Raw genomic sequence first — 43,726 nt, forward strand, 5'->3', positions numbered from 1 at the left:
CAGATTCCCTACCGTTCCAATTAAAAACAGAATCGTTTTTCAGTGGACCCTAATTATATTATTAAAGTGCTTGGTGGTAACCCTGGGAATATGAAATTTGCTAATGTGCTTCCTAATGCCGTGATAAATAGAGAGTATGAAGCTTATCTGCAGCCATCTGGAGCAGGGAATTATAGATTCGAGATTACCTCTGGGCAGCTTCCCAAGGGATTATATATCCAACTTACCAAGGATGGAAGCCCACAATGGAAAATTATCGGTACACCAACAATGGACTCTGTGGGATTATATCCAGTGACATTACTATTGACTGGAACTTTGGGTGATTTTTCTTTCGCTCTTGAAAAAACGCTATATCTTGCTGTTATTAATGCTGATCACTATCTTAATGAACCCATATTGGCAGCAGATAAAATTGTCGGCAGTACTGTTGGTGACACAGAGATGATTCTTTATTATCCTGTCAACGAAAATATTCTAGAAGGTACTAGGGAATTTCGTTTTATTCCGATTATTGATGGAAATAGCTGTGACGACTATTCTGATTATATTTCACAAGATGTATTTCAAAAAACAAATATCGCTGATCCGAATGATCCATCAATAGATTATACTTGGGTCTTTTCCCTTGAAACACCACCATTGCCTGAAGGAGAATATTATATTAAATTTGCCCGAAAGGCTTCAGGTGTGGGAACTTGCGCAGACAACACCTTCTCAGCCCACGTCTATGCGTTCACCGCGAATCAAGGAACGCGTGACGTAAGCGTGATCGACACGACCGAAAACCAAATTGTCGATCTTGATGCATCATTGACGGGCAATCAGCGGATGAGCATGCCCGCTGGCACAATCCCGTGGGGGATGGCGTTGAGCAAGACGCCCAAGGACAGCATTGAGTTTTATGTCGTCGATTACGGTCTTGGGGATGTCCAGGTCTATGATGCCGTCAACTATGCCTACGAGACCACGATCCAGCTTCAGAATCGGGACGATTTCGCCTGGGCGGGTCTGGGGGCGGTCGATGTCGATGTGGATTCCCAGGGCTTCGCGTATGTCATTCACACGACCGGCGGGCTCCAGGATCAGCCAGGATTTCCCTATCCGATCTGGAACCCGATCTATGGCAGCATCTCAGTAATAGACACAGCGACAAAAACTCTTGTGGACGTGGATCCCGACGATCCAAAATATCAGATCGGCTGGATGCCTGGAATCCATAGAATCAGAACTTTCGAGCTTTACCCCTACTCCATCTCTATCTTGCGGAGAGATCCGGGAAACGTCATCTATGAAGCAGGAGATGGCTATCCCGGGGAGTACGCCTTTATCTCCGGAGTGGGCCCGCAGCCGCCGGATCCCATTGGCTGGCAGGCCGTGGGATGCACCGATGGACTCCAGGTCATCAATTGCCTGCCTTCGACACCGCCTTGTGCCTGCCCATACGGATGGTGGCACATTTGGGAACCGATGTATGACGTCAGACCCATCACCATTGGCATACTTGACCTTAATCCGCAAATTGTCGCAACAGTGGACAGCGACGGTCATCCTCTCACCTATGCTTCCAATGAGGTCAGCTACAGGAAATTCCTCGGTGTTCAAAACATAGGCGAGGATGGAAGACGGATGGGCCAGGCCAATCAGGGGCTGGACTTCGCCATCTACCCGGACGGTTCGAATGCCTGGGTTTTCGCGGTCAGTCCTACTGAAGACAAGGTCTACTATTTCAATTTCAAAGATGCGATTACTAATCCCACAACATTCAACTACACATCTCTGGATCTTGTTAGTGGAGACCATCCAAGCGATGTAGCCGTCGAGGAAATCAACGGCATTCCTTATGCGTTCACCAGCAACCGCCTATCCGATACGGTCAGCGTTATTCAGGCAACACAGGATCCGCTACCCTTCGTGGCTGGAACGATTGACATCTCCGAGGCAGCGTGTCCAATCTCGACGGACTTTTCCCCCTTTGGGCGCGACCCGATCGCGATTGATACCAGGAGCAAAGGCGACTATGGATATACCGTTAATACCAATTCTGGAACGGTCACAATAATCGATTTAGTAAATCTCTCCTGCCAGGGGGACATCGTACTCGATGAGACGGAATGGACGCGACCCTGGCGCATCGCGATCCAACCGGTCAACACGGTCACCGATTTCTATCAGAGCGTCAAGACAGAACTTGCTGTGGCACCGGATACCGCGTTTACCGAGGCTCCGAAAAAGGACAACCTCATCCGTGAATGGGAAGGCGTGAATGATTTACAGGAAACCAGCGCGGATTCGACAGCGGTTTTGGTTCACATTGACAACTTTCAGCGCAACGTCGGTAAATGGGTCACCGATGAAAACACGCTAGCAGCCGTCAATCAGTCCATTGACTTGTACCGGACGGCATACTTAATGAGTCTGCCCTAAGCTCCCTACGCGGAGGGAGAGCCATAGCCTTCTGGGGAGGGGGGAATCAACCCTACGTCGAGGATTTTTGAATGAGTTTGACGCAGCAGATGCAGGTATATTCGCGGCCGCAGCCGTAGTGAGTGTGAGATATTTGTGTTACTGCTCGGCATACCCCAATAACCCACCCCCAGGCGCGAAGACCCGCAAAAAGAAACCTCCCGACGTGGGGAGGAGGACAAGTCGTTCTGCAGACTCGGGTGCGGGAAACGGCGCATAGGGGATGAAACCCGAATTCTCATACTCGGTGCGCAGCGAGACAGTGAAGATATCTGGAGGTGCAAGGAAAACGATTGAAAAAACCGGAGACGTAGACGGAGCCTACGTTGAGGATTTTTGAATGAGTTTGACGCAGCAGATACGGGTATATTCGCGGCCGCAGCCGCAGTGAGTGTGAGAAGTTCGGGTTAGTACTCGGCATACCCTCGTAACCCACCCTCAGGTGCGAAGCCCCGCAATCAGACAACACCCAAATGTAGGGAGAGTGGGAATCCAAATTGCAATGAGGGAGTTCAGAACGGCGCATAGGGGATTCGACACTCGGCATACTCCAGCCATCCACCCACAGGCACGAATCCCCGCAAAAAGAAACCTCTCGATGTGGGGAGGAGGACAAATCATTCTAAAGCCTCGGGTGTGGGGAACGGCGCATAGGGGATTCGACGCTCGGCATACCCTCGCAACTTACCCTCAGGCGCGAATCCCCTCAATCATCTAGTTTTTAATCGTTTGGGAAGAGGAAATTAATATTATAAAGGGGAAGTACAATGCGGCGCATAGGGGATTCGACACTCGGCATACCCTCGTAACCCACCCTCAGGTGCGAAGCCCCGCAATCAGACAACACCCAAATGTAGGGAGAGTGGGAATCCAAATTGCAATGAGGGAGTTCAGAACGGCGCATAGGGGATTTGATGCTCGGCATACTCCAGCCATCCACCCACAGGCACGAATCCCCGCATAATAAAACCTCCCAACGCGGGGAAGAGGACAAGTCGTTCTGCAAACTCGGGTGCGGGGAGCGGCGCATAGGGGATTCGAACCCCTGTTACCGACGTGAGAGGCCAGCGTCCTGGTCCACTAGACGAATGCGCCAGATGGACAAGTATACACGATCCATTTTAGGTAGGCAACACCCAACGGGGGCTTTACAAAGACCGTAGATTGGGTTATGGTCAACGCCGTTGATTCACGTTAATTTTCTACCGTGACATTGTTTGAGGAGGTTTCGATGCGTCTGATTCAAGTTTTCGTTCTTCATCTCTTTGCCCTCTCAGTCTTTGCCGCTGCCGGGGACACCGTATTGATCCGGAACTTTGCCGAAAAATACCAGGCACCCTGTGACGGCGGGGCTATCGAAGTCAAGGTAAATACCGAAGATACCGATTTTACCTACTATTATGTCTCACGGGACTGCCCCCATGACAAGAAACACAACTTTGGCATGCCTGTTGTCTACCTTCCAGGAGAAAAGACTCTCTTTGTCGGAGAATATTTCAACCTGAAACGTCTCAAGGAAGAGGCCGATAACCCCAGGGCGGTGGAGGCATTTATCGGTGAATTCCTGGGTGGAAAGGCAACACTGACCTTCGTGAAAAATGGTAAAGGATACCGGGTTTACGATATGAAAGTCGAAACTGGATTCGGAGCGGTACACCATGAAATGTACCGTTTTAAAGACTTTCACGTCATTCTGGGCAAGGCCTATGGAGATACAGAAGACCCACGTGAGACCCGGGTTCGTGAATTTCCCTGGGGTACTCTTCCCTCAATTGGAGATCCGAGTGCGCCTCATAAGCTGGCCGTATTTCTTGATCTTGAGTGTCCAATGTGTGCACGGGTGGAGAAGGACCTTCTCGAAGCCCTGAAAACTCATCCGGAAATCACGGCATCCTTTGTCCAGTTTCCCCTGGTTTCCATCCACCCCTGGGCGTTTCGTGGAGCCTGCGGAGCCATGTGCTTTTTCTCTGCAGACCCATCCTTCTACTTTGATTTCTTGACAGACATGTATGCCCAGAGGGACACGCTAGATCTGGATACAATCGATTATGCCGTCTTCGGGTTCGCCGATCAGCGTGAGCTTCGACCCCATCTTCTGGACTGCTATCTTAAAACCGATAACATCCGTTCCGTCCTGAACCAGCTGCAGCTGGCCCTTACCCTCGGAGTTCGATTCACACCCGGGCTCTACCTGGATGGCACCCTCTATGTCCCGTCGGATTTGCTCGCCCTCCTAAAGGAAAGGAAATCCTTATCATCGGAGAAGTAGCATCATTCCAAGCACTGCTTAAAAAAAAGGGGCCCCATGTGGGGCCCCTGATTTGTTTCAGTAAATCAACTCAGAACATGAATTTGATGCCGACAACGCCACGATAGAAGGTGGCTTTGGTATCGATGGTGTAATCAAACCAGGAATCCCACATGGCAGCAGTATTGTAGTTGTCACACACGCCATCGCTGTCGCATCCAAGTTCAAGAACCTGTTCACCGGTCACGTCGGTATACCGTCCAGGCATGACGTGATAGATCACAGCTTCATTGTTCAGAGCGTAAAAATACCTCAGGTCAAAGGTAATGGCGAACTTGTCCGAAAGCTTGATATCACCGCCGGCACCCAGGTTAAAGGTGAAGGCATTGAAATCGTCTGCTTTCAAACGAACCGGGAAGAAGGTCTGGGTTCCAAAAACGACATCATTCTGGGGAATCCAGCCCGTGGCTTCTGCATCGAGATGAATGGAGTTCAATCCCACACCGGTGAGGGCATAGAAACGGAACTTTTTTTCCAGGTTTGTAAAATAGTACCGGGCATTCAACTCGGTTACGTAATTTCGGATTTCACCCTTATAAAGCGCACTGTCGGCAAAGGATCCCGATCCACCATCCGGAGTGGTGAAGGAGCCGGAAAAGGAGGAAAGAATGTCCAGATCGTTGGAAAAGGTTTCATAACCAATTTCAATACCGAGGCGCTCATCGAGCATACGGGTGTAAATCAGGCCATAGCCAGTTTTTGCATCCGTTTTGCTCTCAAGGTATCCCATGTCCTGCGCGGTCATGAATCCTTCATAATCGTACAGATGGGATGAGATACCGACTTCGTCATACCGACTCTGATCATACATGCCACCAAACACGAAGATGTCGTTGTTCTGCGCGTAAAGCGGTGTAATCAGAGCCAGTGCAAACAGTAGCAGGAAGAGTTTTTTCATCGATACCTCCTCAGAATTCAAGACGGAAGCCCACTTCATAGCTGCGGGGGTTATACCAGGAATCCGTGAATCCCCAGCTGGCTGGACGATCGAGAGTGCCCCAGTAACCGCAGGAACCCTCAGCCGCATCCGTCACTTCCTCGGGGGTAAATCCTTCACCGATGGCCACACCCTGGTAGGAATAACAACGGTCGGTGGGACCCTGGTTGTTGATCACATTGTTGACCGAAAGGATGACGCGAGCGTCAATCCGGTCACCGATCTTGAAATCTTTCCTTGCTTCAACATCGAGTGAGTAGAGGGATTGATTTCGGCGACTTCCTCTCGGCTCAATGAAGTACGAACCATAGTCAAGAACCGGATAGTAACGGTACGAAGAGGTAAAGTTCTGCGAGAGACCGGAACCCCAGAAGAAGTTGAATCCCAGAGAGGTCTCGAGGGGCAGGTAGAAGTATCCGTTGATTTTCACACGGTGACGACGGTCGTCGCTCATGTAGCCGTAAATATTCGTGTAGTGCAGCGGGATGTCGAGATCTGTACCGCCATACTGCGTGTACTCGATGGAACCTCTGGATTTGGAATAGGTGTAGTTGACAATGATGTGGAACCAGTCCTTGTAGCGGGATTCCAATTTCAGCAGGTAACCGTAGTAATAACGCTTGGCGGCCGCAGGGTTGCGGAGCATGTAGGATCCGCAGTACTCAAGACCCCAATAAGGATCGCCATTTTCATCGAGCGGCCAGGTGGAGGGATCACCGGGATCGATAAAGTTGCCGTTTTCATCATAACCGGCGCAGGTATCCTCGATGATGTCCTTGGTACGCTTGTTGACGTAGGTGACTTCGATTCCCGTACGGGGCATAATTTCTCTTTCAAAACCGATGGAGAATTCATCCGCGTAGGTGGGCTTAAGGTCTTTGAGAACCTGGTTGGGTTCACCACCGAAGAAATCCGTCACGAAGTAACCGTTTTCGTCACATTCGTAGCCAAAGATTTCACAGTAAGCCTGCCAGTCGCCCTGACCGTTCTCATCAAGCAGACCCGCCTGATATGCAGCCTGACCGGCGTAGGTTTCAGTCCCACTGACGGATACGTGCTGCTTGACAAAGTCGGGAAGCGTAAGCGCTCCGGGGTGCATGAAACGACCCCAGTAAGCCCGAAAGACGGTCTTTGAATCGTTGAAAATATCCCAGGCAAGGCCAAGTCGCGGCTGAACCATGTCAAACGTGATGACTTCATTGCCGAGGTCATCCCAGTAGGTCGCCTGATCAAAGCGGACGCCGGGTTTGAAGGTCAGGTTGGGACGGATACGCCATTCGTCCTGAAGGTATCCCGTCCAGAGTTCACCGTCGAAAACACCGAAGTCACCGCTCCAGAAGGCACGTTCCACCTCGTCGGGATCGGCATCGTGCCACTTGCCGTCGGGGCCGAGACCGGACTGCCAGTATTCGGCATATTCGTTGTCCGGGCAAACTTCTTCTTTCACACCATCACCATTCACGTCAGTACGGTAGCAATCGTCCCAGTGGTCGGTGTAATAAAGAGGATAGGCTGTGTATTGCTGACCCTCGTACGAAAAGGTATACGGAGCACCGTTGTACCGGTTGACGGAGTCAAACTTGAGATCGTGGTATTCCAGACCGGCCTTGAGAGTGTGATCGCCAAGGAAGTTGTCTTTGTAATACGTCAGAGAAGTCATTCCTTCCACACGATCTCGCTCGGAAAGCTGAACCAGATAACCACCGTTGTAAGCCAGTCCGGTGAGAAGGTCGATATACTGCGGACTGTCGTAGTCTTCATTTGTCGGGTACACATCCAGGTCCTGATAGGCCGATCCGAGCTTCAGGCTGAAGAGTGTGTTCTCCGAGAGAATGGAGGAGTAATCGATCTGGGCGACACGGGTCATCTGGTCCTGTCTCATACCCGCTTCGGGGGCCGTATAGGGGCCGGCATCCCAGTTAGAAATATAGGCCCAGTCAAAGGAATACTTTCCGATTATCGTATTGTTGGGGTTAACCTGCCAGGTGATTTTGCCAAGGTTGGACCACGCATCCCATTCATAATCGGAGTAGGCCTGCCACGGAGTCTGCTTGACCATTTCATGACCCACGGCCACGAAGAACCACACGCGGTCGCGCAGCAGCGGCCCTCCGATTGTGGCGTTGGGGTTGTAAAACTTGTAGGTGTCCTGACTGGGATCGTAGGGATCCCAGACGGGGTTTTCGCCGTCTTCGGTAAAGGATTCATCCTGATAACGGATATCAAACGTACCGGAGAAGGTGTTTCCACCTGACTTGGTCACGACGTTCACGACACCGCCAAGGGCTCTTCCATATTCGGCCTCGAAACCGCCGGTCTGGAAAGAGATTTCCTGAATGGCATCAAAGTTGAAATTCGTGCCGAAGGTGGATGTTACGGGATCTGTAGAATCCATTCCGTCGATCAGGTAGGAGTTTTCACCTTCCGTGGATCCCAGTACCGAAGGATTCCCACCTCCCTGAACGCCGGCGGACATGCCCATGACGTTCTGGAAGGATCGGCCACCCGAACCGATAGTCGCTTCCTGGAGAAAGTCCTGAGTGTAAACATCACCCGTGTTGGTCTGGGTGGAGTCTACAACCGGAGCCTGTCCGGAAACAACGATCTCGGTTTCAAACTCGGACGCCAGCTGCATCGTAACGCTGAGTTTGGTATTCCGATCGAGATTAACGGGGACCTGTTCGTTGGTCAGGAGCTGAAATCCTTCAAGATTGAAGGAAACAGAGTAGGTTCCCACCATGAGTTTCGGGAAACGGAATTCCCCGTTCTCATCGGTGACAGCGACTTTTGCGCCTCCAATTTGATTGGGTGAATCGGCGGTTACGGTCACGCCGGGAAGAGGATTACCGTCGGAATCCATAACCGTGCCCGACAGAGATCCGTGCTCCACGACGGCCCAGGCGAGTCCTGCCGTCAGAAGCAGAATCAAGCCAACTATGAACCACGTTCGCATACGACCCTCCTTGTGATTTTGTTCACACCTTTCGGGAAAGGTGAACCTCACCCGAATAAGATGCAAGAATTATACCACAACATCAAAATATGAAAACACAGCAGAGAAACCCTGATAAATCAGGACTTTTATCTCCAATTTACAAAGCCGAGTCTTTTTTCTGGTTGAATATTTTGAAACTTAGTTCAACACATTGAACGACCATAAGGTGTCAGAGTGTGAAGGGAATCGTTACCACCGTCCACGTTTTTACCGGGATTCCCTCCTTCAACGCGGGCGAAAAGGTCCATTGCTTCACTGCCTCGATGGCTGCCTTATCCAGCCCAAGCTTTCCGCCCGGATAACGAATCGCGTTGAAATCGACAGCTTGTCCTTCCTCGTTCACCAGGACTTTGAGGATTACGTTTCCCTGAACCCGCCTCTTGACTGCAAGGGGCGGATATTCCGCTCGCACGGTTGTGAGAGGAATGGGAGCCTGGTCCACGTCTTTGATATCGACCAGCTGACCTTTGGTCACGGAAGGAACTGCAGGTTCAGGCTCTTTTACCGGTGCCGGATTTTCTTCCACCGCAGGTGTGGTTTCTTCCTGCGGACTCTCCGTTCCCGGCTGTCCCTTCAGAGTGGTGACGGACGGCTCCTGAGGTGGTGGCGAGGAGGGGCGTGAGGATGCAGAATCCTGGGATGCAGGTTTAGGTTCCGCCTTTGCCTTTACAGGTTCCTGGGAAGATGGAGGGGCCTCCCCCGTTACGGTCTCTTTCATTTTGTTGAGAGCTTCGCGGGTTTTTTGAGTTTCGGCTTCCTTTTCTTTCAGCTTCTTCTCAATTTCCGGATTTTTTTCGGCCTGCTGTGTCTGTCTCAGCTTATCCAGCTCCTCTTCCTGCTGGGCGATCTGCCGTTCGGCTTCATCCAGCTTTGCCTGCAGCTCTGGAGACGGTTCGGCAGGGGCGGTCGCCGCGGCGGGTTCCGGTTCGGGTTCCGATTTAGAGGCCCAGGGTTTAAAAACAATGCCCACAGTTATCAAAATCACGGCCAGTACGGCAACCAGGACAAAAGGTAATGGAGAACGTTTGGCGGGAACTTCAACAAATTCCACTTTCGGAGGTGCCGGGGCTTCCCGGGGCTCCGGCTCCACCGGTTTTGGCGGGGCAAAAAGAGCCTTGATATCAGCCTTATCTTCTTCCCGGCAGATTTTCTCCTCATTATTAATATCTTCGCGGAAGAGGGTGTGCATAAAGTAGGCAACGTTAAAGGTTGTGGGTGCATAGGTGCCGTCGTAAATGAGTTTCCCTAACTCTTCCCGCATATCCCGTAAATTTGGGTATCGCTCACCCGGGTTATGGGCAAGAGCTTTCAGTAAAATCATCTGCAGATCTCTGGGAATTGGCTGTCCATCCATACCCTGAATGGTTGTGATTGCCCGAATCCGGTCTTCCTCCACGGAGGACGAAGGAAGGGATTTCCCCGTCAACATTTCAAAGAAAAAAGCACCTGAAGCATAGACCTGATCAGTAGGATTCCAGTCTTTGGACTCCAGCAACTGGGGGGAGAGGTATGGATAAAGAGATTCCGGCTGAACCTGCGTAAGGATTTTACCCATGGGAACGGCCGCTCCCTTGATCTCCCCTTCATAACTCAGGTAGGCCAGATGCGGGTGTGGAAGAGCGTATTTATGTTCCTCGAACCCGGCCATTACACGCTCAAGGATATGAAGGGAGTGTTCCTGAGGTAAAGGAAACATTTCCGCAACACAGCGCTTGATGATGACCTGGATGGTGGCGGCGGACATGTATTCTTCGACATAGACGTTCTTGCCATCCACCTTTTCGATCAAAAGGAGATCGTTCACGGCGAGGTGCCGGGTAAACTTTAATCCCTCCGGTAAGGCAAAGGGGAAAAGTCGGAGAAAGACACGTGTCTTTTGATCACCCTCAACCCGAAATGCCCGGAATAACTTTCCCCAGGGCGAAGCGTCTGCTTCCCTGAAAACCACATAGTTCCCTAATTTTTCCACGGGCATATTCTAACCTCTCCTTGCACCTATTGCAATGGTGTCTCTATCGCACCTGATCCTGAGCGAACGGGAATTGACATTCCCCTTTCACTTGACGTACACTCATGACCCGCGGCGGTGTAGCTCAAGTGGTTAGAGCATGCGGCTCATATCCGCAGTGTTAGGGGTTCAAGTCCCTTCACCGCCACTTTTCAACTTGATCAGCACGGTACGAACATTCATCCAGCAGCATCGACTGATTCCCCCACACTGCAAAGTTATTGCCGCGGTCTCAGGAGGGCCTGATTCCATCGCCCTACTCTTTCTTCTACAGTCGCTGCAGCAGGAGCTCTCTTTCGATCTGACCGCAGTTTCCATTGACCACGGCCATCGGCCTCGAACCCGGGAGGAAGCCCTCTTTGTCCAAAACCTTGCGGGTCAAATCTGCATACCTCACCATACTCTCGTGTTGACCGAGACATGCCCGCCGGGTCACTCCTGGGAAGCGTGGGCCAGAGATCAGCGGATCTCCCTTCTCCTTGCCTATCGGGATAGAGTACAGGCGGATTTTATCGCCCTGGGACACCACGCTGATGATCAGGTAGAAACATTTTTTCTTCGTCTCTTCCGGGGTACCTCCCTTCGCGGTCTATGCGGCATGCAGGCTAAAAACTCTCAGGGGTTTATTCGCCCTCTGCTCCATTGCCGCCGTTCTCAGATTCTGGATTATCTCTCTGAAAAGAAAATTCCCTTCATGGAGGATCCGACCAACCAGGACCGAAGATATTACAGAAATCGGATCCGGCACGATCTGATTCCGTCTCTTGCAAAAGAATACAGCCCTCCCATTTCACAGAAAATAATTGATTTGCAGAATCTCCTCTCAAGGGATGAAGAGTTTCTTACTAGATCCGCACGCAACTGGCTGGATAACCATCTTTCGAGGGAAGGGCAGTCGTTTTCCATTCCCCGCGCAGCCTGGAAAGAGCTTCCCGGGGCTATGAGGCTTCGCGTGCTGCTGGGACTCATATCCGAAGCAGCCATCCAGCCTTCCTTCCTATCTCTTCAACGATTGCTTCATCTGGAAACCCAATTTCTGGGAGATGGCCGACTGTTCAGGCGGCTTGAGCCGGAAGCCTGCATCCTTGAAGGGGAATATGCTACCATTAGGTTGACTGTCCAGCGGCCCTGTCTCGAGGACCCTGTCACGATAAAGGTCCAAGGGGAGACGGCTGTTCCAGCTTTGAGAGTTTCTGTAATTTCGGAGCCGGACAGGCGCCTTGATTCAGAACCCTGGACAATCAACCTGCCGGCGGACTCGGGGCCCCTGACACTGGTCACCCGGCGGGGAGGAGAACTTGCAAAGACTGACAGAGGGAGTAAACCTCTTAAATCCCTCCTGTCTGAATTGAAGATTTCCCGCGCCCGGCGAGAAAATCTTCCTCTCCTCCTTGCAGGAGGTCTTGTGGTCTGGATCCCCGGGATCTGGTGCAGCAGAACCGATCGGCAGGACACAATCTTAGGACTGAGGTGGAACCCATGGTAACAATCACCAAGCGGTTTTCTGAAGATGAAATTCGAGACAGGATTGAAGACCTTGCTCAGCACATCCGGTCCGACCACCCTGAAGAAGAAATCCTATTTATCGGAATCCTGAAAGGAGCATTTGTCTTTCAGGCTGACCTCATGCGGAATCTCAACCAGCCCTGTCGTTTCGATTTCCTTCGAGAGAAAATGGAACAGGATATCGTCTTCTTCTCGGGCGAGCTGGATGTTTGCGGAAAGAGCGTCATTCTTTTGAAAGATGTCGTGACCACCGGGGTTGTGGAAAATTACTTAATAAATCAATTGCGTACCATGGGTCCGAAATCAATCAAGCTCGCATGCCTCATCGACAAGCCGACAGATCGCAAGGCAGACATTTCTGTTGATTACGCACTGTTTCGTGCGGATGAAAACATCTTCGTCGGGTATGGAATGGAATATAAGGGCCAATATGGCAACCTTCCCTACATCGGAATGGTGGAATTTTAGATCGTGAGAGGAAACCTTCGCAGTCTTATCGTCTGGATCCTTGTCGCCATCGTCGCGATTTTGATCTTCCGGGTGTTTGAGCAGGCAGGAAGCCGCCCGGAAGAAATTCACTTTTCCGCCTTCATGAATGAAGTGGATGCGGGGAAGATCAAAAGCGTACAAATCAAGGAGCAGGAAATCACAGGCAGGTACCTGTCCAGTACGCGTCCCAAGGATGCACCCGACTTCATTACCTATGTCCCGCCCGTGTATGACGATCTGGTTGCAGCCCTTCGGAAAAATCATGTAGAAATCGAGATCATTCAGGCCAAGGAATCTACATGGCTCACCTTCCTTTTTTCCTGGGGTCCCATTCTTTTCCTGGTAGCGCTATGGGTTGTTTTTATGCGTCAGATGCAATCCGGAGGCAACAAGGCTCTTTCATTTGGAAAGAGTCGGGCCCGGGTTTTGACTCCAAATCAGCTGAAAGTTACCTTTGCCGATGTAGCGGGAGTGGAAGAGGCCAAGGAAGAACTGCAGGAAATCATCGAATTCCTTAAAGATCCCAAGAAGTTCCAACGGCTGGGAGGAAAGATTCCCAAAGGCGTAATTCTGATGGGACCTCCCGGAACGGGGAAGACACTTCTGGGAAAAGCTATTGCCGGGGAGGCAGGCGTTCCCTTTATCTCATTCAGCGGCAGTGAATTTGTTGAAATGTTCGTGGGTGTCGGTGCTTCCCGGGTTAGAGACCTCTTCGAACTTGGAAAACGAAACGCACCCTCCATCATCTTCGTCGACGAAATCGATGCCGTGGGACGACATCGGGGAGCGGGACTGGGGGGGGGACATGACGAACGGGAGCAGACGCTGAACCAGCTCCTGGTTGAAATGGACGGCTTTGAGACCAATGAAGGCGTGATCATCATGGCGGCCACAAACCGTCCCGATGTTCTTGACCCGGCTCTCCTTCGACCGGGACGGTTTGACCGTAGAATCGTTGTCGACCGGCCCGATCTGAAGGGAAGGCATGGAATCCTGAAGGTCCATGTCCGCAAGGTACCGCTTTGTGAAAATGTCGACCTTGAAGTTGTCGCGCGGACCACACCGGGTTTCAGTGGCGCCGATCTGGCCAACCTCGTAAATGAAGCTGCCCTGATTGCGGCCCGAAATAATAAATCCTGCGTAGCAATGGAAGATTTTGAATACGCAAAAGATAAGGTCCTCATGGGAGCGGAACGGAAAAGCCTGATCATTTCAGACAAGGAAAAGAAGTCGACCGCCGTCCACGAAGCCGGGCACGCGCTGGTGGCCGCAATGCTCTCCGAGACCGATCCTCTCCACAAGGTGACGATTATTCCCCGGGGAAGGGCCCTGGGTGTAACGATGCAGCTCCCCATGGATGATCGCTACAATTACACAAAATCCTACCTCCAAGATCAGATCACCATGATGCTCGGAGGGAGAATCGCAGAAGAGGAAATGCTCGAGCAGCTATCCACGGGGGCCGGGAACGATCTGGAACGGGCCACGGAGCTGGCTCGGAAAATGGTATGCGCGTGGGGGATGAGTGATCTTGGTCCGATCACCTTCGGACAGGGGGATGAAAATATTTTCCTCGGGAAAGAACTGATCCGGCACCAGAATTATTCGGAAGACACCGCAAAAAAAATCGATGAGGAAGTTTACAAAATCATCCACAACGCCTACCAGATAGCTACGGATCTAATTCGTACCCATCGCCAGGTCCTCGAAGCCATTTCAACAACCCTCCTCGAAAAAGAAGTGCTCGAGGGAGAACATGTCTATGCGATTATTCACGAAATCACGGGACTCGATCTCAGACGCTCCCCTGCTGATCCATTGAATTAATGGCTCAATCTTACATACTCCGGAACCAGGACGATTACCTCTTTTTTCTCGGGTCGAAACGTCCCGGCCCGACCTGGAATCAGTCATGCAGAATTACTTCTGATTTTAGGGGCTTTTTTGCTCATGGGAGCCTCCAGGCTTTTGCTGATGCTCTCCAATGCGAGGAAAACGGTCCGGAATCCTTAAAGGAGATCGTAGAGAACTATTCCCGACGCCCCAGATCCCCCCATGCCCGGATCATGGGCATTCTGAATGTGACACCTGATTCATTTTCCGATGGCGGTCGCTTTCTGTCTCCTGACCTGGCAATCGAGCATGGGAAACGTCTAATCGACGAAGGGGCGGATATCATCGACATCGGAGGAGAGAGCTCAAGACCGGGAGCGGATCCCGTCGACGAAGAAGAAGAACTCCGGCGGACACAGCCCGTAATCGAAGCCCTGGTGGGTCTCGGCAATATCGAGATCTCCATTGACACAACCAAGCCGGGGGTAGCGCGTCGATCCGTTGAAGCAGGAGCGCGGTGGATCAACGATATTTCCGGATTCGTAAAGGACGAAATGATTGAGGTGGCCGCCAGGGGTTCGACAGGCGTCGTCATCATGCATCGGCAGGGTTCTTCGAAAACCATGCAGATGGCACCCTATTATGATCACCTCTTCTCAGACGTGGCTGAGTTTCTCAGCGCAGGAGCGACCCGTGTCCTGCATGCCGGCATTCCCGCAGACCGAATCTATATCGACCCGGGGATCGGGTTCGGCAAAACCGTTGAACACAATACGCTTCTCATCAGCCACATTGATTTTTTACTGGGACTCGGCTTCCCGATCTGTATCGGAGCGTCCAGGAAATCCTTTTTGAAAGCCGTCGTTCCAGGAGAACCTCAGGAACGGCTCTTTCCCTCGGTGACCGCCCACACCTGTGCAATTCTGGGAGGAGCCAGTCTGATCCGGGTTCACGATGTGAGGCCCCACAGGGAGATGGTACGCACGCTGGAGCTACTGAACCATGCATGAGTTCCTGATCATCGTCCAGCGTCTCTCCGTTATGGATGTCCTGGACATTCTGATCCTTGCCGTACTCGTATATAATCTGTTTCTCTTAATCAAAGGAACCCGGGCCATGCAGATGGTAACGGGCATTCTGGTCCTCCTGGCAGCCTACTACCTTGCCAACCTTCTGGGACTTCGAGCTTTCCGCACATTTCTGGAAGGTGTTCTCTTTTACTTTCCCTTTGCGGTCATTGTTCTCTTTCAAAGCGAACTTCGAAAGGCACTGGCTTCGTTTGCACGAAACCCCTTTTCAGCAAGACGGGGGGCCCGCCAGGAGCTTGCTCAGACCATTACGTCCATTGTAAAAGCGAGCCTTACCCTTGCATCCAAATCGATTGGAGCACTGATCGTCATCGAATGTCGCCATTCCCTGAAGCAATACACTGAAACGGGCGTTCTTCTGCACGCCCATGTCAGTTATGATCTTCTGGTCAACATCTTTACCCCTAACACCCCTCTCCACGACGGAGCCCTGATCATTCGAGACCATACCGCCATTGCGGCTTCCTGCTTTCTTCCACTTACACAGAATCCTTCCCTGACCCAGGAATTCGGATCGCGCCATCGAGCCGCTATCGGAATCACGGAGGAGACCGATGCTCTTGCGATCGTGGTATCAGAAGAGACCGGAGCCATCAGTTTTGCAGTAAATGGTCACCTTCAGAGGCACCTGGATGGCCGAAGCCTTCGAGATCTGGTCACCCGCTACCTGAACGGATCTTCCCCGTCATGAGAATTCTGAAGAACATCTGGCTGAAACTCTTTGCTCTGGTGATCGCATTCTCCCTCTGGTATGTCACGGTACCCCATGAAGCCAGGGACATTGGTGAAGAAAATTTCATTATTCCGATTCGGATCATCAATGTGCCTTCTTCTCTCGTCATCATGGGGGACCTTCCTGACACGATACAGGTCCGGGTGCGTGGAGTTAAGAACTCCATGGACACATTCACCAAGGCGTCAAAAAGCTTCACGATCGATTTAAAGAATGAGAGACCGGGCACACAAACGATCCCCGTGCTCCAGTCCAGACTGGGAATACCTGACGATCTGGAAATTATTTCCATCCAGCCTGTGAATGTTGTGGTCCATCTGGAAAGTCGGCTTCAGAAGCTGATTCCGATCACGGCTCAAATATCCGTGGCTCCCCCGAAAAACACACGCTGGGACGTATCGGTGATTCCAGAAAACGCCCTGGTGGTCGGACCGGAGAGTATCGTCAACTCCCTGAACTCGGTAGCCACGATGGCCATTGAACCTTCGACGGCAGAGGAGACCTATCGAACCGACGTATTGCTGACACCACCCCACTCTCTGGTTCGTATCATTCAGCCTCTCCAGGTGTCTGTCATTATCCGAACGGTTGAAATTCCCTCAAGAAAGAAGAGAAGATAGGACACATGGAACGCCTTTTTGGTACCGATGGTATTCGCGCTCGAGCGGGACTTTATCCTCTCGATCCACGCACGGTATTTGTCCTGGGCCGAAGTATTGGCAGATTTTTTGGACAGGGATCCAATATTTTGATTGGTATGGATACAAGGGAAAGCGGGCCGGATATCGCGGCACAGCTGGCTCTGGGCCTTGATGAAACCGGCTGTGTGGTTCACTTTGGCGGCGTCCTGCCCACTCCCGCCGTCGCCGCTCTGACCGCATCCCACCCCGAGTTGAACGGGGGTGTCGTAATTTCAGCATCCCATAATCCCTATATGGATAATGGCATCAAAGTCTTTCGTGACGATGGAACGAAACTCACCGATGACGAAGAAGATGTGATTGAAGATTTTATCCGTGTTGACACCTCATCGGGTTCCACCCGAACAGTGGATCTGGACCCGGAAGAGAAATTCCAGAAACATTACATCGAACGCCTGCTCCAATCCGTCACACCCTTCCCCGCCACTCGTCCCTTAACGATCGTCGTTGACAGTGCCCACGGGGCTGCAACCCGCGCCGTGAAGGAAGTTTTTTCCCACCTTCCCCTTGACTTAATCCATATCGGCCATACTCCTAACGGGACCAACATTAATCATGGTGTGGGAAGTCAACACCCGGAGCTTTGCCGGAAAATGGTCCTGGAAACCGGCGCGGCCGCAGGGATCTGCCTGGACGGGGATGGGGACCGTCTGATTCTGATCGATGAAATGGGAAACATTTTGACCGGGGACCATCTTCTCTATGCCATCGCCCTCGATCTTTACCGATCCGGACAACTGCCCGGAAACCGTATCGTGGCGACAGTCATGAGCAATGGTGGTCTGATCCGCGCCCTCGACGACCATGGAATCTCTGTAGCCTCCTGCCCCGTCGGAGACCGCTATGTATGGAAGGCCATGATGGAAGAAAACATTTACCTGGGAGGCGAACAATCGGGGCATATCATTAACCGGCACTGGTCCACTTCTGGAGACGGCCTTCTGAACGGACTTCAAGTTCTCCATGCCCTGGCCCAGGAGGGAAAAACCCTTTCCCAGCTGGCTCCGATCCCAATTTTTCCACAGACTTTGAAATCCTTCACCTGCTCCGTAAAACGGGAACTGGAAACGATCCCGGGATACCTCGAGCTCCATGCCCGTCTGATCGGTCACCTGGCTCCCGGCGGCAGAATCCTGGTTCGTTATTCGGGTACCGAACCGAAAGTACGCATCATGGTGGAAGGAGAAGACCCGGAGGGTGTTACTGAAGTTACTGAAGAGTTGGAACAATTTCTGAAAACAAGCCTCTCCTGAGGAGTATCTATGAAATCTGCCCGCAGCACCACGATTCTCTGTCTACGCCATAACGGTACGACCGTCATGGCCAGTGACGGCCAGGTAACGATTGGACAAACCATCGTAAAGCACCAGGCAACAAAAATCAGACGTCTGTGGAATGGGAAGGTCCTTGCCGGCTTTGCCGGGAGTGCGGCGGATGCCCTTGCTCTCCTCTCCCGGTTTGACATCAAGCTTCAGGAATACCATGGCAATTTTGAACGCGCCGTGGTTGAGCTTGCGAAGGATTGGCGAACCGATAAGGTCCTCCGACAGCTCCAGGCCATGATGATCGTGACCGATTCTCAGAAGTCGTTTGTCGTCTCAGGTTCGGGGGATGTAATCCAGCCCGATGACGGCATCCTGGCCATCGGCAGTGGAGGTCCCTATGCCCTGGCAGCAGCCAAAGCCCTGATTTCCCACAGTTCTCTGGATGCCGAAAGCATTGCCCGGGAAGCCATGACGATCGCATCCTCCATCTGTATTTACACAAACAGCCATCTTTCTATCGAGGTTATTTCCAATGGAGCCTGAACACCTGACTCCAAAAGAAATTGTATCGATCCTCGATCAGTATATTATCGGTCAGCGGGACGCAAAGCGTGCCGTGGCCATCGCCCTGCGGAATCGCTGGAGGCGTCAGCAGCTTCCCGAAGAGAGTGCAGAAGAAATCCTGCCAAAAAACATCATTATGATCGGCCCCACGGGCGTTGGGAAGACGGAGATTGCACGACGTCTCGCAAGGATTTCCGACGCACCCTTTATCAAGGTGGAGGCATCCAAGTTTACCGAAGTCGGATACGTAGGAAGGGATGTTGAATCGATCGTACGGGATCTGGTGGATGAGGCCATCAAGATCATCAAGGAACGGGAAATTCGAAATGTCCGGGAGCGAGCAAAGACCGAAGTAGTCCGACAGATGCTTCCCCGACTGGTACCTGGCATGGATGAAGAGTCTTTCAGCCGAATGCTGTGGAATGGGGATTTTGACGATCGGGACATCGAAGTCGAAGTTGAGGAGAAACAGTTTCCAAAGATGGAGATCTTTACTCCCCAGGGGATTCAGGATATGGATCTCCAGGTACAGGATATGTTTTCAGGACTCTTTGGAGGAAAAAAGCGTCGAAAGACCCTTCGAGTGGCGGAAGCACGGAACCTGCTCCTGGAGCAGAAGGAAAATGCTCTGGTTGATATGGGAAGCGTGGCTCAGTCCGCGATTTCTCTTGCCGAACAGTCCGGTATTGTTTTTGTGGATGAAATTGATAAAATCGCCGGCCGCTCCATGGGGCAGGGCCCGGATGTTTCCCGTGAAGGCGTCCAACGGGATCTTCTTCCCATTGTTGAGGGAACCGTCGTTCGAACACGGTACGGAATGGTACGGACTGATCACATTCTCTTTGTGGCAGCGGGGGCCTTTCATGTTGCCCGTCCTTCGGATCTCATCCCTGAGCTTCAGGGGCGATTTCCAATTCGTGTCGAGCTGAAGAGCCTTTCCAAGGAAGATTTCATTCGAATCCTTACCGAGCCAAAGCATGCCCTGATCAAACAGTATAAGGCCCTTCTGGAGACGGAAGGGGTCCAACTGTCTTTCTCAGATTGTGCCATTTCGGCCATTGCGGCACTTTCGGAGCAGGTAAACGATAAAACTGAAAATATTGGCGCAAGAAGGCTCCACACGATTCTGGAGAGGCTGTTAGAGGAAGTTTCTTTCCATGCTCCGGATATGCAGGGAGTTTCAGTCACCATTGATGAGAATTACGTGCATGATCACCTTAAAGACATTGTTCAGGACAGCGACCTTTCTCGCTATATGTTGTAGCGTCTTTCTTTCCTGCGGGAAAGAGGGACCTCCCCGACCGAAGCTCTACGATCTTCCCGCTTCGGTCTCTTTGGATGCACTTCAGGTCGGGCCGGCAATCAGGCTGACCATACCCTTCCCCTCCCGGCGGGTAAGTGGCGCTCCGTTAGAATCGTTCGAGAGCGTCGAGTGTTATGCCCTGCGACTCCCTCTGAAAGACCCCAGGCTCCCCGCAGCCCCGCCCATATCAGCCGTAGTGACGAGCGGGAATCTGGTACTTTCTCTCCCCTATGAATCCTGTCAGTCTTTCCATGTCGAGAACCTGTTGATCATAAAAATCGACCTGTCGTCCTGGCTGGCAGAGAGCGCAATCGGGGGAGTCTTTATCAGCGTGGTGATTCGAGACGATCTGGGAAAGCGGTCGGCTCCCTCAGAAATCAAGGGCATCCTGACCGCGATTCCACCGGATCCTCCATCTACCGTTTCTGCTGAAAGCTCACCCGATGGTGTTCACCTGTTCTGGGACCCCTCTGAATGCAGCGTAATGGGAATCGAAAAACTGGAGCCGACACGGTCGTTTCTCGGTGTAATCCGGGACACAACCGAATTTTTCGATCAACAGGTTCAGAATGGAGAAACCTGTCGTTACGGGATTCATTGCATGGGTGATATCGACGGAGTATGGAGTTCTCCTTCAGAAGTAGCAATTACCTATATCGATCGCTTCCCTCCTCCGCCGGTTGAAGATCTGGTGGTTTCTCCCCTCAGGGGAAGAATGCGGGTCTCCTGGAGTCCCCAAAAAACTGCGGCGGGATACAAAATATATTCTCGATGCGGGCAGGAAGAACCATGGACTCTTGTCAGAGAGACTCAGGATCGATTCGTCGAACTGGATCCGTCCTCCTGTAATATTGCCGTTTCCGCAGTGGATGCAGTTGGAAACGAAAGCCCAAAGGTCACGGGGATATCAGCTAATGAGTGACATCGAAATCACAAAGATGTCCGCGGCAGGAAATGACTTCATTCTTCTGGATACTCAAAAGTATTCTCTCCCTGATCCTCCGGAGAGCTTCATCCGGCGCATCTGCTCCCGACGGTTATCCATCGGTGCCGACGGATTCCTCACACTTGACCGCAGCAAGCTTGCTCATATTAAAGTCACGTACTTCAACAGTGATGGGTCGAGGGCGAATCTCTGCCTCAATGGGACACGCTGTGCGGCAATGTACGCCTTTCGGAATGTTCTGGCGCCCAGAAAGATGAAAATCGAAACTGAAGCCGGGACATTCCGTGCGGAAATTATTCAGGGCGGAGTCCGGGTACAGCTGCCTCCCTCCGCCAGGAAAATAACCCACCTTGATCTGGACCTGGACGGAAAACCCTGGCCCGGATTTCTCGTGGACGTCGGCGTGCCCCACCTTATCCTGCTTGCAGGAGAAGACCTGTCGAGCATCGATTTTGTTCCCCTTGCCCGAATGCTTCGTTACCATCCCCTTCTGGAACCTGAAGGAGCCAATGTCAGCATGGTCCACATTGTGGACGAAAATCTCGTTCGCATACGAACCTATGAACGGGGCATTGAAGATGAGATGCTTTCCTGCAGTTCAGGTTCGTGGGCTGCCGTCCTGGCTCTGCTTCTAAGCGGGTCCCGACTCTGCTCACCGGTTCAGATTCTTCCCCAGTGCCTCATCCCCCTTAACTTTTCATTTGAATGGAGAAAGGGAAACCTTGAATCCATGGAACTATCCGGTGAGGCAAGGTTTATTTTTCAGGCCAGGATCCAGCCGGAAGCATGGTCATGGGGTGCCTGATCTCAGGTCTTGACCTCTTTTCCTTTGCCGGATTGAGAAGCCTGTTCAATTAACCTACCCCGGATATCTTCCAGAAGGCGCCGATTGATGGTAATCAGATCCGCAAGAATTCCTATCAGACCAATCTGGATGCCTACAATAACCAGAACCGCTCCAAGGATCAGGCTCTGGATATGTCCCTGGCCGAACCCGAGGACAAAAAGGTAGAGAAATCTGGCAAAAAGCATCAACCCTGCCGCCACGAAAATGGATGCAGCCAGAACAAAGACGCGAAGAGGTCGATAGAGAGTGAAGATTCGAACCACGGTCATTCCGGCTTTCACAATATAGGAAGCCATGGAGGTGTAAAGTCGGGAGGGCCGAACAGGCGGACGGGTTTCGATGGGGACGCTGGTTGTGCGGATCCCATGGATCCCCGCCTGAATGATTGTCTCCAGGGTGTACGTATAGGATGAGAAAACCATGAGTTTCATGGCGGCTTTCCGGGAATAGGCCCGGAAACCCGTTGCCGCATCGTTCATCCGGATTCCGGAGGCCAGACGGACGACCATACTTCCAATCCGCTGAAAGAGACGTTTGACCGGGGAAAAATGAGGATTGGCCGCCACACCCCTGTCTCCCAGAACCATGTCCGCTGTTCCGGAAAGAATTGGCACGGTGAGAGCGGGGATATCCTCTGCCCGGTACTGTCCGTCGGCGTCAAAATTCACGATGCAGTCCGCACCCCGCTGCAGGGCTTCATCCAGACCGCGCGCAAATGTTCTTGCCAGTCCGGCATGAAATCCCATGGAGATGACCTTCACACCTTCTCCCCTGGCAATTTCCGCCGTAGCATCTGTGGATCCGTCATCGATTACGATCACATCAAGCTCGTCAAACCCATCCACACTGGCAGGCAAGCTTCGGAGCGTCTCTGCAAGTATGCCCTCTTCATTAAATGCGGGGACCATGACGATTAACTTCATGGAGCGGTCTCCATTAGATTTTCCAGTTCTGTAACCTTGTCTGGATATAGAAGGTGGATATCCGTCTGGCAGGACGGATCACGGTTGCGGTCATAAAGTTCAAAGGTTTTTCCCTTCAAATTACGAATCCCGATAAAAGAAGGCGTATAGATTGACTGGATGACGGTATCCTGGCGTCGGGCCGAAGCCGTCCAGAATTCCTGAGCTTCCTTAATGAGAAGAGAAGAGGACAATCCAGAAGATTCCCTGATGTCCACCCGCAGCCAGGTCATGAGCGTGGGCAGGGCGCGACAGACAAGGATATCCTCATCCCCTCCCAGGCTTTCCGGATCGTGTGTCGTAAAGAGAATCATGGGAACGTGAAGCATTTCCGGGTAGAGAGAGGGAAAAATGCCGAATCGCTGATGCTCAAAACGCTGGATTCCCCTCAGACCGATGGCCATAACCTGGGTTTGGGGGAAAAACTCGCCACTCTGAAGCGTGGAAAGAAGTTTTCGAATCGCATGCCCCACCTTACCGGCATGATCCCGGGTACGGTCAATTAAATATTTCTTTCGATCAGCCGGGATAAACTCTTCATCGGGTGGGCAGGAAAACAACGTGGAAGGGGGCTCGGAGAAGGCGACCCAGATAAAAAAGGGTTCTTTGACAGAATTCAGAACCCGAATGGCTTTATCGGCTGTGGCATCCGGAGTCTCTCTATCGACGATCCGGGACCAGGATGTTCTCAATAAAGGTGAAACTAGTATCACGAGAGGCCGGAAGGAGAGTAGAGAGCGGAATGAGTCCATCGAAAAACCGGGCCGATGCACGGCATGAAAACCTTTCAGCACATCCTGAAATTCACTCTGGTACAGCATGGGGACAACTGCCTGTTTATCAAACTTATCGTCAATTTCTTGACTCAGAGAACGATCTTCCCTCACCATCAAAATGGAAGAAAGGGATTTCAAAAGATCAGGCGACTGCGTGAACGCGTTGGGATACTGAAGGGCTTTCATGTTGCCGACGCTTTCGAGTTGAAGCATTTCGGGAGAAATCCCATCCACCGTAATGAGCAGAACACTGCGGTGATTGGTCTGCAGGCGCGGAGGCCAGTGAGGCACATCGAACCAGATCCCAAGTAAGATCAGAATGAACGTGAGATATCGCATCCTGCGGCCGGTCGAGGAAAGTGTGTGGATCTTTCCTCCAAACCCCATAAGTAAGAGAGAGGTTCCCGTACAGAGGATGATCCCGACCCACCGGATCGAGGAAGGCAGCGGTGAAAAGAGAACGGTGATGCCCAGGCTGATCAGTAGGGTGACCAGATGGCGGCTGGTCTCCGGAACATATTCCTTCTCTTCATATGATCCCTGCCCCAGGGCTTTCAAAACCAGAAGAAAGACGAGAATCCCTCCACAGCCCCACATGACCATTGAAAGGTCTAATTCCGGAAAGGAAATTCCTTGTCCCCGGTCTGCAAAAAGTAGTTTAACGTACCCATACAGGAGAACCGAGGCCATGGGCAGACCTCTGTGGATTCTGAAAAAAAAGGCCAGCAGCAGGCGATAAAGAAAAATCGTGATCGAGAGGATCAGGAGGGTTTTTAAAAAGTAAACAAGGGTACTTTCAGCCTGAATCTCACCGGACCGGAAAAATTCGGCCATATTGGCAAGAGCCAGAAGCAAGCTTAACGGGTAGAGGTAGGGAAGATTCCGTTCCACCGGATCAGTGTAGCCCAAGTGTCACCGGGGGGCAACCGGCACGGGATTTTTCCTCACCTCCTTTCATGCCGTCCCTTGCGAATAGACCTGCATTTCTCTTAATGGAGGAGGTCGGAGAAAAACCGGGGAATACACGGTCACAGCATAAAGTATGTGAGAGATGCGGGTTAGGGTACAATGAAGCTGTGGCACGTAATATCGTTCTACCCGGGCCCCATCCCAGGCTGAAACCTCGCCGGCAAAAGGGAAAACGTATGATTCCCGGGACAGCCGTCACCATGGATGATCATCTTTTTGAGATTGTCTCTGCCCGTTCAGAGGAAGGAAATCATATTTACAGTCTTGAACCCTGGCCCGAAGGTCAGGATATGAATCATCACGTTACCTGGACCAAAGAGAAAGAAGAGCTCTTTCGAATGGAATGTCTCTTTTCATCCCGGGATACCCAACCTCCGCATCTGCTGCTTGCATCCCTGGTTTTGATCGGATTCCTTCCGGCGGAAATGCAGCGGAAACTCTCTGAATCGTGGGAATTCGAACCCTCCAGGGCGACCCTGTATTCATCCATCCTGCAATTCTTCCTGTCCCTTCCCTTTTTCGTATATGAAACTCTGCTTCATGTCACGGGTAACTCGATTATGCCTGTCTGGTTATGGCTTACAACAGGTTACCTCGCTCTGGAATCAGGGTTCCGGGCCGGGGGTGCCCTGTTTCTGGATGAACCGACGGGAACCCTCTTCCTCTCCTTCCTGGGATGGAACCGGAATAAGGACTCCAGGGAGGATCTTTACGGAGATCTCGTTTCGGCTCGCGAAAACGAGTTATGGATTACCTCCCATTTTCCAAAGAACCATCTCGAACGGGCCGGGATAATTCGTCTGGAGGATCGCTATTACCGCTTTCTGGAAAAGAAGACTCTCCGTTTTTCCACCATATACCACTTCATCGGAACGATTCGAGATGAAGATGCACCCGAACTCTCTTTAGAAGATGAACGAAAACGGAATCGTGCTGCGGACCGTACCTATGTCCTGTCTCCCCTGTGGGGTTTTCTTCCCTGCGACTGGCAGATTAAATTTGCGTCTCTGGGTCTTTATCGGCCTTTACGCTTTACTCTCTTCTCCATTCTCTGCATTCTCTTCCTCGCCATACCGGCCATGATCCTGGATCTGGCTCAGTGGGCTCTCAAGGGACCTACCGTGACAACACTCATTCGGCTTCCGGTTGCTCTATTTTTTGTTCAGGAAAGTGTGATGCGGATTACCCATCTGATCAAGGATAAAAAACCCTCCGGAAGTCTTCCGGGGTTACTTCTGATTCCCCTGGCAAAACGACTCTTCTCCGGGATCGTTCCATGAGGGCAGCCATTGTCATCGTGGGGTCCGAAATGCTCACCCCATGGAAACAGGATACGAACTCCCTCTACCTGACTGAGGTGTTGAATCAGCATGGAGTCGAGGTGACAACAAAAATTATCCTCGGGGATGAGGAAGATGAACTATCAGCCGCCCTCGCCTTTCTTGCGAAACACAACGAACTGATCCTGTTATCGGGAGGACTGGGGCCGACCAGAGACGATGTAACCCGTGAGGCCACGGCCTGCTTTCTCAAGGTACCGCTGATCCATTTCCCGGAATTGCTGATGGAAATCCAGGCGTTTTTCGCCGCACGCGGAAGAGACTTTCCTGAAATTGCGAAGAAACAAAGCATGATTCCAGAGGGAGCCGAACCACTGCACAACCAGGCGGGAACGGCTCCGGGGTTTGTATATCAGGGAAAAACCTTTTCGATCTGGGCCTTTCCCGGTGTTCCCCAGGAGCTTCGCCACATGGTCCAGGCCTCCCTGATTCCGGCCCTCAAGAAACTGGCCCTGCCCGCGGTTCACACCCTTCACATGGCACTCAGCGGGAAACCTGAATCCGAGTGCGAATTAATTCTGGAACCCTATTACAGGAAGTACGGCAGAGATGGATTTACGATCCTGTCCGGGGGAGGAAAGATTGAATTGATTGTGAAAACAACGGATCCGGACACTCTTCGAGAACGCAAAGAGCTGCTTTCCGAACTCTTCTCCGATGATCTCTATACCGATCGGGGAGAGACGATGGAGGCCGTTGTCATTCGTCTTTTGATTGAACGAAGAGAGACTCTTGCCGTGGCGGAATCCTGCACGGGAGGACTGCTGGCAAAGCGTCTTACGGATGTTCCCGGGGCGTCGGCCGTCTTTATGGGAGGCATGGTGGCCTACGACAACAGCATCAAAATCGAACAACTGTCTATCCCTCCTTCCCTCATTGAGAAACATGGAGCCGTCAGTCAGGCCGTTGCCGAGGAAATGGCCCGTTCGGCAAGAACAACCTTCTCCTCTCATTATGGAATCGGCATCACCGGAATTGCCGGACCCACAGGATACACAGAGGATAAACCCCTGGGAACGGTTCACATTGCCGTAAGCGCCCGGGATCAGACCATCCATCGAAAATTTCGCTTTCCCGGGGATCGGGATCGGGTTCGGACCTTCGCGGTTCAATCCTCACTGGACATGCTGAGGCGGATTCTTACGTGAGGAGCTTTCTGGCTTTTTCCGTAGATTCAAAGACCCGTACCCTCGTAGCCGATCATATCAGCTCAAGAAAAGGTGAATTCCGGGGAATCAGCTGGGTTCCATCCCGGAACCTTCATATCACGGTCAAATTTCTGGGAGAAATCGATGACCTGACCTGTAAATCCGTGGAAAACTGTCTCCAGGAGTCGGCGCCGCTTCTATCTCCCTTTTCCCTTACACCTGAAGGCGGAGGATGTTTTCCCGATCCGGGAAGGGCACGGGTTCTCTTCATCGCGTATTCCCTGGATGAACCGGTGATGAAATGGATTCATCGTCTGCATACGTCCCTTGTATCTCTTGGATTTCCGAAGGAAAACCGGCCCTTCACAGCCCACCTTACCCTTGGAAGGGTCCGCCGGCCGGTTCCGGAGCGACAGATCCATCGGTTCCTCGAGGAGACGGATCAACTTTCTCTTCCGAAGTTTGAAGTTCAAAATATTCTTATGATGGAGAGCAGGCTTGATCCCGGGGGTGCCATCTACTCTGTTCATCGAACTTTTTCCTTAGGAGGCGGCCATGCCTGAAGCCTGGTGGTATGTGCTCGTGGCTTACTTGCTGGGGAGTATTCCCTTCGGGTACCTTCTCACCTTTGTGATTTCGCGGGAAGATATTCGAAGCCACGGAAGCGGAAATATTGGAGCAACCAATGTTTCGCGGAAGCTTGGTCTTGCGGGCGGACTGGCTACGCTTGCGCTCGATGCGGGGAAGGGAGCTCTGGCCGTATGGATCCCGATTCATTTTTCAGGCCATCCCCTTCTGATCGGTGCTTCAGTCTTCGCCGTGGTTGCCGGCCATTGTTATCCGATCTTTCTTGCCTTTAAGGGCGGAAAGGGAGTGGCTACAGCTGCAGGAGCCTTTATTGTCCTTGCTCCCCTTCCGACGCTCCTGGCAGCTCTGGTCCTGGTCATTACCGTGTTAATCAAACGATATGTATCCCTCGGGTCCTGTGTTGGAGCCGCAGTTCTCCCGATTCTCATGGCCCTTCTGAATCCACCCCATCGATGGGTACTCCTCTTCACCGTGCTCACAGCCTGTCTCATCATCTATCGGCACCGGGAGAACATCCAGCGAATCCAGGATGGCACGGAACGCCGTTTTCCTGAAAGGAAGAAACCATGAAGGTTACGATAATCGGTGCCGGGTCCTGGGGAACCGCCATGTCCATCTACATGGCCTCCTGTGGACATGAAATCCATCTATGGGCATATGAAGAAGGCCTGGCAGATACAATTAACCATCACCATGTTAATCCCCTCTACCTGGACGGATTTCCCATCCCGGACAACGTGACCGCAACCGATGACGTAATGGAAGCCCTGAAGCAGGAAGGTGTGATCTTTCTGGCCATTCCATCCCAGTTCATTCGAAGAACGCTAAAGGATGTCGCCTCTTCATATCAGGGCCAGCCCCTCGTCTGCCTGAGCAAGGGTATCGAACAGGGCACCCTGTCTCTTATGTCCGAGGTTTTAACCGATATCCTTGGAACCGGCCTTCCCCTGCTCGCCCTTTCTGGACCGACCTTTGCAAGGGAGGTAGCCGGCGGACTTCCGGCAGCGGCCGTCCTGGCCTCGACAGATCTGCAACTCTGCGGAAAGCTGCAGGAAGCATTCTCTTCGGAAAAATTCAGATTCTACCGATCTGATGATCTTATCGGCGTCGAACTGGCCGGTGCGCTGAAGAATGTGATTGCCCTGGCAGCAGGTGTCGTGGACGGATACAAACTGGGCCTGAATGCGGCAGCGGCTCTCATGACGCGGGGCTTGCATGAGATTACCCGTCTGGGTGTGGAGCTGGGAGGCAGACGGGAAACCTTTGCAGGACTGGCAGGCATGGGAGATTTGATCCTTACCTGCACCGGCCATCTGTCTCGAAATCGTACGGTAGGAGTCCGTCTTGGAAAGGGTGAAACTCTTGAGGACATCCTGGGTTCCATGAACATGGTGGCGGAAGGCGTGGCCACAACAGCATCCACCTTTGAGCTGGCCCGATCGCGCGGTGTAGAGATGCCCCTGACCGAATCGGTGTATGACCTTCTTTACTCGGGGATTCCTCCGGGGGACATTGTGCTGAGGCTGATGACCCGCAACCTGAAGCGGGAGGATGTCCTTTGATTGATCTTCACTGCCATATCCTTCCCGGCGTGGATGACGGAGCGTCATCCTGGAAGGAATCTCTTTCCATGGCTCTTATGGCTGAGGATGACGGAATCGAAGCGATCTTCGCCACCCCCCATGCCAATCCCAGCTACCATAATGTATCGGCCGGGACCGTGGATCAGCTTGTCCAGGAACTCAACACAGCCATTCAGAAGGAAGGGCGAACCATCCAGGTTTACACAGGACATGACGCCCATCTGGTCCCTGAACTCCTGGACCGGCTTCGCAGTGGAGAGATTCACACCCTGAATTCAAGCCGTTATTTTCTGCTGGAACCTCCGGAACATTTCAGGATCTCGGAAATGCAGGAAGCGATCTTTGGATTCATGGCTCACGGGTTTGTTCCCATCATCACCCACCCGGAGCGTGTCGGCGCCTTTCTCCGGAATCCTGAATTTCTTTACCGCCTCGTAGAACAGGGGGCACTGGTCCAGATCACGGCGGGAAGTGTCACCGGATATTTTGGAGAATCGATCCGACACTACTCGGAATCCATCTTGAAAGAGGGACTGGGGCACATTCTGGCCTCCGACGCCCATAGCCCCCGCCACAGGCCGCCAATTCTTTCCCAGGCCTGCAATGTAATTTCTTCCTGGGGGGTTGACGCTCATCCAATGGTTTCCGGGCGTCCCCGGGCGGTTCTTTCCGATGAGGAGATTGATATTCCTTCCCCGGCAAAGCCTTCACGGCCAGGGTTATTTCAGCGACTCTTTAAGCGAATGTAAGAAAAGGGACTACCAGACCCTGCGCCGCTTCGCCTCTTCCGTCAGCTCATCCCTGAAATTGGGGTGTGCAATCTCAATCATCGCCCTGGCACGTTCATGGAGGCTCTTTCCATGAAGATTGGCAATCCCGAATTCGGTCACAAGAAAGTGAATGTCCGCTCGTGTGGTAACGACACCCGCACCGGGCTTCAGCATGGGAACGATCCGGGTCACCGTATCATTTTTCGTGGTTGACGGAAGAGCGATAATCGGTTTACCACCCTTGGCATTCGCGGCACCGCGGATGAAATCGACCTGCCCGCCGAAGCCGCTGTAGATCTTGATTCCCATGGAATCTGAACAGACCTGGCCCGTGATATCCACCTCGACGGCAGAATTGATGGCTGTCATGTTGTCATTCTGGGCAATCACAAACGGATTATTGGTATAACTGACTGGATGCAATTCGATCAGAGGGTTCTGGTGGACAAAATCGTAAAGTTTTCGTGTTCCATAGGTGAATGTGGCAATAATCTTGTTTTTATGCAGCGATTTTTTCCGGTTCGTGATGATCCCCTTATCCACGGCACCGATAAGTCCGTCCGAGACCATCTCTGTGTGGACACCCAGGTCGCGCTTTCCGTCAAGGTACTTTAAAACGGCATCGGGAATACCGCCGATTCCCATCTGAAGCGTTGCCCCGTCTTCGATAAGCGAGGCAACATGGTATCCGATCTTCTGTTCCACCTCCGTGGCGGACCGGGGGTGAAGCTCAAGGATATCTTCGGAAACCTCGACAATCTTGTCAAACCTGGACACATGAACAAAGTTGTCTCCCAGGATGTAAGGCATCTTTTCATTTACCTGCGCAATGACTTTTGTGGCGGCCTCGCAGGCCGAGAGGGAAGCCAGACCCTCAACGCCCAGAGAGACGAACCCGTGATTATCGGGCGGGCTGACGTGAACAATAGCAACATCCAGGGGAATGATGCCCGTGGAGTAGAGCGCAGGAATTTCATACAGAAACACCGGCACATATTCAGAGAGACCTTCCTGAACGGACTTTCGATCTGCAGGCCCGACAAAGAGGGAGAGATGGTGGAAGGGGCTTCCCGGCTCATCTACCTTGAGAATATCCTCCCCTGCAAGGAGAACATGGACCAGTTTGAGGTAGGTAAAATCGTCTTTTCGAGCCGCCAGAGCTCTTTCCATAGCCAGAGGAGTCGCTGCATTGGCCGACATATAGACCGTCTGCTTATCCTTGATAATGGTAACAGCCTCTTCGGCTGAGCAGAGTTTTCGCCGATAGTGGTGCATCCAGGCCGGCTCACGGGTTTCCTCCTTTGCATCTTCCCGCTGAATGACCCGGGAGGGTCGGACCTCGGTTGAGTCCCTTCGCTGCTCGATTTCCCTGGCAGCTCGATCGACCGCATCCTTCAGTTCCTTGGGAGTAAAGGGCTTGGTCAGGTAATGGAAGGCTCCTTCCTGCATAAGGGTCACGGCATCCTTGAGATCAGGATATCCGGTCACCAGGATAACAAGAAGTTTTGGATTGACTTTCAGAGCTTCCTTCATCAGGGTAATTCCGCTCATCTCAGCCATTTTGATGTCTGAGATTAAAATCTGATAATCCCCCTCACCAATTCCTGTGAGCGCCCGCGTAGGCTCCGGACAGGTATCCACCTCATAGTCGGCTCCCAGAATTTTCTTGCAACTGTCGAGGATTGCCTCTTCGTCATCCACGACAAGGACCCTGATTTTAGACTTCAGGTCATTCATGATCTTCCCCCCAAATCAAGTTATCGCTCTATCATACGCCAAATTGTGAAATATGTCACATCTTAGACTAGAATGGCAATTCTCCCAGGGAAGATTCACGGCCTTCCGCAAGGATGGACACAAGGGCCTGCTTGAAGTAGTCGGTATGGTTCCGAACTTCTGCAGGAATACGTTCTTTGAAGAGCTGATAGGATCGATCGATATCCTCTTTTAAGAGTTCATAAATCGTATTATGCTCCCTCCCCTGTTTCACCCTGGCTTCGTTATAGAGTTTAATTTCGGAAATAAGGAGGCGTGCAAAGCGGCGGGCTTCGTCATGCTTGCGGGCATCATCCTCGCTCATTCCCTCAGCTTTGGCCACCATTTCAAATCCAAAACCCACCCGTTCCCGCTTAAATCCTGGAGGCGGTTTGACTTCGGTCGATCCCTTGACGGCAGGTTCCTCCGCCGGCTCTTCTCGGACAGGAGCCGGTGGTGGAGCCGGGGCGGGTGCGGGTGGAGGAGCCGGTTCTTCGACAACCGGAGCGGACCACTCCGTGGTGGGCGGTGTTTCTTCCACCTGCCATGTCTGATCCGCTACTGGAACATGGGGAGGTTCTTCGACTTCGTAGGTGGTCTCTTCCTGGTAGGCAGGCTCCTCGGCAGGATAGTCTTCCGCGGCCGGTTCATCTGGAGGAGCGACCCATGGCTCTTCTGCCGTGGCCGGTTCCTCGGGAGGAGCCGTCCATTCTTCTTCCGCGGGGGTCGGTACCTCCGGTGGAGCCGCCCATTCTTCCGCCGCAGGAGCTGGCTCTTCCGATTCATAGGTAACTTCTTCAACTTCCATCTCTTCCGAAGCGGGAGGCTCAGAGACCTCTTCTGGTTCCGGTGCAGGTCTATGTACGGGAGCAGAAGGTTCCTGCGCGGATGCCTTCGCTGTACCCAGGGTTTTTCGACGGAGCTCTTCGAGCTCCTGCATGGCCTTCACATCCAGCCGTTGTGTCGCTTCGGAGACGGAAGGCTCCGGAACTACTGCCGGAGGGGGTTCCGGAGCTTCCGGTTCAGGGGCCGGCTCTGCTATCTCCTCTGCCTCTTCAACAGCGGCTTCAGCAACCGCTTCCTCGGGCGCGGGAACGGGTTCAGCAGGAGGAACAGCCGTAGGTTTGGATGCACGCTCTTTTTGAAGGGTCAGGTTTTCCGGTGAAGTAAGGGAGGGAGAGGGCACGATTTCCCTCTGACCGAGAAGCAGGATCGCACTGGAGGTAATGAAGGTGAGTATTTCAATCACGTGGGGATGAAGATCGGCATCTCCCGAAAGCGTATCGGCGTAGAGGGCGGCAGCGACCTTGTCCTTGATCACGACGGGAACGATGATGACGGCACTGGGCCTCGGTCCCTCCAGCTGATTTACGACGATATCATCTCCCGAAGGGTTATAGTACAGAGTCTTTCTCTCCTGCTGGATCCTGAAAAACGGGCTTCCTTCTCCCAGAGGAAAGGTCAGGGATTTGATGCGATTGTCATCACCGCCCAGGCGGGTAAATCCGGCTCCCCGCCATCCAACGGCCTGTCCGCCTTTCAGGATAAAAAGTGCAGCACGGGAGGCGTATCGGGTAACGCCGGAAAGCAGGCTGGAAAGGACCTCAACCTGGTTTTGACCGCTGTCGATGTCGATACAGGCCCGTTTCAGAGCTTCAATGTTAAAGTTATCCGCAACTGGTTCTTTTGGCGCGTTCGCCGAAACCAGTTCATTGATTTCAGCAACCAGCTGATCCAGATTAACATCAAGAGTGGGAGGGGGGGGCATCTTGTCCAGCTGTTGTCGAATTGTTGTAAGAACCACCTCGCATTGCCCCGTATATTCATTTACGCCATCTTCCATCTTTTCCTTGAAAACTGCAAGGAGTTTCTTAATGTTTTCCATGGCGTCATTATGCCAGACCAGATGAAATTGTCAACCGGCAGTGGTATGATGTGTAGATATTTTTTCACAGGAGGCCTTGACCATGGCAAACATCACGGTCAGGCTGTTCGATGGACAATCTAAAGAAGTACCAGAAAAGACACCGGCCAGCCAAATCTTTGAACATCCAGAAGATATTATCGCCGTAAAGATTGACGGAAAGCTGTGTGACGCTTACATCCCCCTGGTGCAGGCATGCATGGTGGAACCCGTTACACTGGCAAGTGAGGAAGCCGTTGAATTACTCCGGCATTCCTGTGCACACCTGCTTGCTCACGCAGTTCTTCATCTCTACGGAGATGTGGAGTTCGCCATCGGTCCGACGATCGAAGACGGGTTCTACTATGATTTCGATCTTGATCACACCTTCACGCCCGAGGATTTGTCCGGGATCGAAAAGGAGATGGCCCGGATCGCTTCAGAGAAGATCCCCATCCGACGGATGGACACAACGAAAGAAGGAGCCCGGGAAATCATGGAGAAGCAGAGAGCCAGGTTCAAGCTCGAACTTCTCGATGAAGTGCCGGAAGGCGATCCGATCAGCTTCTATGAACAATCCGACTTCATTGACTGGTGCCGCGGGCCCCATCTTCCCAACACGGGTTTTCTAAAGCATTTCAAGCTTCTCAATGTGGCGGGAGCATACTGGAGAGGCGACGAACGCCGGGAGATGCTTCAAAGAATTTACGGAACCGCCTGGCGTACGAAGGAAGAACTGAAGGAATACCTTCGATTTCTTGAGGAAGCAAAAAAACGGGATCATAAGAAGCTGGGGAAACAGCTCAAACTATGGAGTTTCCACCAGGAAGGCCCCGGTTTTCCCTTCTATCACCCCCATGGAGTTCATCTCTATGACACGGTGGTCAACCACTGCAAAAAGAAACACGACGACCGGGGATACGTTCAGGTCAAGGCTCCGTTGATCCTCTCGGAATCCCTATGGCATCAGTCCGGCCACTGGGACCATTACAAGTCGAACATGTACTTCACCGGAATTGACGAAAATCCCTACGCTGTCAAACCGATGAACTGCCCGGGCCACATCCTGATGTACCGGGAAGATCTCCATTCTTACAGGGAGTTTCCCATTAAGACCCTGGAGTACGGTCAGGTCCACCGCCACGAAAAATCGGGCGTTCTCTCCGGCCTGCTCCGGGTCCGCAGCTTCACGATCGACGATGCCCATATCTTCTGCACCTACGACCAAATCCAGGACTCGATCGTGGACGTCATTGAGCTCCTGACTGAAATTTACCGGGATTTTGGATTCGAAGACTATTTCGTGGGTCTCTCCACCCGCCCCCCCGACTCCATTGGAACAGACGAGATGTGGGAAAAGGCGGAAAATGCCCTCGAAGGCGCCCTGAAGGAGATGAAGATTCCCTTTCAGATCAACAGGGGAGATGGCGCCTTTTACGGCCCGAAGATCGACTTCACCATCCGGGATGCCATCAAACGGGAATGGCAGTGCGGCACCATTCAGCTGGACTTTTCCATGCCCGAACGATTCGATCTTGAATATGTCGCTGAAAACGGATCCCGCCAGAGGCCGGCCATGGTCCATCGCGCCATTCTTGGCTCCGTGGAGCGATTTCTCGCCATTTTAACCGAACACTATGCGGGAAACTTTCCCCTCTGGCTCTCCCCCCGCCAGGTGGCGGTGCTGCCGGTCAGTGAAGAAAAGTTTGGAGGCTACGCCCGCCAGGTCATGGACCGCCTGAAATCTGAAGGATTCAGGGTGGAAGCCGATCTCAGAGACGAGAGCCTGGGGAAGAAGATACGTGAAGCAGCCCAGCTGAAATATAACTATCTCCTGATTGTGGGAGAAAAGGAAGTGGAGGGAGGCGGCGTGGCCGTGCGTCTCCGTTCCGGGGAAGACCGCGGTCTGATGACCCTCGATGACCTGATTGCAAACCTGCACAGGGAACGAAACGAGCGTCTTCCCGGACCGGCCATGTAAGACAGGAAAATGGCAGTTCTGTTATGAAATGGGAATGAAACCAAGGAGGAAACCATGATTGCCGTCGTCAAAGTCAAAGAGGCTCCAGGAAGGGAAGGCACAGAGATTCGAGACGTACCCAAACCGGAACCCGGGAAGGGGGAGGCCCTGATCCGGGTCGCCGCCACGTCGATCTGCGGAACCGATCGGCACATCTACAACTGGGATCCCACCATGGCGAACACCGTCCGACCCCCGCTCACCTACGGCCATGAATTCTGCGGGTACATCGAGGCCTTCGGGCCCGACACCTACCATACCAAGGTCAGGGAAGGCGATTACGTCTCCGCAGAGATGCACGTCGTCTGCGGGTACTGCCACCAGTGCAGGACGGGTCAGGGCCACATCTGTGCGAACACCCGGATCCTGGGCCTCCATGGAAACGGCTGTTTCGCGGAATACGTGACTGTTCCCGTCGAGAACATCGTCACGCTGGACCCCTCTATCCCCTACCACATTGCCTCCTTCCTGGATGCCCTGGGCAACGCGGTCCACACGATCCAGCCCGTCAACGTGGTGGGTAAAGACGTCCTGGTGGCGGGGTACGGGCCCATCGGAGGCATGGCGGTATCCCTGGCTCACTACCTGGGTGCGCGAAAGATCATTGTCACCGACGTCGTTCCCTTTGCCCTGGATCACGCATCCCGCTGGGCGGAGGAGAAGGGTCTCGGCGACCGATTCCTTTCCCTGAATGCCATGGAACTGAGTTACGAAAGGCAGCGCGAAGCCATCCTGGATCTCTGCCCCCACGGGATAGATGTCCTTCTGGAAATGAGCGGAGCCGCCAGTGCGATCAACCTCGGCCTCGAAGTCATGAAAAAGGGCGGAGAAGCCTCTCTGCTGGGAATCCCCGGGAAGGAAGAGATGACCCTCACGCACTATTCCCGTGATGTCATCTTCAAGGGAATTACGCTCCACGCCATCATCGGCCGCAGGATGTACGATACGTGGTTCACGATGATCAAGCTCCTCCACTCCGGGCTCGATGTGGAACACGTTGTCTCCAGGGTCTACGACACCCTGGAAGACTTTCATGAGGGGATGGATCTCTTCAACCGGCACGAAGCCCTGAAGGTCGTCTTTCAGCTGAAGCACTGACCCTTTTAATCAGGAATGATCGAAAACCCGGGCCGGCTTTTGCCGGCCCTCTTTCTTTCTCAACTTCTCTGTCCAAAGAAAAGCGCGGGCGACCGGTAAGATCGCCCGCGCGGGTAAACGTGAAGCGGCTCGGATCAGTAGTGGAAGCGGAAGAAGAGTCCGTACCGCTCAGATTCGAAATCAGCCGCGCTCAGGAAGTCCTCCGAGTAATCGTAGGTTTCGACTTCCAGTGCCGCCGAAATCTGGCTGGACAGTTCCAGCGTGCAGCGGGCAAAGATCCGGTCAAACTCGAGAAGGAGACTTCCATCGTTCTCGAAGGTCGAGTAGCCCGCCCGCAGACCGAAGCGTCCCGAATGAAGATCGACTGATCCTTCCAGGAGCGTCCCCTCGTCGTTGAAGAGCGAAGTGGACAGATCGAAGGTGTAGGGATCCCGGAACGGAATCGTCGATTCCGTCTCGTAGGAGTCCCACGTCAGGTGGAAGGACAGGAAGTCCGATGGCGTGATTCCCAGATCGACGGCATAGTGATCGGTATCGGCTTCATAGCCCACGTCCGTGGACGAATTGTCCGAACTGATCGTCTCCACCGTACCCAGGACTTCAAAGTATTTCAGGAAGGGCATCTGCAGGCGGAAACGCAGACGGTCCCGATCGGTAAAATTGGTCCGCACGATGATGTCGTCCGTGCTCTCCGTCTGCCAGTCCACCATGAACTTCCCCTTGCCCAGATCGGCCGAGGTCCCGAAGAAGTACTTCGAGACTTCCCGGTCAAACTGACCCGACTGGTGTGTCTGCACCACGATCTCGGCCACGTCTTCCGTGAGGTCCAGATCCGTGGACGTGATCGATCCGCCGGCCCAGAACCGGAAGATTCCGACCTTCCCGAAGTTCAGCCGAAGGTCCAGGACGTCGTCGTCCCGTTCCATCGAGTTATTCATCTCCGCCAGGGTCAGAATGTCCCCGGTGTCGATCCCGCCGAAGGTCATCGTGTCCAGATAGAGGCTGGATACCAGCGACCATCCGGTCAGCTCCCGGTGGCGGGAGGTGTAGCCCAGGTCCAGGCTCACCTTTTCTCCCAGGTCCACGGCAAACGAAAGGTCGCCGCGCCAGGAGGGATTGTCCGTGTTCGAAACCACCGTGTCCGTCAGTCCTTCGAAGAAACGGTAGATCCGATAGGAGACCAGGCTCCCCGAAAGCATGTCCGCCAGCACCGTGTCTGACTCGGCGTCGGCCCGGACATAGGAAGCTTTCATCCTTACCCGATCCCCGAGGGGACCGGTGAGGCGGAAGGTCGTAACCGGCGTGTCCACTTCGGTCCTGGATACACGGCTGATGCTGGTTGCCGTCGGATCCACGCCCAGGTAGACGTAATCGTTGTTGCCCGATCCCGCGCCAGCCGCCAGTTCGGCGTGCTCCGTTCCTTCGAAGCTCCGCCACCCCTGGATCAGCGTTCCGGCAAACTTGCCTAACGCAAAGTTGACGCCCACGTAGTATTCCTCTTCCGTCTCTTCCAGATCGGAACGCAGGCGGAATTCGTCCTGACCCTCGTAAAAGGTCGTCTGACGCGGTCCGTCATACTGGTTCCGGATGTATCCGAAGATCGGAGAGAATTTCTTCCCCGGCATCAGCTCCACTTCGAAGCTGATCGTCTCCCGGTCCCGTTCCCAGGTGTGCTGACCCGGAACAATTCCATTTTCCAGGAAGGGGTTCGCATACGCGGGAAGGGCGCTGAAGGATTCAAACCGATTGAAATTCAGGTGCAGACGGTAGGTGTCGCCCAGCCCCGTGTCGAGGCGCAGGTGGCCGTAAGGGTTTCCCCCGAAGCCCGATGCGTCGATCGTCAGGCGGTCGAAGAGCTTCGTGCCTTCCGGGTTCAACACCCGAAGGCTGAAGTCCCGGATCACAAAACCGTCATCCTGGTTGAGTTGTGTACGGTACATGTCCTCGTTACCCGTAACGTCCACCACCTGGTACCCGATCTCCAGGTCCATCGTGGTTGACTGGCCAAAGGCCTGAGGCGATACGAGCACGGCCAGGACTAAAACCAAACATCCAATCATGTGGCGCTTGTGCATGGATCTCCTCCTATCTGAACAGCGTGGGCGAGGTGTTCGACCCATGGATGGCCACGTGACACACGGTGCAATTCCGGTACCGCGGATTGCTCAGCTCGTGAATCGAAGGCGGCATGGAGCCCAGCGTCCCGGCCGTGATGGGGCTGTGACATTCCAGGCACAGCTGGTCCACCCGCGATCGGGTCAGAGCCATCGGGCTGGTCGACCCGTGAGCTTCGTGACAGCTCATACAGTCGCCCGCCGTGTCGCCTACGTGGGGATACGTGAAGGGACCCCGCTTCTCGGCGTGGCACGTAACGCAGGGTCCCTGACCCGATCGGTCCAGAACCAGACTCTTCGCGCCTGCGCCGGTGTGGGGGTTATGACAGGATACACAGTTCATCACATCGCCTTCCAGACGGTGCCCGTAAGGCTTCCGGAACGACGAGGCTTCGGCGATGTGACAGGTGGAGCACAGCTTGTCCGCGCACATGCCCAGAAGGCTCGTGCTCTCGGCGGCCGCTCCATGAATCGAGTGACAGTCCATGCAGAAAATCTCAGCTTCCGCGTGGACGCTCGTCACTCCCGTAGCGTTCAGCATGTTGGTGTCGTGACAGGTCAGACAGGCCGACTGGCCGTCCTTGCCTGCGGGTATCGAAATGAGGGAGGGATCCCCCTCCTCCATGTGTGCGGTGCCGTCGCCGTGACAGTCCTGGCAACCCGGCGTTCCGCGAAGCGTCAGCCCGTGCACGGTCTTGGCGAGTGCCCCGGCGAGATCTTCATGGCAGGCCATACAGGCCTCATCATCTCCTCCGTCTCCCGCCCAGGCAAACCCGACCGCAACCAGCACGAGAAGCGCTGCAACGCTGATACAGCGGATCAGATCTTTCATCTCTACCTACCTTTCTTCATTCGCGGAATCTCCATGCCTCCCCCAACAAAAAACAGGCGGATCCCCGACCTCTCTAAAACAGGTCGGGGTCCGCACAATGCATTCGTTCGGTTCGGCACACAATCCCACGGGTGAATTCGCGTTTCGCGATGGCCTGGGCTAGCGTGCGTGGACTTTTTCGACCGCGTGGTCGCGATCTTCACCGTGACAGGCGGCGCAGGCTTCTCCAAAGGGAGCCGTGTTCACATAGGCGTGGGACGCGGCATCCACAGAACTGTGGCAGGAGAGACAGGCGGCTGCGGCCGGCTGCATCGGGGTGTAGTAGTCACGGGGCGTCGGCGTGGGAAGCACACCCTCGGGCAGAGGCACGTTGTACGTGCCGTCCTCGTGGCAGGCTTCACAGTACCGGCGGTCGCCGGGGTATCCAACGTGGTTGTAGTTGTTTTCACTGCCGCCGTGACCGTAGATCGTGAAGTCGTTTTCCAGCTCGAGGCCGGTGTGGATCCGGTGGATCATCCACTTGAAGTGGACCGATTCCACGGGAAGCTCTTCTTCCGGTCGAACCGACTCGTCACTCTCGTTCGGGTTATGGCAGATCACGCACTCTTCGATGGCGAAGCGCTGGCCGCCGTGAAGGGCGAGCTGATCGTGGCAGACGTTGCACTTGTCAAGGCTGACCACCTCGCGGCGGGCTTTCACCGCGCGGGACGCGCCCACTTCCACGTTATAGATCGGGTTAAAGGCGCATTCGCGCACCTGGTAGCCGTCCTCCGTGCCATTGTCGATCACGACGAAGCGATAGACATCGGCGGAGAAGGTCCACGTGCCGGCCGCATCTTCGGGAAGCGCGGTGGTGAGGGTGTACATGTACGTATCGCCGCTCATCGTGGCGCCGCTCACGGACTCACGATAGTACTCGGCGTAGTCTACCGTCGGGCCACCCCAGAGGAGGCTGAAACGGTTGAGATCCGCCGGATCAATCAGGGTACCGGCATTGTCGGTGACTCGGAATGTTACCGTCGGAAATCCGCCGGGAACCGCGCCGGTCACGTCCACGATCTCCATGTTCAGCCCTTCCAGCTGGGAGGACTTCACTTCGATCGTGTGTGCGCCCACCACCGAAATATCAAACTCGTGGTCGCCCTGCGGCACGTGGCAGGAGGCGCAGTCGTCGTCGTTAAACTGGGGCAGCGGATGGTTTTCGCCGGTCTCCCAGTTGATGTCGTCGTGGCAGGAGGCACAGGCCGCGCGGTTCGGGCGGGTCATCCAGATGTCACCCTCCGGCGAATCGGGCTTGTGGCAGGCCTGGCAGTTGCGAATGTCCATCGGAAGCACGACTTCGGAGTAATCATGGACCGACTGGTTATGGCCGATGATCTGGTAGGGAGTTCCGGCTTCGACGGAAGGCAGGTTAGCGCCCATGTGGATCTTGTGGATCATGACCTTCATGTCCACCGTGTTCCCCGTGTCGGGGTCCGACGTCTGCGGCTGGTGGCACTGAACGCAGTTTTTGATGTTTTTGCGGGAGCCGCCATGGAGACCCAGGTCGTGGTGGCACGCATTGCAGGTCGCGTTGGCGACGGCGTTCCAGGTCTCGGTCACCGGCTGACCGTCGGGACGGAAGTCGTATTCGATATTCGAATAGTACTGTTTACCGATGATATCGGTAAGGTTGCGGCCGCCGTAAATGGCGATGGTGTGCGTCTTCGTGGCGTCATAGCCTGAGGGCAGTGCCGTCTTGAAGGTGTACGTGGCGCGGCCCATCTCCAGATCGGTCCAGGTGCCGCCACTGTCCGTACCGGCCTGTGTGGCGGTGACACCGGTAATGGGACTCGTGGCGGATCGGGTCGTGTAGGCCGTGTACTGGCGGGCCTGCGCGTCGTACCAGGTCAGGATGAAGCTGGCACTGCAGGTACCGGGGGTTATGTTTCCGGCGCGATCCAGCGGCTGACCCTTGTCGTCCTTGAAGGCCAGTGTCACGACGACCTTGTTGTCGGCGTTGATCGTGACATTCTCGACGATAATGTTGTACCCCGGCCGGATGTAGCCGATTTCCTCATCCGACATGTAGTACTCGACCTGTGTCTTGTTGTAAATCTGGCTCTCCAGAGGAGCCGCGGTGTGGGTCGTCAGGGGGACGACCACGGCAAGTGCCGTAGAGACAAGCATTAAACCCAACTTCAGTGAGAACGAATGCATCTCCTACCCTCCATAAATAGAATTTGTACAGCAATGCCAATGGATACATAATCGGCATTCAATGTGACTTGCTCACATATTCACATTAGTCACATTGTCATATAGCATACAATGACACTAAAACAAAGTCAAATCATTCAAAATGAGCCATTTACGTAAAATGAAAGTCGTTCTCAAAACCCCGGCAACCTGCTCAAAACTCATGGGATGCGAAAAGCACAAATCATCACAACCGGTCACAAGATGCGGGAAATCATGTAGGGTTTTATCATTCGGGGAGAAAATCTCGGCGTGCGGGGGACGTCATTCCATGAAACAGCGAAATAAAACGCGTGTTACAGATCTGCTTCACTCAGAGAGCTTCGGCGTGACAGGTCCGCTACGCTCACAGAGCTTCGGCGGGACAGGCTTGATCCGATCCTGCGCTCCCGAGATGTCTGCGTAACATCTCGGTTGAGCAAAGGATGGCCGAACGCAGCGAGGCCAGCATACCCCAGATAGCCTAACCTGGAGGACAAGGACCCTGAACTGTCTAGATGTGGGTAGAGTTGAGGGAGTGGTTTACCGGAGAAGTTAAGAAAGCGCGCCCGAGAGGATCCGCCTTCGCTCTGGGAGATACAGCGTGACACGTCCGTGACGCTCATAGAGCTTCGGCGGGACAGGCTTGATCCGATCCTGCGCTCCCGAGATGTACGCGAAGCATCTCGGTCGAGCAAAGGATGGCCGAACGCAGCGAGGCCAGCATACCCGAACCCGCATTTCTCATATTCACTACGTGGCGAGGTGGTAAAGATGCCTGGAAATACAAGGAAAACGATGGAAAAATACCGGAGGCGTAGACGGAGCCTACGTCGAGGATTTTTGACTGAGTTTGACGCAGCAGTTACGGGCATATTTGCCGCCGCAGCAGGAGGGAGTGTGAGAAATACGGGTTATATAACTTACCCCGGAGGACAAGGACCCTGAACTGTCACAGTGCGGGTAGAGTTGAGGGAGTGGTTTGCCGGGGAAGTAAAGAAAGCGCGCCCGAGAGGATCCGCCTTCGCTCTGGGAGATACAGCGTGACACGTCCGTGACGCTCATAGAGCTTCGGCGGGACAGGCTTGATCCGATCCTGCGCTCCCGAGATGTACGCGAAGCATCTCGGTCGAGCAAAGGATGGCCGAACGCAGCGAGGCCAGCATACCCCACATAGCCTACCCCGGAGGACAAGGACCCTGAACTGTCCAGATGTGGGTAGAGTTGAGTGAGTGGTTTACCTGGGAAGTACAGAGTGCGCGCCCGAGAGGACTTGAACCGACGCATACCCGCGTAAACCTACCCCGAAGGACAAGGTTCCTAAACTGTCACAGTGTGGGGAAAGTTGAGGGAGTGGTTTACTTGGGAAGTAAAGAAAGCGCGCCCGAGAGGACTTGAACCGCCGCATACCCTAGATAACCTACCCCGGAGGACAAGGACCCTGAACTGTCCAGATGTGGGTAGAGTTGAGGGAGTGGTTTACCTGGGAAGTACAGAGTGCGCGCCCGAGAGGACTTGAACCGACGCATACCCGCGTAAACCTACCCCGAAGGACAAGGTTCCTAAACTGTCACAGTGCGGGTAGAGTTGAGTGAGTGGTTTACTTGGGCTCACGTTTGACAGTTCATTGGGGGTGACACCCCGAAAGTGCAATAACCACGG

General features: G+C 53.5%; 31 protein-coding genes, 2 tRNA genes and 1 pseudogene. 22 read left to right on the forward strand and 12 right to left on the reverse strand.

Annotated elements, in window-relative coordinates; all coding sequences use genetic code 11:
* The first annotated feature begins 90 nt into the window (after nt 1-90).
* On the forward strand, nt 91-2,427 hold the full coding sequence (locus PLD04_12405; GenBank protein ID HXK69134.1) for a hypothetical protein: 2,337 nt from the start codon (nt 91-93) through the stop codon (nt 2,425-2,427).
* Nucleotides 2,428-3,488: 1,061 nt separating this feature from the next.
* On the opposite strand, the gene PLD04_12410 is transcribed toward PLD04_12405, so the two are convergent.
* A tRNA-Glu gene (locus PLD04_12410) sits at nt 3,489-3,561 on the reverse strand.
* Between the two features lie 136 nt (nt 3,562-3,697).
* Here PLD04_12410 and PLD04_12415 point away from each other — a divergent pair.
* A complete protein-coding gene (locus PLD04_12415; protein ID HXK69135.1) occupies nt 3,698-4,735 on the forward strand; it encodes a thioredoxin domain-containing protein in 1,038 nt (345 codons plus the stop codon).
* 70 nt (nt 4,736-4,805) lie between these two features.
* On the opposite strand, the gene PLD04_12420 is transcribed toward PLD04_12415, so the two are convergent.
* From PLD04_12420 to PLD04_12430, 3 genes are all read right to left on the reverse strand, one after another.
* Nucleotides 4,806-5,672 (reverse strand): outer membrane beta-barrel protein, encoded by an 867-nt coding sequence (locus PLD04_12420; protein HXK69136.1) that lies wholly within the window; start codon nt 5,670-5,672, stop codon nt 4,806-4,808.
* A gap of 10 nt (nt 5,673-5,682) precedes the next feature.
* Complete coding sequence (locus PLD04_12425) at nt 5,683-8,664, reverse strand: carboxypeptidase regulatory-like domain-containing protein (GenBank protein ID HXK69137.1); 2,982 nt, start codon at nt 8,662-8,664, stop codon at nt 5,683-5,685.
* 211 nt (nt 8,665-8,875) lie between these two features.
* On the reverse strand, nt 8,876-10,675 hold the full coding sequence (locus PLD04_12430; protein HXK69138.1) for a TonB family protein: 1,800 nt from the start codon (nt 10,673-10,675) through the stop codon (nt 8,876-8,878).
* A gap of 113 nt (nt 10,676-10,788) precedes the next feature.
* On the opposite strand from PLD04_12430, the gene PLD04_12435 reads away from it, so the two are divergent.
* From PLD04_12435 to dapF, 12 genes are all read left to right on the forward strand, one after another.
* Nucleotides 10,789-10,862, forward strand: a tRNA-Met gene (locus PLD04_12435).
* 9 nt (nt 10,863-10,871) lie between these two features.
* A complete protein-coding gene (gene tilS / locus PLD04_12440) occupies nt 10,872-12,200 on the forward strand; it encodes a tRNA lysidine(34) synthetase TilS (protein ID HXK69139.1) in 1,329 nt (442 codons plus the stop codon).
* A complete protein-coding gene (locus tag PLD04_12445; protein HXK69140.1) occupies nt 12,194-12,688 on the forward strand; it encodes a phosphoribosyltransferase family protein in 495 nt (164 codons plus the stop codon). The genes tilS and PLD04_12445 overlap by 7 nt, the downstream gene beginning before the upstream one ends.
* Before the next feature lie 3 nt (nt 12,689-12,691).
* Complete coding sequence (gene ftsH, locus PLD04_12450; protein HXK69141.1) at nt 12,692-14,536, forward strand: ATP-dependent zinc metalloprotease FtsH; 1,845 nt, start codon at nt 12,692-12,694, stop codon at nt 14,534-14,536.
* Nucleotides 14,536-15,552, forward strand: coding sequence for a dihydropteroate synthase (folP, locus tag PLD04_12455; GenBank protein ID HXK69142.1), 1,017 nt, complete (start codon nt 14,536-14,538; stop codon nt 15,550-15,552). Before ftsH ends, folP begins: the two co-directional genes overlap by 1 nt.
* A complete protein-coding gene (cdaA, locus tag PLD04_12460) occupies nt 15,545-16,321 on the forward strand; it encodes a diadenylate cyclase CdaA (GenBank protein HXK69143.1) in 777 nt (258 codons plus the stop codon). The genes folP and cdaA overlap by 8 nt, the downstream gene beginning before the upstream one ends.
* Nucleotides 16,318-16,983 carry a hypothetical protein gene (locus tag PLD04_12465; protein HXK69144.1) on the forward strand — a complete coding sequence of 222 codons (666 nt, stop codon included), beginning with the start codon at nt 16,318-16,320 and terminating at the stop codon, nt 16,981-16,983. The genes cdaA and PLD04_12465 overlap by 4 nt, the downstream gene beginning before the upstream one ends.
* A gap of 5 nt (nt 16,984-16,988) precedes the next feature.
* Nucleotides 16,989-18,317 carry a phosphoglucosamine mutase gene (locus PLD04_12470; protein ID HXK69145.1) on the forward strand — a complete coding sequence of 443 codons (1,329 nt, stop codon included), beginning with the start codon at nt 16,989-16,991 and terminating at the stop codon, nt 18,315-18,317.
* Nucleotides 18,318-18,326: 9 nt separating this feature from the next.
* Nucleotides 18,327-18,872 (forward strand): ATP-dependent protease subunit HslV, encoded by a 546-nt coding sequence (gene hslV, locus PLD04_12475; protein HXK69146.1) that lies wholly within the window; start codon nt 18,327-18,329, stop codon nt 18,870-18,872.
* A complete protein-coding gene (gene hslU / locus PLD04_12480; protein HXK69147.1) occupies nt 18,862-20,157 on the forward strand; it encodes an ATP-dependent protease ATPase subunit HslU in 1,296 nt (431 codons plus the stop codon). Before hslV ends, hslU begins: the two co-directional genes overlap by 11 nt.
* Nucleotides 20,102-21,118, forward strand: coding sequence for a hypothetical protein (locus PLD04_12485; GenBank protein HXK69148.1), 1,017 nt, complete (start codon nt 20,102-20,104; stop codon nt 21,116-21,118). Before hslU ends, PLD04_12485 begins: the two co-directional genes overlap by 56 nt.
* A complete protein-coding gene (dapF, locus tag PLD04_12490) occupies nt 21,111-21,947 on the forward strand; it encodes a diaminopimelate epimerase (GenBank protein ID HXK69149.1) in 837 nt (278 codons plus the stop codon). Before PLD04_12485 ends, dapF begins: the two co-directional genes overlap by 8 nt.
* A gap of 2 nt (nt 21,948-21,949) precedes the next feature.
* Here the strand turns inward: dapF and PLD04_12495 are convergent, their stop codons facing one another.
* Entirely contained in the window at nt 21,950-22,912 is a 963-nt protein-coding gene (locus tag PLD04_12495; GenBank protein ID HXK69150.1) for a glycosyltransferase family 2 protein, read from the reverse strand.
* Nucleotides 22,909-24,618, reverse strand: coding sequence for a hypothetical protein (locus tag PLD04_12500; GenBank protein HXK69151.1), 1,710 nt, complete (start codon nt 24,616-24,618; stop codon nt 22,909-22,911). Before PLD04_12500 ends, PLD04_12495 begins: the two co-directional genes overlap by 4 nt.
* A gap of 185 nt (nt 24,619-24,803) precedes the next feature.
* On the opposite strand from PLD04_12500, the gene PLD04_12505 reads away from it, so the two are divergent.
* From PLD04_12505 to PLD04_12530, 6 genes are read left to right on the forward strand one after another with little or no spacing between them, the layout of a single operon-like run.
* Nucleotides 24,804-25,976, forward strand: a complete 1,173-nt coding sequence (locus PLD04_12505; protein ID HXK69152.1) for a hypothetical protein — start codon at nt 24,804-24,806, stop codon at nt 25,974-25,976.
* Nucleotides 25,973-27,184, forward strand: coding sequence for a CinA family nicotinamide mononucleotide deamidase-related protein (locus tag PLD04_12510; protein ID HXK69153.1), 1,212 nt, complete (start codon nt 25,973-25,975; stop codon nt 27,182-27,184). Before PLD04_12505 ends, PLD04_12510 begins: the two co-directional genes overlap by 4 nt.
* Nucleotides 27,181-27,747, forward strand: a complete 567-nt coding sequence (gene thpR, locus PLD04_12515) for an RNA 2',3'-cyclic phosphodiesterase (GenBank protein ID HXK69154.1) — start codon at nt 27,181-27,183, stop codon at nt 27,745-27,747. The genes PLD04_12510 and thpR overlap by 4 nt, the downstream gene beginning before the upstream one ends.
* Nucleotides 27,740-28,342: a glycerol-3-phosphate 1-O-acyltransferase PlsY gene (gene plsY, locus PLD04_12520; GenBank protein ID HXK69155.1), complete on the forward strand. Its 603-nt coding sequence runs from the start codon at nt 27,740-27,742 to the stop codon at nt 28,340-28,342. Before thpR ends, plsY begins: the two co-directional genes overlap by 8 nt.
* On the forward strand, nt 28,339-29,334 hold the full coding sequence (locus PLD04_12525) for an NAD(P)H-dependent glycerol-3-phosphate dehydrogenase (protein ID HXK69156.1): 996 nt from the start codon (nt 28,339-28,341) through the stop codon (nt 29,332-29,334). The genes plsY and PLD04_12525 overlap by 4 nt, the downstream gene beginning before the upstream one ends.
* Entirely contained in the window at nt 29,331-30,104 is a 774-nt protein-coding gene (locus PLD04_12530; protein HXK69157.1) for a capsular biosynthesis protein, read from the forward strand. The genes PLD04_12525 and PLD04_12530 overlap by 4 nt, the downstream gene beginning before the upstream one ends.
* Nucleotides 30,105-30,113: 9 nt before the next feature.
* Here the strand turns inward: PLD04_12530 and PLD04_12535 are convergent, their stop codons facing one another.
* The 3 genes and pseudogenes from PLD04_12535 to PLD04_12545 form a co-directional block, all read right to left on the reverse strand.
* Complete coding sequence (locus tag PLD04_12535; GenBank protein ID HXK69158.1) at nt 30,114-31,400, reverse strand: acetyl-CoA hydrolase/transferase C-terminal domain-containing protein; 1,287 nt, start codon at nt 31,398-31,400, stop codon at nt 30,114-30,116.
* A 120-nt stretch (nt 31,401-31,520) separates the two neighbouring features.
* Nucleotides 31,521-31,862, reverse strand: a pseudogene (locus PLD04_12540) (response regulator).
* A 67-nt stretch (nt 31,863-31,929) separates the two neighbouring features.
* Nucleotides 31,930-33,765 carry a hypothetical protein gene (locus PLD04_12545; protein HXK69159.1) on the reverse strand — a complete coding sequence of 612 codons (1,836 nt, stop codon included), beginning with the start codon at nt 33,763-33,765 and terminating at the stop codon, nt 31,930-31,932.
* 82 nt (nt 33,766-33,847) lie between these two features.
* Between PLD04_12545 and thrS the strand changes: the two genes are divergently transcribed.
* On the forward strand, nt 33,848-35,764 hold the full coding sequence (gene thrS, locus PLD04_12550) for a threonine--tRNA ligase (protein ID HXK69160.1): 1,917 nt from the start codon (nt 33,848-33,850) through the stop codon (nt 35,762-35,764).
* A gap of 54 nt (nt 35,765-35,818) precedes the next feature.
* The gene (locus PLD04_12555) at nt 35,819-36,901 is read left to right on the forward strand and encodes an alcohol dehydrogenase catalytic domain-containing protein (GenBank protein HXK69161.1); all 1,083 of its coding nucleotides are present in this window, start codon (nt 35,819-35,821) and stop codon (nt 36,899-36,901) included.
* A gap of 134 nt (nt 36,902-37,035) precedes the next feature.
* Here PLD04_12555 and PLD04_12560 read toward each other — a convergent pair whose 3' ends face one another.
* The 3 genes from PLD04_12560 to PLD04_12570 form a co-directional block, all read right to left on the reverse strand.
* On the reverse strand, nt 37,036-38,976 hold the full coding sequence (locus PLD04_12560) for a hypothetical protein (protein ID HXK69162.1): 1,941 nt from the start codon (nt 38,974-38,976) through the stop codon (nt 37,036-37,038).
* Nucleotides 38,977-38,986: 10 nt separating this feature from the next.
* Entirely contained in the window at nt 38,987-39,847 is an 861-nt protein-coding gene (locus tag PLD04_12565) for a cytochrome c3 family protein (GenBank protein ID HXK69163.1), read from the reverse strand.
* 159 nt (nt 39,848-40,006) lie between these two features.
* A complete protein-coding gene (locus PLD04_12570) occupies nt 40,007-42,046 on the reverse strand; it encodes an OmcA/MtrC family decaheme c-type cytochrome (GenBank protein ID HXK69164.1) in 2,040 nt (679 codons plus the stop codon).
* Nucleotides 42,047-43,726: the final 1,680 nt, after the last annotated feature.

It is taken from the genome of Thermoanaerobaculia bacterium (assembly GCA_035593605.1).
Lineage (GTDB): Bacteria > Acidobacteriota > Thermoanaerobaculia > UBA2201 > DAOSWS01 > DAOSWS01.

Coding starts and splice junctions, on each gene's coding strand:
- PLD04_12405 (HXK69134.1), top strand. CDS start 91: ATGAAATTTGCTAATGTGCTTCCTAATGCCGTGATAAATAGAGAGTAT.
- PLD04_12415 (HXK69135.1), top strand. CDS start 3,698: ATGCGTCTGATTCAAGTTTTCGTTCTTCATCTCTTTGCCCTCTCAGTC.
- PLD04_12420 (HXK69136.1), bottom strand. CDS start 5,672: ATGAAAAAACTCTTCCTGCTACTGTTTGCACTGGCTCTGATTACACCG.
- PLD04_12425 (HXK69137.1), bottom strand. CDS start 8,664: ATGCGAACGTGGTTCATAGTTGGCTTGATTCTGCTTCTGACGGCAGGA.
- PLD04_12445 (HXK69140.1), top strand. CDS start 12,194: ATGGTAACAATCACCAAGCGGTTTTCTGAAGATGAAATTCGAGACAGG.
- folP (HXK69142.1), top strand. CDS start 14,536: ATGGCTCAATCTTACATACTCCGGAACCAGGACGATTACCTCTTTTTT.
- cdaA (HXK69143.1), top strand. CDS start 15,545: ATGCATGAGTTCCTGATCATCGTCCAGCGTCTCTCCGTTATGGATGTC.
- PLD04_12465 (HXK69144.1), top strand. CDS start 16,318: ATGAGAATTCTGAAGAACATCTGGCTGAAACTCTTTGCTCTGGTGATC.
- PLD04_12470 (HXK69145.1), top strand. CDS start 16,989: ATGGAACGCCTTTTTGGTACCGATGGTATTCGCGCTCGAGCGGGACTT.
- hslV (HXK69146.1), top strand. CDS start 18,327: ATGAAATCTGCCCGCAGCACCACGATTCTCTGTCTACGCCATAACGGT.
- hslU (HXK69147.1), top strand. CDS start 18,862: ATGGAGCCTGAACACCTGACTCCAAAAGAAATTGTATCGATCCTCGAT.
- PLD04_12485 (HXK69148.1), top strand. CDS start 20,102: ATGATCACCTTAAAGACATTGTTCAGGACAGCGACCTTTCTCGCTATA.
- dapF (HXK69149.1), top strand. CDS start 21,111: ATGAGTGACATCGAAATCACAAAGATGTCCGCGGCAGGAAATGACTTC.
- PLD04_12495 (HXK69150.1), bottom strand. CDS start 22,912: ATGAAGTTAATCGTCATGGTCCCCGCATTTAATGAAGAGGGCATACTT.
- PLD04_12510 (HXK69153.1), top strand. CDS start 25,973: ATGAGGGCAGCCATTGTCATCGTGGGGTCCGAAATGCTCACCCCATGG.
- plsY (HXK69155.1), top strand. CDS start 27,740: ATGCCTGAAGCCTGGTGGTATGTGCTCGTGGCTTACTTGCTGGGGAGT.
- PLD04_12525 (HXK69156.1), top strand. CDS start 28,339: ATGAAGGTTACGATAATCGGTGCCGGGTCCTGGGGAACCGCCATGTCC.
- PLD04_12535 (HXK69158.1), bottom strand. CDS start 31,400: ATGCACCACTATCGGCGAAAACTCTGCTCAGCCGAAGAGGCTGTTACC.
- PLD04_12545 (HXK69159.1), bottom strand. CDS start 33,765: ATGGAAAACATTAAGAAACTCCTTGCAGTTTTCAAGGAAAAGATGGAA.
- thrS (HXK69160.1), top strand. CDS start 33,848: ATGGCAAACATCACGGTCAGGCTGTTCGATGGACAATCTAAAGAAGTA.
- PLD04_12555 (HXK69161.1), top strand. CDS start 35,819: ATGATTGCCGTCGTCAAAGTCAAAGAGGCTCCAGGAAGGGAAGGCACA.
- PLD04_12560 (HXK69162.1), bottom strand. CDS start 38,976: ATGCACAAGCGCCACATGATTGGATGTTTGGTTTTAGTCCTGGCCGTG.
- PLD04_12565 (HXK69163.1), bottom strand. CDS start 39,847: ATGAAAGATCTGATCCGCTGTATCAGCGTTGCAGCGCTTCTCGTGCTG.
- PLD04_12570 (HXK69164.1), bottom strand. CDS start 42,046: ATGCATTCGTTCTCACTGAAGTTGGGTTTAATGCTTGTCTCTACGGCA.